The organism is Polaribacter sp. MED152, assembly GCF_000152945.2.
GTDB lineage: Bacteria > Bacteroidota > Bacteroidia > Flavobacteriales > Flavobacteriaceae > Polaribacter.
Map to the genome: position 1 here is coordinate 2,867,722 of NC_020830.1, position 57,671 is coordinate 2,925,392.

At 30.4% G+C, this 57,671-nt stretch carries 51 protein-coding genes (2 of these 51 only partly in view); 29 read left to right on the forward strand and 22 right to left on the reverse strand.

What is annotated here, in order from left to right:
• On the reverse strand, positions 1-1,321 hold the 5' portion of the coding sequence (gene htpG, locus MED152_RS12865) for a molecular chaperone HtpG (protein WP_015482332.1). Its footprint begins 587 nt before the window's first position; 1,321 of the gene's 1,908 nt are visible here — the first part of the coding sequence; it begins with the start codon at positions 1,319-1,321; its stop codon lies off the left edge, out of view.
• Between the two features lie 176 nt (positions 1,322-1,497).
• On the opposite strand from htpG, the gene MED152_RS12870 reads away from it, so the two are divergent.
• The 3 genes from MED152_RS12870 (at position 1,498) to MED152_RS12880 (ending at position 3,914) form a co-directional block, all read left to right on the forward strand.
• Positions 1,498-2,505, forward strand: coding sequence for a 3-oxoacyl-ACP synthase III family protein (locus tag MED152_RS12870; protein WP_015482333.1), 1,008 nt, complete (start codon positions 1,498-1,500; stop codon positions 2,503-2,505).
• A 180-nt stretch (positions 2,506-2,685) separates the two neighbouring features.
• The gene (locus MED152_RS12875; RefSeq protein WP_015482334.1) at positions 2,686-3,501 is read left to right on the forward strand and encodes a GLPGLI family protein; all 816 of its coding nucleotides are present in this window, start codon (positions 2,686-2,688) and stop codon (positions 3,499-3,501) included.
• A 47-nt stretch (positions 3,502-3,548) separates the two neighbouring features.
• Complete coding sequence (locus tag MED152_RS12880; protein WP_015482335.1) at positions 3,549-3,914, forward strand: CoA-binding protein; 366 nt, start codon at positions 3,549-3,551, stop codon at positions 3,912-3,914.
• Positions 3,915-4,050: 136 nt separating this feature from the next.
• On the opposite strand, the gene MED152_RS12885 is transcribed toward MED152_RS12880, so the two are convergent.
• From MED152_RS12885 to pyrR, 6 genes are read right to left on the reverse strand one after another with little or no spacing between them, the layout of a single operon-like run.
• A complete protein-coding gene (locus MED152_RS12885; RefSeq protein ID WP_015482336.1) occupies positions 4,051-4,821 on the reverse strand; it encodes a LuxR C-terminal-related transcriptional regulator in 771 nt (256 codons plus the stop codon).
• Positions 4,811-5,734: a ribonuclease Z gene (locus MED152_RS12890; protein ID WP_015482337.1), complete on the reverse strand. Its 924-nt coding sequence runs from the start codon at positions 5,732-5,734 to the stop codon at positions 4,811-4,813. The genes MED152_RS12885 and MED152_RS12890 overlap by 11 nt, the downstream gene beginning before the upstream one ends.
• Positions 5,731-6,051: a T9SS type A sorting domain-containing protein gene (locus MED152_RS12895; protein WP_015482338.1), complete on the reverse strand. Its 321-nt coding sequence runs from the start codon at positions 6,049-6,051 to the stop codon at positions 5,731-5,733. Before MED152_RS12895 ends, MED152_RS12890 begins: the two co-directional genes overlap by 4 nt.
• Positions 6,052-6,064: 13 nt before the next feature.
• Complete coding sequence (locus MED152_RS12900; protein WP_015482339.1) at positions 6,065-6,397, reverse strand: hypothetical protein; 333 nt, start codon at positions 6,395-6,397, stop codon at positions 6,065-6,067.
• A gap of 4 nt (positions 6,398-6,401) precedes the next feature.
• Complete coding sequence (locus tag MED152_RS12905; RefSeq protein ID WP_015482340.1) at positions 6,402-7,331, reverse strand: aspartate carbamoyltransferase catalytic subunit; 930 nt, start codon at positions 7,329-7,331, stop codon at positions 6,402-6,404.
• Position 7,332: 1 nt separating this feature from the next.
• Positions 7,333-7,872 carry a bifunctional pyr operon transcriptional regulator/uracil phosphoribosyltransferase PyrR gene (gene pyrR, locus MED152_RS12910; RefSeq protein ID WP_015482341.1) on the reverse strand — a complete coding sequence of 180 codons (540 nt, stop codon included), beginning with the start codon at positions 7,870-7,872 and terminating at the stop codon, positions 7,333-7,335.
• 191 nt (positions 7,873-8,063) lie between these two features.
• Between pyrR and MED152_RS12915 the strand changes: the two genes are divergently transcribed.
• Positions 8,064-9,434, forward strand: coding sequence for a lipopolysaccharide assembly protein LapB (locus tag MED152_RS12915; RefSeq protein ID WP_015482342.1), 1,371 nt, complete (start codon positions 8,064-8,066; stop codon positions 9,432-9,434).
• A gap of 56 nt (positions 9,435-9,490) precedes the next feature.
• Here MED152_RS12915 and MED152_RS12920 read toward each other — a convergent pair whose 3' ends face one another.
• Positions 9,491-10,339: a DUF2911 domain-containing protein gene (locus tag MED152_RS12920; protein ID WP_015482343.1), complete on the reverse strand. Its 849-nt coding sequence runs from the start codon at positions 10,337-10,339 to the stop codon at positions 9,491-9,493.
• Positions 10,340-10,448: 109 nt separating this feature from the next.
• Between MED152_RS12920 and MED152_RS12925 the strand changes: the two genes are divergently transcribed.
• Positions 10,449-11,213, forward strand: a complete 765-nt coding sequence (locus MED152_RS12925) for an NAD(P)H-binding protein (RefSeq protein ID WP_015482344.1) — start codon at positions 10,449-10,451, stop codon at positions 11,211-11,213.
• Here the strand turns inward: MED152_RS12925 and gldG are convergent.
• From gldG to MED152_RS12950, 5 genes are read right to left on the reverse strand one after another with little or no spacing between them, the layout of a single operon-like run.
• On the reverse strand, positions 11,210-12,850 hold the full coding sequence (gene gldG, locus MED152_RS12930; protein ID WP_015482345.1) for a gliding motility-associated ABC transporter substrate-binding protein GldG: 1,641 nt from the start codon (positions 12,848-12,850) through the stop codon (positions 11,210-11,212). The genes MED152_RS12925 and gldG overlap by 4 nt on opposite strands.
• The gene (gene gldF, locus MED152_RS13780) at positions 12,843-13,562 is read right to left on the reverse strand and encodes a gliding motility-associated ABC transporter permease subunit GldF (RefSeq protein WP_015482346.1); all 720 of its coding nucleotides are present in this window, start codon (positions 13,560-13,562) and stop codon (positions 12,843-12,845) included. The genes gldG and gldF overlap by 8 nt, the downstream gene beginning before the upstream one ends.
• Entirely contained in the window at positions 13,562-14,086 is a 525-nt protein-coding gene (locus tag MED152_RS12940) for a GNAT family N-acetyltransferase (protein WP_015482347.1), read from the reverse strand. The genes gldF and MED152_RS12940 overlap by 1 nt, the downstream gene beginning before the upstream one ends.
• Positions 14,087-14,101: 15 nt before the next feature.
• Positions 14,102-14,398: a putative quinol monooxygenase gene (locus MED152_RS12945; protein WP_015482348.1), complete on the reverse strand. Its 297-nt coding sequence runs from the start codon at positions 14,396-14,398 to the stop codon at positions 14,102-14,104.
• Positions 14,399-14,400: 2 nt separating this feature from the next.
• Entirely contained in the window at positions 14,401-15,261 is an 861-nt protein-coding gene (locus tag MED152_RS12950) for an S-adenosyl-l-methionine hydroxide adenosyltransferase family protein (RefSeq protein ID WP_015482349.1), read from the reverse strand.
• A gap of 127 nt (positions 15,262-15,388) precedes the next feature.
• On the opposite strand from MED152_RS12950, the gene MED152_RS12955 reads away from it, so the two are divergent.
• The 5 genes from MED152_RS12955 (at position 15,389) to MED152_RS12975 (ending at position 20,916) form a co-directional block, all read left to right on the forward strand.
• On the forward strand, positions 15,389-16,342 hold the full coding sequence (locus tag MED152_RS12955) for a PhoH family protein (RefSeq protein ID WP_015482350.1): 954 nt from the start codon (positions 15,389-15,391) through the stop codon (positions 16,340-16,342).
• Between the two features lie 141 nt (positions 16,343-16,483).
• The gene (locus MED152_RS12960) at positions 16,484-19,087 is read left to right on the forward strand and encodes a T9SS type B sorting domain-containing protein (RefSeq protein ID WP_015482351.1); all 2,604 of its coding nucleotides are present in this window, start codon (positions 16,484-16,486) and stop codon (positions 19,085-19,087) included.
• 44 nt (positions 19,088-19,131) lie between these two features.
• On the forward strand, positions 19,132-20,076 hold the full coding sequence (locus MED152_RS12965) for a phosphoribosylaminoimidazolesuccinocarboxamide synthase (protein ID WP_015482352.1): 945 nt from the start codon (positions 19,132-19,134) through the stop codon (positions 20,074-20,076).
• Positions 20,076-20,558 carry a hypothetical protein gene (locus MED152_RS12970; protein WP_015482353.1) on the forward strand — a complete coding sequence of 161 codons (483 nt, stop codon included), beginning with the start codon at positions 20,076-20,078 and terminating at the stop codon, positions 20,556-20,558. The genes MED152_RS12965 and MED152_RS12970 overlap by 1 nt, the downstream gene beginning before the upstream one ends.
• The gene (locus MED152_RS12975; RefSeq protein WP_015482354.1) at positions 20,551-20,916 is read left to right on the forward strand and encodes a hypothetical protein; all 366 of its coding nucleotides are present in this window, start codon (positions 20,551-20,553) and stop codon (positions 20,914-20,916) included. Before MED152_RS12970 ends, MED152_RS12975 begins: the two co-directional genes overlap by 8 nt.
• A 213-nt stretch (positions 20,917-21,129) precedes the next feature.
• Here MED152_RS12975 and MED152_RS12980 read toward each other — a convergent pair whose 3' ends face one another.
• The 3 genes from MED152_RS12980 to MED152_RS12990 all read right to left on the reverse strand — a co-directional run bounded on the left by MED152_RS12980 (position 21,130) and on the right by MED152_RS12990 (position 23,510).
• A complete protein-coding gene (locus tag MED152_RS12980) occupies positions 21,130-21,708 on the reverse strand; it encodes a fasciclin domain-containing protein (protein WP_015482355.1) in 579 nt (192 codons plus the stop codon).
• Positions 21,709-21,844: 136 nt separating this feature from the next.
• Complete coding sequence (locus tag MED152_RS12985; protein ID WP_015482356.1) at positions 21,845-22,642, reverse strand: TerC family protein; 798 nt, start codon at positions 22,640-22,642, stop codon at positions 21,845-21,847.
• Between the two features lie 88 nt (positions 22,643-22,730).
• Positions 22,731-23,510 carry a sulfite exporter TauE/SafE family protein gene (locus MED152_RS12990; protein ID WP_015482357.1) on the reverse strand — a complete coding sequence of 260 codons (780 nt, stop codon included), beginning with the start codon at positions 23,508-23,510 and terminating at the stop codon, positions 22,731-22,733.
• Positions 23,511-23,729: 219 nt separating this feature from the next.
• Here MED152_RS12990 and acs point away from each other — a divergent pair, with 219 nt between their 5' ends.
• From acs to MED152_RS13005, 3 genes are all read left to right on the forward strand, one after another.
• Positions 23,730-25,637, forward strand: coding sequence for an acetate--CoA ligase (gene acs / locus MED152_RS12995; protein WP_015482358.1), 1,908 nt, complete (start codon positions 23,730-23,732; stop codon positions 25,635-25,637).
• A gap of 381 nt (positions 25,638-26,018) precedes the next feature.
• On the forward strand, positions 26,019-27,785 hold the full coding sequence (locus tag MED152_RS13000) for an ABC transporter ATP-binding protein (RefSeq protein WP_015482359.1): 1,767 nt from the start codon (positions 26,019-26,021) through the stop codon (positions 27,783-27,785).
• A gap of 63 nt (positions 27,786-27,848) precedes the next feature.
• Positions 27,849-28,625 (forward strand): DUF6503 family protein, encoded by a 777-nt coding sequence (locus tag MED152_RS13005; RefSeq protein WP_015482360.1) that lies wholly within the window; start codon positions 27,849-27,851, stop codon positions 28,623-28,625.
• A 2-nt stretch (positions 28,626-28,627) separates the two neighbouring features.
• Here the strand turns inward: MED152_RS13005 and MED152_RS13010 are convergent, their stop codons facing one another.
• From MED152_RS13010 to MED152_RS13020, 3 genes are read right to left on the reverse strand one after another with little or no spacing between them, the layout of a single operon-like run.
• Complete coding sequence (locus tag MED152_RS13010) at positions 28,628-29,182, reverse strand: NUDIX domain-containing protein (protein ID WP_015482361.1); 555 nt, start codon at positions 29,180-29,182, stop codon at positions 28,628-28,630.
• Positions 29,183-30,340 (reverse strand): aminotransferase class V-fold PLP-dependent enzyme, encoded by a 1,158-nt coding sequence (locus MED152_RS13015; RefSeq protein ID WP_041383707.1) that lies wholly within the window; start codon positions 30,338-30,340, stop codon positions 29,183-29,185.
• Positions 30,341-30,392: 52 nt separating this feature from the next.
• A complete protein-coding gene (locus tag MED152_RS13020) occupies positions 30,393-31,481 on the reverse strand; it encodes a M42 family metallopeptidase (RefSeq protein ID WP_041384042.1) in 1,089 nt (362 codons plus the stop codon).
• Positions 31,482-31,610: 129 nt separating this feature from the next.
• Between MED152_RS13020 and MED152_RS13025 the strand changes: the two genes are divergently transcribed.
• The 3 genes from MED152_RS13025 (at position 31,611) to MED152_RS13035 (ending at position 36,675) form a co-directional block, all read left to right on the forward strand.
• Complete coding sequence (locus tag MED152_RS13025; RefSeq protein WP_015482364.1) at positions 31,611-32,024, forward strand: hypothetical protein; 414 nt, start codon at positions 31,611-31,613, stop codon at positions 32,022-32,024.
• Positions 32,025-32,038: 14 nt separating this feature from the next.
• Positions 32,039-32,929, forward strand: a complete 891-nt coding sequence (locus MED152_RS13030; protein ID WP_015482365.1) for an ABC transporter ATP-binding protein — start codon at positions 32,039-32,041, stop codon at positions 32,927-32,929.
• A 95-nt stretch (positions 32,930-33,024) separates the two neighbouring features.
• Positions 33,025-36,675: a M1 family aminopeptidase gene (locus MED152_RS13035; RefSeq protein WP_015482366.1), complete on the forward strand. Its 3,651-nt coding sequence runs from the start codon at positions 33,025-33,027 to the stop codon at positions 36,673-36,675.
• Between the two features lie 43 nt (positions 36,676-36,718).
• Here MED152_RS13035 and MED152_RS13040 read toward each other — a convergent pair whose 3' ends face one another.
• Positions 36,719-37,111 (reverse strand): DoxX family membrane protein, encoded by a 393-nt coding sequence (locus MED152_RS13040; protein WP_015482367.1) that lies wholly within the window; start codon positions 37,109-37,111, stop codon positions 36,719-36,721.
• 112 nt (positions 37,112-37,223) lie between these two features.
• Here MED152_RS13040 and MED152_RS13045 point away from each other — a divergent pair, with 112 nt between their 5' ends.
• The 13 genes from MED152_RS13045 to MED152_RS13105 all read left to right on the forward strand — a co-directional run bounded on the left by MED152_RS13045 (position 37,224) and on the right by MED152_RS13105 (position 55,340).
• Entirely contained in the window at positions 37,224-37,730 is a 507-nt protein-coding gene (locus MED152_RS13045; RefSeq protein ID WP_148284820.1) for a hypothetical protein, read from the forward strand.
• A 99-nt stretch (positions 37,731-37,829) separates the two neighbouring features.
• Positions 37,830-38,705 (forward strand): 4-hydroxy-tetrahydrodipicolinate synthase, encoded by an 876-nt coding sequence (gene dapA / locus MED152_RS13050; RefSeq protein WP_015482369.1) that lies wholly within the window; start codon positions 37,830-37,832, stop codon positions 38,703-38,705.
• 193 nt (positions 38,706-38,898) lie between these two features.
• Complete coding sequence (locus tag MED152_RS13055; protein WP_015482370.1) at positions 38,899-39,768, forward strand: outer membrane protein assembly factor BamD; 870 nt, start codon at positions 38,899-38,901, stop codon at positions 39,766-39,768.
• A 4-nt stretch (positions 39,769-39,772) separates the two neighbouring features.
• The gene (locus tag MED152_RS13060) at positions 39,773-40,093 is read left to right on the forward strand and encodes a DNA-directed RNA polymerase subunit omega (protein WP_015482371.1); all 321 of its coding nucleotides are present in this window, start codon (positions 39,773-39,775) and stop codon (positions 40,091-40,093) included.
• Positions 40,094-40,096: 3 nt separating this feature from the next.
• Positions 40,097-41,308, forward strand: coding sequence for a bifunctional phosphopantothenoylcysteine decarboxylase/phosphopantothenate--cysteine ligase CoaBC (coaBC, locus tag MED152_RS13065; protein ID WP_015482372.1), 1,212 nt, complete (start codon positions 40,097-40,099; stop codon positions 41,306-41,308).
• Positions 41,301-42,191: a DUF4835 family protein gene (locus MED152_RS13070; protein WP_015482373.1), complete on the forward strand. Its 891-nt coding sequence runs from the start codon at positions 41,301-41,303 to the stop codon at positions 42,189-42,191. Before coaBC ends, MED152_RS13070 begins: the two co-directional genes overlap by 8 nt.
• A 60-nt stretch (positions 42,192-42,251) precedes the next feature.
• Positions 42,252-43,904 carry a DNA repair protein RecN gene (gene recN, locus MED152_RS13075; protein ID WP_015482374.1) on the forward strand — a complete coding sequence of 551 codons (1,653 nt, stop codon included), beginning with the start codon at positions 42,252-42,254 and terminating at the stop codon, positions 43,902-43,904.
• Positions 43,905-43,957: 53 nt separating this feature from the next.
• Positions 43,958-44,773, forward strand: a complete 816-nt coding sequence (locus MED152_RS13080; protein WP_015482375.1) for an enoyl-ACP reductase — start codon at positions 43,958-43,960, stop codon at positions 44,771-44,773.
• 188 nt (positions 44,774-44,961) lie between these two features.
• The gene (locus MED152_RS13085; protein WP_015482376.1) at positions 44,962-45,924 is read left to right on the forward strand and encodes a glycosyltransferase family 2 protein; all 963 of its coding nucleotides are present in this window, start codon (positions 44,962-44,964) and stop codon (positions 45,922-45,924) included.
• 25 nt (positions 45,925-45,949) lie between these two features.
• Complete coding sequence (locus MED152_RS13090) at positions 45,950-49,993, forward strand: FG-GAP-like repeat-containing protein (protein ID WP_015482377.1); 4,044 nt, start codon at positions 45,950-45,952, stop codon at positions 49,991-49,993.
• A 94-nt stretch (positions 49,994-50,087) separates the two neighbouring features.
• Positions 50,088-53,009, forward strand: a complete 2,922-nt coding sequence (locus MED152_RS13095; RefSeq protein WP_015482378.1) for a GH92 family glycosyl hydrolase — start codon at positions 50,088-50,090, stop codon at positions 53,007-53,009.
• A 3-nt stretch (positions 53,010-53,012) separates the two neighbouring features.
• The gene (locus MED152_RS13100; protein WP_015482379.1) at positions 53,013-54,002 is read left to right on the forward strand and encodes a N(4)-(beta-N-acetylglucosaminyl)-L-asparaginase; all 990 of its coding nucleotides are present in this window, start codon (positions 53,013-53,015) and stop codon (positions 54,000-54,002) included.
• A gap of 9 nt (positions 54,003-54,011) precedes the next feature.
• Positions 54,012-55,340, forward strand: coding sequence for a sugar MFS transporter (locus MED152_RS13105; protein ID WP_015482380.1), 1,329 nt, complete (start codon positions 54,012-54,014; stop codon positions 55,338-55,340).
• A 281-nt stretch (positions 55,341-55,621) separates the two neighbouring features.
• Here the strand turns inward: MED152_RS13105 and yidC are convergent, their stop codons facing one another.
• Together yidC and MED152_RS13115 are read right to left on the reverse strand one after the other, a co-directional pair.
• Entirely contained in the window at positions 55,622-57,499 is a 1,878-nt protein-coding gene (gene yidC / locus MED152_RS13110) for a membrane protein insertase YidC (protein WP_015482381.1), read from the reverse strand.
• Positions 57,500-57,664: 165 nt separating this feature from the next.
• Positions 57,665-57,671 carry the 3' end of a CTP synthase gene (locus MED152_RS13115; RefSeq protein WP_015482382.1) on the reverse strand. The gene runs 1,607 nt beyond the window's last position, so only the last 7 of its 1,614 coding nucleotides appear in the window; its start codon lies off the right edge, out of view — the gene reads right to left on this strand; its stop codon occupies positions 57,665-57,667.

A 57,671-nucleotide genomic window follows, 5' to 3' on the forward strand; every position in this document is an offset into this window, starting at 1 on the left:
CATGGTTACCATCTTTATCAGTTTGAGCATCTTTTGTTTTTTCAATTAATTCATCAAACGTAAAGTAAGTATCTGCAACTGTTGGATATAAAGCAAACTTTTTAGCTTTATCAAAGAATTTATCTTCAGACAACATTCCATACTCAATAATTACTTTAATGTCATTCCATTTTTTCTCAAAATCTTCACGATCTTTTTTGAATAATGAAGCTAATTTATCTGCCACTTTTTTAGTGATATATCCAGAAATCTTTTTTACAGCTCCATCTGCTTGTAAATAAGAACGAGAAACGTTTAATGGAATGTCTGGTGAATCAATTACACCTTTTAACATCTGTAAAAAGTCAGGTACAATACCTTCTACATTATCCGTTACAAAAACTTGGTTTTGGTACAATTGAATTTTATCTTTTTGCATATCTAAGTTTTGAGACAACTTAGGGAAGAATAAAATACCTGTTAAATTAAAAGGATAATCTACATTTAAATGTATGTGGAATAAAGACTCCTCGAATTGCATTGGATACAATTCTCTGTAGAAATTATCGTAATCTTCTTTTTCTAAATCCGCTGGTTTTTTAGTCCAGGCTGGGTCTGTATTATTGATAATATCATCAACTTCAATTTGTCTGTGAGGTTCAGTAGTTTCTTTACCTTCAGCATCTTTAGTTGTTTTTGGTTCGTGAGTTGGATCGTTTACTTTCTTAGTTCCGAACTTAATTGGTACTTGGTTAAAACGATTGTACTTTGTTAATAAACCTCTAATTTTACCTTCTTCTAAAAATTCAGTCGAATCTTCTGCAATGTGTAAAACGATTTCTGTTCCTCTGTCAGACTTGTCATGCTCAACTAAAGTATATTCAGGAGATCCATCACATGTCCAATGTGCAGCTGGTTCATCTTTAAAAGATTTTGTAAAGATTTCAACCTTATCAGCCACCATAAATGCAGAGTAAAAACCTAAACCAAAATGCCCAATTACACCAGTTTCGTTTTTATCGTCTTTATATTTATCTAAAAATTCCTCAGCACCAGAAAAAGCAATTTGGTTAATGTATTTCTCAACTTCATCAGCAGTCATCCCTAAACCTTGGTCTTTAATGGTTAAGGTTTTGGCATCTTTATCAATGCTGATTTCAATTTTAGCATTACCCAATTCAGTTTGTGCTTCACCTATAGAAATAAGGTGTTTTAATTTTGTGGTAGCATCAGTTCCGTTTGAAATCAATTCTCTCAAAAAGATTTCATGATCAGAATACAAGAATTTTTTAATCAGTGGAAAAATATTTTCTACTGATACATTAATGTTTCCTTTACTCATAATTTTATAGTTATTTAATATTATTTTCTGAAGTACAAGTAGTCAAAAAAAATACCAAATTTGTAATTATGACAAGATGACAGAGTAATCTAATTTTGAGGAATAGTTTATAAATTGAAAATTCACTATTTTTGTTGGTTACAAATAGTAAATAATTAAAATTAGCGCTTTATAATATGTATAATTCAAAAATTACTGGTTTAGGATATTACGTTCCAGAAAATGTTGTTACCAATAATGACTTAAAGGAATTTATGGAAACTTCTGATGAATGGATTCAAGAAAGAACAGGTATTAAGGAACGTAGATGGATAGACCCAAAAACAGATGATAATACTTCATCTATGGGAGTTAAAGCAGCTAAAATTGCTATTGAGAGAGCAGGTTTAACAAAAGACGATATCGACTTTATAATTTTTGCTACATTAAGTCCAGACATGTATTTTCCTGGTGGTGGAGTTCGTGTGCAAGACATGTTAGATATGCCCACAATTGGGGCTTTAGACGTAAGAAACCAATGTTCTGGTTTTATTTACTCAATGTCAGTGGCAGATCAATTTATAAAAACAGGAATGTATAAAAACATTTTGGTGATTGGTTCAGAAAATCATTCAGGAGGTTTGGAGCGTTCTACTAGAGGTAGAGGAGTTACTGTAATTTTTGGAGATGGAGCAGGAGCTGCAGTTTTATCTAGATGTGAGGAGGAAGGAAAAGGTATTTTATCTTCTCATTTACATTCTGAAGGGAAATATGCAAGAGAATTAATGTTAGATGGCCCAGCAACAGGTAGATGGGTTCCTGAAATTATTGCAGAGAATGATCCAGATGATCAATCTTACTTTCCTTACATGAATGGACAATTTGTATTTAAACATGCTGTTGTACGTTTTTCTGAAGCCATTGTAGAAGGTTTACAAGCCAATAATTTGCAAAAAGAGGATATTGATATGTTAATTCCTCATCAAGCTAATTTAAGAATAGCGCAGTTTATTCAAAAGAAGTTTCAATTGGCAGACGATAAAGTGCATAATAACATTCAGAAATATGGAAATACAACTGCTGCCTCTGTAATTATTGCATTAACAGAAGCTTGGGAGCAAGGCAAAATTAAGGATAATGATTTAGTAGTTTTGGCTGCTTTCGGTAGTGGTTTTACTTGGGGTTCTGTAGTAATTCGTTGGTAAAATATCTAATTCATAACATAGAAGGCTTGTATAACTACAAGCCTTTTTTTGTTAGTGATTTTTAAAAATAGCGTATTTAAAATTATAGATAGCCTTAAAATATTGTTAATAAATTGATTAATCTTAAATAATGTTTAATATTTTATTAGATTTGTTAAACAAAATTTAAATTAACCAACTATGAAAGTTTTTAAATCAATAGCTACGAGTCTTATATTATCATTGTTTTTTGTAACTGGAAGTTATGCTCAAAAATTAAGTGGTAAAGCAACTTACATTTCTAAATCTAAAATGGAATTGGGTAATTGGGGAGCTAGAATGAGTGAAGCACAGAAAAAACAAATTGCAAGTCGACTTAAAAATAGATTAGAAAAAACATATAAACTAACGTTTAATAAAACAGAATCATCATTTAAAGAAGAAGAAAAAATTGATGCTATTTCTGGAGCAACAGATTCTTGGGGCGCATACTTTACTAGGGGAGATCATTATAAAAATATTTCTAGTAATGAATTGGTACAAAGTCAGGAATTTTATGGGAAGCGTTTTCTAATTAAAGATGATCTTTATAAGATTGATTGGACAATAGGAAGTGAGTCTAAGAAAATTGGAAATTACACTTGTTATAAAGCTAAAGCATTTGTGCCATATTCTGAGTTGAATTGGTATAATTTCTCTTGGGGAGATCTAAGAAAACCTGAAGGCAAAGAGGGCGAACAAGAAGAAAATTTAGTAGTTGTAGAAGCTTGGTATACACCACAAATTCCAATGGCACAAGGTCCAGCAGAATTTTGGGGATTGCCTGGATTTATTTTAGAGGTTAGCGCACAAAATACTACCTTATTATGTACAGAGATAGTTCTAGACAATGATGTACAACTAGAAATTGACGCTCCTGATAATGGAAAAGAAATTACCAAAGTAGACTATACAAAAACCATTAGAGAGAAAATGGTAGAGATGAGAAATAATAGAATGGGTAGAAGAAGAGGTTAAAATTTTGTTATTCTACAAAAAAGTTGTTTCTTAAGAAAAAGAAGATTATGAAAGGAAAGAAAACATTGGTTGTAGGAGCATCATTAAATCCTAATAGATATTCTAACATTGCTATTAAAAGGTTAATAGATAAAGGTGTAGAAACTGCAGCTATAGGTTTGCGAGAGGGCAAAGTTTTAAATGTGATTATTGATACTGAGCGTAAACATTTTAAAGATATCAATACAGTTACTTTATATTTAAATCCAAAAAGACAGGAGGATTATTATCAATACATTATAGATTTAAAACCAGAAAGGGTAATCTTTAATCCTGGTACAGAAAATATGGAGTTTGTAAAGTTGTTGAAAGACAATAATATAGATTCTGAAATAGCTTGTACATTGGTGTTACTTTCTACGAATCAATATTAATAGGCAAAACAAACAGGATTTAATTTGGGGGAATGATTTCTTACAGAAGAAATATAATATGTTGTAATCCCATTATTTTGCCTACGAGACAAAAGTAGAACCAATGTTTAAAACCGACAATACTCATTATGAGTATTTATATAAGTTTAGGATTGTTTTTAAAGTAATTTACCAATTCAAAAGTAGAATCAATATTTAGTTTTTTAAGGATGTTTCTTCTGTGCGTATTTACAGTGTGCACACTTATATTTAATTTATCTGCAATTACTTCACTGGTATTTTTAGTTATAATTAAACGAATTATATCTCTTTCTCTATTAGAAATAACACCCAGTAAATTTGCGCTAGACATATTTTCGTAATACAAGGTTTCATACTCTTTATGTTCATTTAAAATTTTAGCACTGGCACAAATATCCATTTGAATTTCCCCATTTAAAACGGTGTAATGAGCCATGCCAATTATTGGTTTATTGGTTTCATCAAATTGCAGTGGAGTAGTGTTTTGTATGATATTTACATACAATCCATTTCCATTTTTTATACGATAATTCCAAGTGTAATTCATTCTTTTACGCTGATCGTCATCCAATTCGTTCATTGTAAAAGCCATTAGATTTTGTAAACTTTTAAGCCAAAGTTTTATGTCTTCAGGGTGAAATAAAGACCAATAAAAATCCATACCATCAGCAATCATTTTATCGCGAGATAAACCTGTACAGGCTGTAAAATTTCTGCTTACATAGTCAAACCTTTTATTAGCAGTATTTGTAAGGCAATAAAATGTAGAATTGTAAGGAAAGAAATGATCAAGTTCTATTAATTTCTTAATATGATCTTCTAGTTCAACTTTAGGGTAAGTTTCAAATATTTCATTATAAACAGATTTAATTTGATTATTCTGCATCTATATTGAATTTTTTACCTGGTTCAGCTAATTCAGTATTTTTAAATACTTCTTGAGCTTCTTTTTGAAACAAAGAGATGTCTTTATATCGTCCAGAATAATGTCCAACTACCAATTGCTTTGCATTTGCCTCTTTAGCTATCTGAGCAGCTTGTTTCGAGGTTGCATGTTTTGTTTTTTTCGCTAAATCTTCTCTGTCTGCTAAAAAGGTAGCTTCATGATATAATAAATCTACTTCCTTTATAATTGGCACAATATCTGGCTTAAATATTGTGTCACTGCAAAAAGCATAACTTAAAGCTTTTTTTGGAGGCAGAGTTAATTCATCATTAGGTACAATTTCACCAGAAGTTAAAGTAATGTCTTTACCAGCTTTAATATTTAAATAATCTGCTCTACCAATCTCATCATAATTAGAAATATTACCCATGTGCAATTTTTTAGGTTTTTCTTTCTCTTTAAATAGATATCCATTGGTATACACTCTATGATTTAAAGGAATTGTAGTTACAGAAACTTTGTCATCTTCAAAAATTAGTTCACTTTTTTTAGAAGATAGTTCATGAAAAATAATGTCATATTTTGCATGTGATTGAGAAATTTTTAATTGCAATAACGTAACTTCTTTAATTCCTTTTGGGCCATATACATGCAGTTCTTTTTCTCTGCTTAATATGCCATAAGTAGACAATAAGCCTACCAAGCCATAAAAATGATCACCATGTAAATGTGATATAAAAATGTGGTTTATTTTAGAAAAGCCCACTTTATACTTTCGCATTTGACGTTGAGTGCCTTCTCCACAATCAATTAAAAAGTGACGATTATTAATTTCTAAATACTGAGATGTTGGGTATGCGTTTACACGCGGAGTTGCTGAATGACAACCTAAAATAGTTAGGTTTATACTCATTTAATGACAAAACGTTTAGATATGATTTCTTTTTTATCTCTAATACTATAAATATAAATACCAGTTGCCAAATCATCTTTATAAAAAGCAATACTATTTTTACCAATTTTAGTAGTGTATTCTTTCTTAAACACAATTTTCCCTAAAACATTTCTAACGTTTAATGTAATTTTTGACACATTATTAGCGTTAAAGGTTATGTTGGTAGAAATTGTAAACGGATTTGGTGCAGCAGATAATTTCTCAAGTGTTTTAGTTTGAGAAAAACTCATTGCTGAAGTGGTTAAAAATAAAGTTAAAAGTAGTTTTTTTATCATAATTATGGGGGGATTAAAAACCTAATTCTCGTTCCATGGCTTCCATATCTAAAATATCTTCGGCCTCTGTTAAAGTCGGCACAATATTAAAATCCTCTGGATAATCATCTGCGTTTACATCCTTGTAAACTATTACAAATGATGTGCCAAGCTCTTTTTTTTGTGCTGCTATACCCAAAAATAATAAAAAATCTTCTTTTTTCCTCTTAAAATCGTCAGAAAAAGTAACAATAATATTTTCTTCCTTTAATTTATCTAGCTCAGTATTAAGATTTTCTAAAAAAAATGAAGTAGATTTTTCAGAAGAATGGATTAAGGTATATTTATGATTCTTAGTTATTTTCATCTACCTATCTTTTAATTTGCTGTGCTAACAAGTAAATAACTGCCATTCTAACAGCAACACCATTTTCAACTTGATTTAAAATTATAGATTGATCAGAATCTGCAACATCACTAGTAATTTCAACACCTCTATTAATAGGTCCAGGATGCATGATTACAATCTTCTTACCAAGGTTGTCTAAAATCTCTTTATTAATACCAAATAGCTGTGTGTATTCTCTAGTAGATGGAAAATATTTAATATCCATTCTTTCATGTTGCACTCTAAGTACATTGGCTACATCACACCATTCTAAAGCTTTTTTAAGATTGGTTTCCACTTCTACACCTAAGCTTGATATGTGTTTAGGTATTAAAGTGGTTGGTCCACATACTTTTACCTGTGCACCTTGTAATTGTAAAGCAAAAATATTTGAAAGCGCTACTCTAGAATGTAAAATATCACCAACGATTACTATTTTTTTTCCTTTAACAGAACCTAATTTTTCTCTAATAGAATACGAATCTAATAAGGCTTGAGTTGGGTGTTCATGAGTACCATCTCCTGCGTTAATTATTTTAGCATCTACATGTTTTGATAAGAATACACCTGCACCTACATTTCCATGACGCATAACAACGATATCTACTTTCATAGATAGGATGTTGTTTACTGTGTCTATTAAAGTTTCTCCCTTTTTTACTGATGATTGCCCTGCAGAAAAGTTAATAACATCTGCAGAAAGTCTTTTCTCAGCAAGTTCAAAAGACAATTTTGTTCTGGTACTATTTTCGAAAAATAAATTGGCAATAGTAATGTCTCTTAAAGAAGGTACTTTTTTAATTGGTCTATTAATAACTTCTTTAAAATGGTCTGCAGTTTTAAAAATCAAATCAATGTCATTGGCATTTAAATATTTGATTCCTAATAAATGTTCTACGCTTAATTGATCCATATTACCTTTGTTCTATATAAACTGCATCTTTCTTATGTGTCTCTTTCCAAGTCACTAAAACTTTTTCTTCATTTATAGCATCTACTTGTCTACCTCTATAATTAGGTTGTATTGGTAAGTGTCTGCTAAATCTTCTATCAATTAAAACTAAAAGCTCTATATTTTTTGGCCTTCCATAAGACTGTAAAGCTGTTAAAGCAGAACGTACACTTCTACCAGAATACAAAACATCATCTATAATAACCACTTTTTTATCTTCAATTAAAAAGTTTATTTCTGTTGATGTTGCTGCTAAAGGTTCATCTCTTCTTCTAAAATCATCTCTATAAAAAGTAATATCTAATAAACCAGATTCTAGGTTTTTAATATTGTAATCTGTTTGCAATAAACTAGTTAATCTGTTTGCTAAATAAGAGCCTCTTGGTTGTAAACCAATTAAAACTGTATTAGAAAAATCATTATGGTTTTCAATTAGCTGACAAGCTAACCTGTGCAGTATAATTTCAATATCTTTTGAGTTAAGTAGCGTTTTTTTGCTCATAAGAAGGCTATCAAATTTTAGTTGATAGTTATTGAAAATCAAAATTAATGTAAATAAATGTATGTGCAAAATTTATAGTATGTAAATGCGATATTGAATTTGTTAATTAAATTGTTGAAAACAATCGTTACATTTTTAATTGCGACTAAAGACTTATAGTACATTTAAGTAATAATTCAAATCTCATAGCTATGTCTTTAGTAAAATTTGAATCGATGCTCAAAACCAACAATATTTATTTCTTTGATTTGGTTGAATTTGAGGAGATTATCATTCATTATTTAGATGCAGGTAAACATTCTTTGGCCAAAAAAGCGGTAAAGTTAGGTTTAGAACAACACCCAGAATCTGTAGATTTAAAGTTACTTCAAGTAGAATTATTCATTTTTGATAATGATTTAGACAATGCAAGTCTTCTTTTAAGAAAGATAGAGTTGTTAGAGCCAAATAACGATGAGGTTTTTATTCAAAAAGCTACAATACAATCAAAATCGGGTAAGCACAAAGAAGCTATTGATAATTTAAATAAAGCACTTTTACACACGGAAGATAAAGTAGATGTTTGGTCTTTAATGGGCATGGAATACCTGTATTTAGACGATTTTGAAAACGCAAGATTAAGTTTTGCAAAATGTATAGATGTTGATTATGAAGATTATTCTGCACTCTATAATATTGTGTATTGCTTTGATATGGAGAAAGAACATGAGCAAGCCATAAAATATCTAACAAATTATATCAATGTAAATCCGTATTGCGAAGTTGCTTGGCATCAATTAGGTAGGCAACATTTTGTGTTAGACCAATTTAAAGAAGCCTTAAGAGCATTCGATTACGCAGTTTTAATTGATGAATCATTTATTGGTGGATATTTGGAAAAAGCCAAAACTTTAGAGGAGTTAGGAGAGTATCAAGAGGCTATTGACAATTATTTAATTACACTAGAATTAGATGATCCTACAGCATTTGCCTATGTTCGAATTGGTGAGTGTTATGAACGATTAGAAAAATATGAAGCTGCAATTTCTTACTATAAGAAAGCAGTACATGAAGATCCACTTTTAGATAGAGGTTGGATTTTATTAACGAATCTTTTTTACAACGAAGGGAATTACGAAAAAGCATCTTATTATATTGCAAAAGCTTTAAAAATTGATGAGAACAATACTTTATATTGGAGAAGATATTCAGAAATAAAAATCAAAATGAACTTCTACGAAGAAGCTGTAATTGGTTTTGAAAAGTGTTTAGAGTTAAGAGATGATGCTATAGAAATTTATGTTTCTTTGGCAGATGTGCAGTCTTTTTTAGGCGATTTTAATGATGCTTTAACTACATTGTTTCAAGCGCAGAAAATCTACAAAAACTTTGCAGAAATAGAATATAGATTGGCTGGATTATTTTTTATACTTAATAAAAATAAATATGGGTTTAATCATTTAATACAAGGCTTGCAGATAGATTATGATTATCATGTCATCTTAAAAGAATTGTATCCAGCTGTGTTAGAAGATGATCAAATAAAATCGTTGTTAGTCAATTATAAAAAAGCATTAGAATAGGGCAAAAAAAAACCTCAAGAATAACTTGAGATTTTTTTTTTGAAAGTAATTTAAAATTACATTGCTCCCCATTCTTTTAAAGAAGCTTTGTTCATCTTAATATAACCAGCATTACCTGCTTCTTCTGCATACTTTAAAGACATTTTTGCAGCAGCAATTGCGCTTTTAGTTTTACCTGCTTTTGCATGAATTAAAGATTGCTGACGTAAATACCAAAAACGAGGTTTATCAGATGTCATTTCAACAGCTTTATCTATCCAAGCTTGAGCTTGATTGATATCTTTATCTGCCTGTAAGTAGTATACAGCAGCTGCATACATATCATTTGCAGATGGTCCAGCCATAATTTTTTCTATACTATTAGAAACCATTTTGTCTGTAGGAGTTTCAAATTTAAAAGGCACATAAACGTTTTCCCATAAAATTCCTAAAACTGCAGAGTTGTTTGTTAAATCATCAAAAGTGATGGTAAATGTTTCTACATTCATTGGCATTTCAATAGCATCTACTGTAACCTTTGCAGCAACTTTACTTTCATCCCATTTTGCAGGATTTCCCCAGTTTGTAGCATCTGTATACAACATCACATCCCAAGATTTTTCACCAGGAATTGTATATAAAGCATATGTTCCTTTCTTTAGCATTTTTCCGTCAACCATAAAGTCTGTAGAAAATGTTAGTTTGGTATTTGCGTTCGCGCCAGTTCTCCAAACTTTTCCATAATCTTCTAAACCTCCAAATATTTTTCTTCCTTTCATACTTGGTCTAGAATACTCTAAAGTAACATCTGTTAAACCTACTTTTTGTTCAACTTTTTGAAAAGGACTAGGAGCAGGAGTTTCAATTTGTGCATTTATAGCCATTGTCATTGCAGCTACAAATAGTGTTAATATAATTTTTCTCATAATAAATTTGAATTGTTTTATACTTTCAAAATTACGACTTCAAAAAACGCTTAATGTTAACAAAACCTTAAAAGAGCATTGTATCTTTGTTGTATATAGTTTAAAAGCGATGAAGAATATTAGTATTTTAGGTTGTGGTTGGTTAGGTAAGCCTTTGGCAGTTTCATTTATAGAGGATGGCTATTCTGTAAAAGGATCTACAACATCCGAAGAGAAAATAGAAGAATTAGAAGATTTAAATATTGAAACTTATTTGGTAGATATTTCAGAAAACGAGGAGTTTGATAGTTTTTTAGATGCTGATATTTTAATTGTGGCCATAACTTCGAAAGATATTGATGGTTTTGAAAATCTTATTTCACAAATAACAAATTCATCCATTCAAAAAGTTATTTTTATTAGTTCTACTTCTGTTTATGGACGTGTAAATAAGGTTATGACAGAAGAAGATGAGGTTCTAAAGAGCAACCCATTAGTAGAAATAGAAAATTTATTTTTGCAGAACGATTTTTTTGAAACTACTATAATTCGTTTTGCTGGTTTGTTTGGTGGTGATAGGCATCCTGCAAATTGGTTTAAAGGAGGTAGAAAAATTCCTCAGCCAAAAGGCTATGTGAACATGATTCATAGAGAGGATTGTATAGAAATTATTCATGAAATTATAGCGCAAAATGCATGGAATACAATTTTTAATGCATGTGCAGATCATCATCCTACAAGAAGAGAATTCTATACTTTAGCAAAATTGAGCAAAGGATTTGAGGTGCCAGAATTTGAAAATAATGAACAATTAGAATGGAAAATAATCTCTTCTAAAAAAGTGCAGGAATTTTTAAATTATGAATTTATTCATAATGATTTGCTAGCCATTTAAGTATATTTTCTTTTTCTTAAATAGTGAAAAGACAATCCAAAAACTCCAAGAATAATTAAAGGTAAAATTACATTTAAGAATTGCCAAAAAGTTCTTTCTTTATAGGCTTTTTGCTTGTCTAGTGTATTTATTTTCAGTGTTTTATTTCTTAAGCTAATTAAACCAGAATCATCTAACAAATAATCTACAGCATTTATTAAAAAATCTTTGTTTCCAAATTCTTGGTTTGTCCATTTATCTCTAGATAAATCTGTAGGTTTACCTTTTAAAATTTGATTTCTTGCAACATCTCCATCAGCAATTACAATCATTTTATTGTTGCTTGCCTTCTCTTTAAATAAACTTGAGTTGTAAGGTTTTATTCTGTTCTTGTATGCTGAGTTAAAATCGCCTTCTAATAAAACTGCAAAAAGCTGATTACCTGCTTTGTAATCTTCTTCAATAGGTTCTTCTGCAATAGATTGCAATTCAATAATTGTAGGTGTACCCACTTTTCTTGTAAGTGGAGAACTTACTAAAAGCGGTGTTTTTTTTATGTTATTTTTTAAGGTGTCTATTTGGTTTGCAAATTGCAAACGAACATTGCCCACATTTTTAGTAATTGGATGATAAGGATTACCTGAAACTAACGGATGATAAAACCAATCTAAATTTTGAAATTGTGTTTGATTGCCAACAGTACCAGTTGCAAGCGCAATTTGAGCTGCATACAAATCTTTAATTAGGGTTGCGTTTATTCTTACGCCATAAGAAAACAATAAGTCTGTTAAATTTAAATCTCTTGGGTAAGCCAACATTTTTCCAGTAGCTAATAAACTATCTTGGTCTGCTTGCACATTATCTAACATCCAAAGAGTTTTACCTCCATTTGTAATGTATTGATCTAGCGTAAATTTTTCTTGTTCTGTAAATTTCTCTGTCGGTTTTGTAATTATAGCTAAATCTACCGAAGTTAAATCTTTTAAAGTTTGCTGAGGATTTGAAGCTACTGAATCTAAAGGAAACTTAGTTAATCTGTATTTTTTTGAAACCTCACTTAAAAAACTATACTGATAAATGTCTTGCAATTCACCATTTCCTGTAAGAAGAACTACATTTTTTTGATTTTTTTCTAGAATTCCATTTATGGCAGATAAAAAACTATATTCTAAATTTTCAATAGCTTTTTGTAATTGCTCTTCTTGACTGGCAACAATTGCAGTTGGCAATAAGGAAACTATTTTAAATTTATCATCAACACTTATTTCTGCCCAAGGAAAAATGATAGCCTCAGATAGTTTACCATCTTCTTCTACAGTAAGTTGACTTGGCATCATTCCTTTTTTGATAAGAGCTTCTCTCTGATCATCAGGATTTTCAAAATTGATTTTAATGTTGTTGTTTTCTGCAGCTAACTCCTCTAAAAATTGCCTAGTTTCTATTTGCAGTCTTTTAAATTCCGATGGAAAATCACCTTCAAGATATACAGTGATAAAAAGAGGTTCATTTATTTCTGATAAGATAGATTTCGTAGTTTCAGAAAGCGTATAACGTTTGTCTGCAGTTAAATCGAATCTTTTATAAATGCCTTGATTGATAAAGTTTAAAAATAGTAAAGCAACAAAAAGACCTATAATGTAGAGTGATTTCTTATTCATTGTCTAAACGTGTTTTAGTAATGAATAAAAAGAAAAACGTAACACTTAAAAAATAAATAACATCTCTGGTGTCTATAACTCCTCTAGAAATACTTTTAAAATGTTCATTGATGCCTAATTGTTGAATTGTAAAACCATTGCTGCCAAAAGAATTTGCAATAGCATCAAAACCATAAAAAAGAATAAAGGTTATGAAAACACTTAGAATAAAGGCTACAATTTGATTTTTTGACAAGGTAGAGGTAAACAAACCAACTGCTGTATATGTTGAAGCTAAGAATAGTAAACCTAAATAAGAGCCTATGGTACTCCCAAAATCTATATTGCCAACAGGATTTCCTAATTCGTAAACTGTAAAAATATAAGTAAATGTTGGTACAATTGCGATAATTACTAAAAGGAGTGAAGCAAAAAATTTACCCAAAACAATTTTCCAATCAGAAATAGGATTTGTTTTTAATAATTCTATAGTTCCTGTATTGTATTCATCCGCAAAACTTTTCATAGTAATTGCAGGAATAAGAAATAAAAATACCCAAGGAGCTAGGTAAAAAAACGGAGTTACATCTGCAAAACCAGCATTTAGTATGTTAAAATCATCATTAAAAACAAATAAGAATAAACCATTTATAAGCAAGAAAACTCCAATTACTAAATACGCAATTGGGCTTGCAAAAAATGAGGTAAATTCTTTTTTTAATATTGGATACATTAATTGATTTCTAATTTATAAATTCGATTAAAATCATAGGTATTACATCTTCTATTTGCTTGAAATGTAAAGTTAAATTTCTTTAACAACGCAATTGATGCTAAATTATTTTTATGAGTATAGGCTTCTATTACTTTTAAATTCAACGATGTTTTTGAAAATGCGATGACACTTTCTAAAACCTCTGTCATTATTCCTTTTTGTTGATATTCAGGCTTTAGTTTGTAACCAATTTCTGCATAATGCTTAGCTACATCAATTTTATGTAAAACTACACTGCCTATTACTTTATTTTTAAATTCAATAAGCCAAAAAATACGTTTTTCTTCTTTAAAAAGGTTTTTACAATCAAGAATAAATGCTTCAGCTTCTGTTAATGTTTTAATTTTTTTTGTGCCTACAAATTTATTAATTTCTTGGCTAGAACGTAATGCAAAAACAAAATTTGTATCTTCTAAGGTTGCTTCTCTAAGCGTTATTCTATTTGTTTGTAAAATTGGAATTTCCTGAAAATTGTAAATCATTTACTTTCAGTTTTATTAAGGTAAACTAACGTTTTTGTTTACACTCCAAGCTTCTGGTTTATCGTTAAAATAACCTTTAGTTTGTGTCCAAGTTTCTTTAAAGAAATCAGAGTTTCTGTAATTCTCTAAATCACTTTCTTTATCCCAATAAGAGTAGGTAAAAAAGATTTCTGGGTTATTTTTATCTTGATATAATTCTAATAGTTTACAACCAGGTGAATTTCTTATTTTAGATTTTTTCTCATCGAACATCGCCTGAAAATCGGCAATGAATTTAGAGTGTAAACTCATTTTTACAATTCGTACAAACATAATTAGTTTAAGGGTGTAAATTCTGGTTTAGATTCATTGAAAAATTCAATAATTATTGGATCTCTGTAGTCCAAACCTAATAAAGTACAAGCACCACCAACTGTATTTAAATTGCTCTTGTAAATAGCTATTTCTAAAAAGCCTGCAGAGTTAAATATAGTCAATTTTGTGCCATCAAATTGGCTGGGATTATTGGTGTTTTTAGCAGCAACCTCATTATACCTGCTAAATATTTTATCGAAAGAATATCTAGATGCATTTATTTTAAAAGCTCTTCCTTTACCAACGTCGTTAAACATTTTTTTGCTGATGTTTGTAATTACGTTTCCATAATTATCAATATATAAAACACCACCAATAATTTGTGTCTGAATTTGGTTTACTTTCGGCTGAATTTCTATTAACTTTTTATATTCTTTAATTTCTCTTCCTATTACTGTTAAGTTTCCACCTCTAGCAATAAAACAAGCTACTTTTACAAATACGTCTAATACTGGAAAACTACTTTCAATACGATCGTGAATGTTAATTTCTACAATTTTAGTAGGTTGAATTTCTGAGGCTATCATAGAAATAATACCATTATCTGGACAAACAAAGTAATGATTGTCTAATTCAATTGCAATGTGTTTATTCTCTGCACTTAGCTCAGAATCTACACCAACAATGTGTATTGTGCCTTCAGGAAAACTCTTGTAAGAATTTTTTAAAATATAGGCAGTTTCTGTAATATTAAAAGGAGAAATTTCGTGAGTAATGTCTACAATTCTAGCCTCCGCTAATTCAGTATAAATAGCTCCTTTAACAGCACCTACAAAGTGGTCTTTAGTTCCAAAATCTGTTGTTAATGTTATAAAAGACATTAATTATAGGTGTTAATTAAATGTGTAAAAGTTGTTAATTACTTAACGCAAATCTAATGAATTTAGTACTTTTAATTACTACATTTAGTTTAATAATTCTTACTAACACACTAATAAATATAATCATTTGAACGAACGCATTATAGAGTTATCAGAAATAGATCCTAAAGAATTTTTTGGTACACAAAATAGCACTGTAGAACAATTAAAAAGGTATTTCCCAAAGATTAAGATTGTGGCTAGAGGTGCAAAGTTAAAAATATATGGAGAATCAGAAATTTTAGACGAATTTGAAATTCGATTTGAACGATTAGTCAAATATTTTAACAGGTATAATAAGTTAGATGAAAATAGTATTGAACGCATTTTAACATCTACAGGCAATGAAGAAAAAACAGCTGCAGCTAAAAATAGTAAAGATGTTTTGGTGCATGGTGTTAATGGTAAATTGATTAAAGCACAAACCCAAAATCAGCGTAAAATGGTTTCGTTGATGGAAAAGAATGATATGCTTTTTGCTGTGGGCCCAGCAGGTACAGGTAAAACATATACAGCAGTTGCTTTAGCAGTGAAAGCTTTAAAAGAAAAAGAAGTTCGTAGAATTATACTTACAAGACCAGCTGTAGAGTCTGGAGAAAATTTAGGTTTTTTACCTGGAGATTTAAAAGAAAAACTAGATCCGTACATGCAACCTTTGTATGATGGATTAAGAGACATGATTCCTCATGAAAAACTAGAATCTTACATAGAGAAAGGAATTATTCAGATAGCGCCTTTGGCTTTTATGAGAGGTAGAACTTTAGATAATGCATTTGTAATCTTAGATGAAGCTCAAAATACAACTCATAGTCAAATGAAAATGTTTTTAACTAGAATGGGTAAAAGTGCTAAATTCATTATTACTGGAGATCCAGGTCAAATAGACTTGCCTAGAAAACAAGTTTCTGGTTTAAAAGAATCTTTATTGGCGTTAAAAGATATAGAAGGCATTGCTCATGTTTATTTAGATGATAAAGATGTTGTAAGGCATAGGCTTGTAAAACGTATCATAAAGGCTTACAAGAGTATCGAAACTGAATAGCTTTAGCTAATTAATCTTATTTATTTTATTTCGTAAGGAAGTTTTAAAGTAAGAGACTATCAATTATGATAGTTGTATTTTTATGGTATAATTTTTGATTCAACTCAGATATAGTTTATTTTTACTATTAGGTTATTTCATATGAGGTTATTAGTACTCTTTTTACTTTTATTTTCTTCGTTTGCTTTTGCACAATGTCCACCTGCAGGTCAAGATCATTTTTTATCTTCTCAAGAAAAAATAGATGCTTTTGTTGATCAATATAGTGGTTGTGAAAGAATTGAAGGTAATGTAGATATTGTAGCTGGTTTAGTTGGTTTTGCAGATGTAGGAGAAAACCCAACACCTATAAATGATATTACCGGTCTTTATTTTTTAAAAGTAATTAATGGAGATTTTACAATTTCTCTAGACATTACAGAGTTAGATGGTTTTAATAATCTAACTGATGTAAATGGTCACTTCGAAATTACAAGCTCAAATACATTAACAAAGATAAGTGGTTTTAATAATCTTGTGAACGCTAAAAGTGTAACCATTGCACTAAACCCAATTTTAACAGATGTTGGTGGTTTTAGAAAGTTAAAACGTGTTTTCGAGAGTTTAGAAATTGGGAATAGCCCAGGTATACAAACTATTACTGGTTTTGAAAACCTACAAATTATTGGAGACGAATTAAATATTAGTAAAAATCCTGTACTTACAAGTATGCCCTCTTTTAATCAGGTAGAAAGTATTGGAGATGATTTAAACATTACGCTTAACCCAATTTTAGAAGAGGCTATTGGTTTTGAAAAACTTGAAACCATTGGTAACGATTTAAATATAGAGAATGTTAAAATTATTAGGGGGTTTAATAAGCTAAGAACTATTGAACGTTTTTTTGACATTAGAGGAGAAGGTGTAGAGGAAGTACCAAGCTTTCCCTTACTCGAAACTGTTGGTGCTGCATTCAGGATAGAAAATACTAGTGTTAGAAGTATGCAGGGTTATAATTCTTTAAAAAGAGTTGGAGAAAAATATTTTTTAGAAGATTGGTTTATTGTAAGTAATAATAAACTGTTAAGCAGTGTTGTTGGTTTTGGTCAGTTAGAAAAAGTAGAAGGTAATGTTGAGGTTCAAAAAAATCCTTTATTAAGCGATTGTTCTTGGCTTTGTAATATTATTAATAATGGAGAAATTACAGGCTCATTAATCATTCAAGAAAATATTGGAGATTGCATCTCAGCTATTGCAGTAATTCTAATTTGTGATGATGATTTTGATGACGATACCATTGCAAATGTAGTAGATTTAGATGATGATAATGACGGAATTTTAGATACTCTAGAAGGAAATGCAACTAGAGATACAGATAAAGACGGGTATCCAGATTCAATGGATTTAGATAGTGACAATGATGGTTGTTTTGATGTATTAGAATCTGGTTTTGAAGACCCTAATAATGATGGCGTTTTAGGAGATTTACCAGATGATGTAGATTTTAATGGCTTAATTATTAACGAAACTACAGGGTATACAGATCCTGCAGATAGAAATAATAATCGATTGTATGATTTTCAAGAATTAAATATTCCTAATCCTGGTAAAAATAATATTATACAATTGTGCAAAAACTCTAATGATATTGATCTTTTTGATGTGCTTTTGGGCTCACCAGATCGTGGAGGAACATGGTCACCAGCCTTAAAATCGGGTACAGGTGTTTTTAATGTTTTAGAAGATAAAGAAGGCATTTACACTTACACGCATTCAGATCCTATTTGTGGCGATTTAAGTGCAGAAGTTAAGGTTGAATTTTCATCAGAATTAAGTCCTGGTATAAATACAGAGGTTGTTATTTGCGATGATTTGGTAGAAATAGATTTATTTAGAGCTATAGAAGGTGATCCTTCTCCAAATGGTTTTTGGTCTCCAGAACTGGCAAGTGGTACCAATATTTATAATAAAAATTTAGATGTAGAATCAAGTTATAACTACGTGATTGTAGATAGAGAATGTGGAACTTTACAAGCCACAGTATCTCTAGTAAAATCAGAAGAACCTAACACTGGTTCAAATGGAGAATTACAAATTTGTGAATTTGCAGACTCAGTAAATTTATTCGATTATTTAAATGGTGAACCAGATGAAGATGGCTTTTGGAGTCCTGCACTACCAAATGGAGTTTTTAATCCCAGTCAAAATCCTTCAGGAATATATTCTTATACGATAGATAATGGTGTTTGTGGTAGAGCAACATCTACTGTAAACGTAGAAGTAGTTAGAAATTCACAATTAAATAATGTAAGAATTGAGGTGAACGATTTTTCGTCTACCAACAATTCTATAGAAGTATTTGTGTTTTCTAAAAGAGCTTATGAATATTCCTTAGATGGTTTAAATTATCAATTAGATCCTTTTTTCAATAATGTAGATGGTGGTTTACAAACTGTATATGTTAGAGGTATTGATGGTTGTGAGTTTTATAGTGAAGAGGTTTTTGTAAAAACTTATCCTCCCTTTTTTACACCCAATAATGATGGCCAAAACGATTTTTGGCGATTGAAAGATTTTCCAGACATTGGTTATACAATTTATATTTATTCAAGGTTTGGTAGGCTCATAAAAAGTGTAAGCAGTACAACAGGCTTTTGGGATGGTAAAGAAAATGGTAAAGAAATACAATCGTCAGATTATTGGTTTAAAGTAGTAACCGAAACTGGTGAAGTATTGCATGGTAATTTTTCTTTATTAAGAAAATGATATCCTAAAAATTAAACTTATTTTTGTAGAAATATCAACACTCTATGAACACAATTAACGAAACTAACTTCGAGTTTCCAGGTCAAAAATCAATATATAAAGGTAAAGTAAGAGAAGTTTATAACATAAATGATGACCTTTTGGTTATGATTGCTACTGACAGACTTTCTGCTTTTGATGTTATTTTACCACGTCAAATTCCATTTAAAGGTCAAATTTTAAATCAGATTGCCACTAAAATGATGAATGAGACCTCAGACATAGTGCCTAATTGGTTAATTGCAAATCCAGATGAGAATGTTGCAGTAGGTCATTTATGCGAGCCTTTCAAAGTAGAAATGGTAATTAGAGGATATTTATCTGGGCATGCAGCTCGTGAATATAAGTTGGGTAAGCGTTTGTTGTGTGGAGTAAAGATGCCAGAGAATTTAAAGGAGAATGATAAATTTCCAACGCCTATTATTACACCATCAACCAAAGCAGATAATGGTGAGCATGATGAGGATATTTCTAGAGAAGATATTTTAGCAAACGGAATTGTATCTGAAGAAGACTACTTAATCTTAGAGGAATATACTAGGAAGTTATTTCAAAGAGGATCTGAAATTGCTGCAAAAAGAGGGTTAATTTTGGTAGATACTAAATATGAATTTGGTAAAACAAAAGAGGGTAAGATTGTTTTAATTGATGAAATTCATACTCCAGATTCATCTCGATATTTTTACGCAGAAGGCTATCAAGAAAGACAAGATAACAATGAAGCGCAGAAACAACTTTCTAAAGAATTTGTGCGTCAATGGTTAATAGAAAACGGTTTTCAAGGCAAAGAGGGGCAAGCTATTCCAGAAATGTCTGATGAGAAAATTGTAGAAATTTCTAACAGATACATAGAGTTATATGAACAAATTACTGGAGAGCAATTTGTAAAAGCACAAACCGAAAATGTTTTAGATAGAATAGAGAAAAATGTTTTAGATTTTCTTTCTTAATGAAGGCAAGTACTATAAAACAACTTAAAGACGAATTATCTCATAAAACTGCACAAGAGCTAAAAGAATTATGCCTACAATTGGCAAGATTTAAGGTAGAGAATAAAGAATTACTTACCTATCTTTTATTTGAAGCACAGGATGAAGATCAATACATTATAAACTGTAAAAACTTTATTGATGTACAATTTGATGAAATAGACACTAAGAATGCCTATTATGTGCGCAAGAAGATTCGTAAAATTTTAACCTCAGCTAAAAAGCTTATTCGATTTTCTAAGAAAAAAGATACAGAAGCAGAAATTCTCCTTCATTTCTGTAAAAAGTTAAAGAATTACAATCCTTATTTTAAAAGAAGTAATCGATTACAAAATATTTTTCAAACGCAATTGCGAATGGCTAGTAATGCTATTTTAAAACTTCATGAAGATTTGCAGTTTGATTATCAACAAGAATTAGATAATTTATTAGGCAATGGCTAAAGAAAGACCTGAGTTACCTGGGTTAATAAAACCAAATATTACACCTATAGAAGAGTTTCAGAATTCAGTTATTAGGCCAATTATTAAGATGCAGCATGAATTAATCATAGCATTTTTTAAGCAGAACTTGGTAAAAAGAAAAGTTGATTTTTCTTCGATAAAAGTAGAAAAGAAAAAAAGTACTATAAAAAATGCTTTGCAGAAAGATATTAGTTTTAAGAAATTACTTCTTGGTAGCATTCTAGGTCATTTTTCTATGGATGAGTATACAGTTTATTTGGGCAATGCTTCTGAATACAATAGAAGGATAATTAATATTATTACCAAGAGACTACAAGATAGTATACCTGAACTATAAAATAAAAACCGCTACCAAAAGTAGCGGTTTCAATCAATCAACCAAAAAACTTCCTTTATCAATATTTCGTATGAGATACGAATTAATACGAGAAGTAATTTTTATATGTTTTACCAAAACAATACACTACAAATATAACTATATTTTGTTTAATAAAATGTTAAAATAAATAAACAATATATTAAATTTAGTAATGACTGTTATAAGTAAAACTTATTTAGGCATTACTACTGAGTCAATTGCATGGATAACTCCATTAGATGCATCAACATCTGTCATAACTACTGTAGATGTACCTCCTTTTTCGTCTGTTAAAATAACTTTACCATCGTTTAAAGATGCAGAAATCATTCCTCCTTGAACTGTTTTAATCATAAATTTACCATTGTTGTTGTTAATTGCATCAATAACATCTTTTGCAACGAATTTTCCTGCAATAACATGGTAAGTTAAAATAGAAGTTAACATTTCTTTGTTCTCTGGCTTTAACAATGTAGCCACTGTTCCTTCTGGTAATTTGTCAAAAGCTCCATTAACTGGTGCAAATACTGTAAATGGTCCATCACTGTTTAAAGTGCCAACTAAATCAGCAGCTTTTACTGCAGCTACTAAAGTTGTAAAGTTGTCATTTGATGCAGCAATAGTTACAATAGTTTCTTTTTGCTCAACAACTTCTTTTTTAGTTTCTACTTCAACTTCAGCTACTTTTGCTTCTTCCTTTTTGGTAGATACACAAGAGAAAGATAATAATGTTACTAATACAAGTGATGTAAGTTTAAACGCTAGTTTCATAATATGTTTTTTAGATTTATTACAAAGGTATAGTATTGAAGAATTAAATATGTTTAATAAAATGTTAAATAAATTAAACAAAAAAAAAGTTAATCACAAAAAAAAACATTTCTATTGAAATGCTTTTTACTCTTTTTTATTTTTTAGATTCTAGTAGAAGTTTCTTTTGATATCTACCTTGTACAATATCTACAATAACCAAAATTGCGATAACAAAATAGAATGTAGTTTTACTCATAGGTACAATTTCATTTCCAAATAATTTTATATGAGCCAAGTGACCACCCTCTGTTACTAACATAATACCGACTATAAATAGAATAAATAAACCTAATACTTCGTACATTCTGTTTTTAGCTAAGAAAGTAGATACTCTATCTGCTAAAAATAACATTAACAAACCACTTGCAACAATAGCAATAGCCATTATAATAAATGCGGTTGTAGGATTTTGAATTTCACTGGTTAAACCAATAGCTGCTAGAATAGAATCGAAAGAAAAAACTAAGTTCATTATTACAATACTTACAATAGCACCATTTGCAGTTTTTTTAGATTTTTGATCTACCATTTCTGAATTTTCCAAATCACTTGTACCAATCATGTGCCAAATTTCTTTAATAGCAGTATAAATAATAAAGCCACCACCAATAAGAACAATGATGCTGTGACCATTGAAGGCAAATTCGGCAACATTTTCAATACCTCCTGTTAAGAAAGAGAAGGGTTCTTGAAAATAATCAATAATAGAAACTAATAAAAATAGTAAGCCTATTCGTAAAGCTATAGCAACAAGAATACCTACTTTACGTACTCGTTTTTGTTCGGCTATTGGAGCTTTTTTAGATTCTAGAGAAATGTAAAGTAAATTGTCAAACCCTAGCACAGCCTGTAGCATCACTAGCATTAGTAAAGTAAAGATATTTTCTAACATATTTATTTTTTTAGTTGATGTTTCAAATATATTTCTTCAACAGGTATAAAACAATCGTTATCCAAATTAATTTGCGCTCAAATTAAATTTAAAATAGAAAATCGTAAAGAATTTTAATACCTACAAAGGCAATAAGAATTGCTGTTGCTTTTTTAAGTTGAATAGGTGTAAAGAAATTATTGCTAATTCTGTTTCCTATTTGGCCACCAATAAATACGGTTAGCAAAAGAATAGAAGTTAAGCCCCAGTTTATTTGAAAATCAGGATTTGTACTTTGACCTAAAAAACCTGCTATGGAATTTACAAGAATAAACATGCTTGCAGTGGCTGCAATTTTTTTTGGAGTATCCCAATTTGTTAAATGTAGAATGGGTGCTAGGAATATTCCTCCACCAATTCCAACCATTCCAGATATAAAACCTATAATACTTCCAATAGCACCATTTTGACCTAATTTATTTTCTTGATTTGCATTTGAGTTTGAAACTATTTTTTTTGAAAGCCACATTGTGACTGAGGCAAATACTAGTGTAGAGCCAAGAAGAATAAAAAATAAGTTTTCGCTAATTTTTAGATATCCGCCTAAATATGCAAAGGGGATACTAAGTAGTACTAATGGGGTTATTTTTTTATAGTTTAATTGCTTATTTCTATGAAAAATGATTACGTTGCCAAGTACTACAACAATATTACAAAGTAGGGCAGTTGCCCTAATTTGAGTGAAGGTAAGACTAGTTAAGGCCAAGATTGCTAAGTAACTAGAGCCACCACCAAAACCTACTGAAGAATATAATAAAGCCACCACAAAAAAGAGTAGAATTATAAACCAATGACTATTGATTAACTCCAAAATTAAATCTAAGTTCATGTTCAACAAATATATTATTCTCATTCTTATAAGATCATAAATGCAAATAAAAAAATGCTATTTAGAGATAATTTGTGGTTGTAGGTAGAATTTTTTTTTATAAAAATTAATAACTTATTACTTTACGGTTTTAACTTATCATTTAAATATTAATCGTTACAACTTAAAAAAGAAAATTAATTTCTATTTTTAGAAAAGTTTAAAACCTTTAACAGTATTATGAGTAATTATCACATCAAAAATTTTCCAGAATATTATCACGTTTATAGAAATTCGGTAAGAGAACCTGAAACATTTTGGGAAGAAATTGCAGAAGAACATTTTGTTTGGAAAAAGAAATGGGACAATGTATTAAGTTGGGATTTTTCAAAGCCCGAGATTAAATGGTTTGAAGGTGCTAAACTAAACATAACAGAAAACTGTATAGACAGGCATTTGGCAACAAGAGGAGATAAAACCGCTATTTTATTTGAGCCTAATAATCCAGATGAAGAAGCAGAGCACATTACTTACAAGCAGCTTTCAGAAAGAGTAAATCAGTTTGCGAATGTTTTAAAAGAAAATGGTATTCAAAAAGGAGATCGTGTTTGTATTTATGTACCGATGATTCCAGAATTGGCAATAGCTACACTAGCATGTGCTAGAATTGGAGCTATACATTCTGTAGTCTTTGCAGGTTTTTCTGCAACAGCATTATCAACAAGAATAAACGATGCAGACTGTAAAATGGTGATTACTTCTGACGGTTCATATAGAGGTTCTAAAACAATCGATTTAAAAGGAATTGTAGATGAGGCTTTAGAATCTTGCTCTTCTGTAGAAACTGTTTTGGTTGCTAAAAGAATCAACTCAGACATAAATATGAAAGAAGGTAGAGACAAATGGTTACAACCCTTATTAGACAAAGCATCTACGGTTTGCGAAGCAGAAGTGATGGATGCAGAAGATCCTCTATTTATTCTATACACTTCAGGTTCTACAGGAATGCCAAAAGGTATGGTTCATACTACAGCAGGTTATATGATTTACACAGCATATACGTTTAAAAATGCGTTTCAATATCGAGAAAATGATGTGTATTGGTGTACTGCAGATATTGGTTGGATTACTGGGCATTCTTATATTGTGTATGGGCCTTTAGCAAACGGAGCTACAACTTTAATGTTTGAGGGTGTACCAAGTTATCCAGATTTTGGGCGATTTTGGGACATTGTACAAAAACATAAAGTCAATCAATTTTATACAGCACCAACCGCTATTAGAGCATTGGCAAAACACGGAACAGAATTGGTAGATCAATACGATTTATCATCATTAAAAGTTCTGGGTTCTGTAGGAGAGCCAATAAACGAAGAAGCTTGGCATTGGTATAATGATACTATTGGTAAAAAGAACAGTCCAATTATAGATACTTGGTGGCAAACCGAAACTGGTGGAATGATGATTACTCCAATTCCGTTTGTAACACCAACAAAACCAACCTATGCAACATTGCCATTTATTGGTATTCAACCTTGTTTGATGGATGAAAATGGAAACGAATTAAAAGGCAATCAAGTAGAAGGTAGGTTATGTATAAAATATCCTTGGCCAAGTATGGCAAGAACCATTTGGGGAAATCATCAGCGCTATAAAGAAACCTATTTCTCTGCTTATGAAAATAAATATTTTACAGGAGATGGTGCTTTACGTGATGAAGTTGGTTACTACAGAATTACAGGAAGAGTAGATGATGTAATTATAGTTTCTGGTCATAATTTAGGAACTGCACCAATAGAAGATGCTATAAACGAGCATCCTGCAGTTGCAGAATCTGCAATTGTTGGTTTTCCACATGATATCAAGGGAAGTGCTTTATATGGCTATATAACCCTTAAAGATTTGGGTGAAAGTAGAGATCATAACAATTTAAGAAAAGAAATAAACCAATTAATTTCTGATAAAATAGGGCCAATTGCTAAGCTCGATAAAATTCAATTTTCAGAAGGTTTACCAAAAACACGTTCAGGAAAAATCATGAGACGAATTTTGCGTAAAATAGCCTCTAACGAAATGGATAATTTAGGAGATACAAGTACACTGTTAAATCCTGAAGTTGTGCAAAGTATTATAGACCATAGATTGTAACGAATGTTAAACTGAACTTGATTCAGTTTCTCAACCAATTTAAAATTTATCAATATTTAGAATGGCGTGTTTTTGCGAAAAGCAAAAACTGCGCTATTCACTGTATCTTTTTATTTATGCAGAACTTGTATCAGTATCTGGTTTTTTATAAGGTTAAAGCTATCTAAAAAAAGTTTAGAACCAATTTATACATAAAAAGGATGTCGTTTCTATCGCTCATGCAAGCTAGTTTGCCAACGAAATAAATCATTAAAAATAAGACCTGTTCAGTTTCTAAAACCTGACAGGTCTTTTGTTAACTTTGCATATCTGTCAGCAAACATTTTATGGCATGTAAATTGACAATAATTGGTCAATTCCTAACACAAACAAACTTACTTTATGCAGCATTTAAAAGAACCAATTACAAAAGATAAAAAGGGTAAAGTTTCTATTGGTAAAGCTTTTAAAACTATTATTTGGCCTAGAAGAAATTTAGTTTTTGTTGGTTTAATTTTAATTGTAATTCGAAGTTTGGCAGGCTTAATTTTGCCTTGGCAAAGTAAGGTTTTGTTAGATGAAGTTGTACCTAACAATAATTTCGATCAGCTTAAAATATTAATTATTGTAGTTTTATGTGCAATTTTAGTTCAAGCTGTAACTTCATTTTTACTTACCAGAATTTTAAGTGTACAAGCTCAATATTTAATATCAGAATTAAGAGCACAAGTGCAAAAGAAAGTTTTATCCTTACCAATAAGTTTTTTTGACAACACAAAATCTGGTGCTTTAGTTTCTAGAATTATGAGTGATGTTGAAGGCGTTCGAAATTTAATTGGTACAGGTTTAGTGCAATTGGTGGGTGGTACAATTACTGCAATTGTCTCTTTGGTTATTTTAATCAACTTAAATCCTTGGATGACCCTATTCGTGTTTTTACCAATTTCAATTTTTGGATTCGTAGCTTTAAAAGCATTCAAATTCATTCGACCTATTTTTAGAACAAGGGGTAAAATAAATGCTGAGGTAAAAGGTAGGTTAACAGAAACTTTAGCAGGAGTTAGAGTAATTAAAGCCTTTAATGCAGAAGAACAAGAAAATATAGTTTTTGAAAAAGGTGTAGATAAACTGTATCAAAACGTAAAAAAGAGTTTAACTGCAACTGCTTTAATGACCAGCTCATCTACCTTCTTAATTGGGGTAGCAACTACAGGAATTATGGGAATTGGAGGTTATTATATGATGCAAGGAGAAATGACAACAGGAGAATTTTTATTCTTTACCTTAATTCTTGGTTTTATGATTGCGCCTATAGTTCAAATGAGTAACATTGGTAGTCAATTAACAGAAGCTTTAGCAGGTTTAGATAGAACAGAAGAACTTATGAACAAGGCTGCAGAAGAAGATAATGAAGAAAGAAATATTGAGTTAAGAAACGTAAAGGGAGAAATTAATTTTACGGATGTTTCCTTTTCTTATGAAGAAGGTAAAGAAGTATTACATGATATTAATTTTAAAGTTCCTGCAGGTTCTGTAACAGCATTAGTAGGTAGTTCTGGTTCTGGTAAATCCACAATTGCTGGTTTGTCTGCCACATTTTTAAATCCGAAATCTGGTTTAATAACTATAGACGATCAAGATATGTCTAAAGTTAAATTGGCTAGTTATCGTAAAAATTTAGGGGTTGTTTTACAAGACGAATTTTTGTTTGAAGGCACTATTAAAGAAAACATTCTTTTTCCTAGACCTAATGCCTCTGAAGAAGAATTACAAAATGCTGTAAAAGCAGCTTATGTAAATGAATTTACAGATAGATTTGATAAAGGTTTAGATACCTTGATTGGTGAAAGAGGTGTTAAATTATCTGGTGGTCAAAGACAAAGATTGGCAATTGCTAGAGCTATTTTGGCAAATCCTAGAATATTAATATTAGATGAAGCTACCTCTAGTTTAGATACAGAAAGTGAGGCTCTAATTCAGAAAAGTTTATCAGAATTAATCAAAGACAGAACTACAATAGTTATCGCTCATAGATTAAGTACTATTAAAAAAGCAGATCAAATTTTAGTAATAGAATCAGGTAAAATTGCAGAAAGAGGTACTCATGAAGAATTGATTCAGGCACAAGGCAGGTATTTTGATTTGTATACCTATCAATCAAAAATTTAGGATTAATTTGTAATCTATGGCTAAATTATCGACTTAAAAATAAAATATTCAAAAAACCAAATCATGAAAAAAATAGCATTTGTATTCATTTTAGGTTTAGTAGTAGTTTCTTGTAAAAAGGAAATTAAAAAAGAAACTAAAACTAATGCGAAAACAGAAATTGTAGAAAAGGTAAATACAGATATTCCAGTAGAATTAAACAAGGTTTTTAAAACGCATGGAGGCTTAACTGCTTGGAACAGTATTCAGATATTATCTTTTAATAAAGGCGAAGAAGCACATACTGCAGATTTAAAGACTCGAAAAACGGTTATAAATTCACCTAAATATTCATTGGGCTTTGATGGCACTGAAGTTTGGCTAGATGAAGAAAATAAAGGGGATTATAAGGGTAATCCAGAGTTTTACTATAATTTATATTTTTACTTTTATGCAATGCCTTTTGTGTTGGCAGATGATGGTATTATTTACGAAAAAGCAGATGCTATTACTTTTGATGGTGTAAACTATCCAGGGTATAAAATTTCTTACAAAGCAAACGTTGGGACATCTCCAGATGATAATTATATCATTTATTACAATCCAAAAAATCATCAAATGGAATGGCTAGCATACACTGTTACATTCAATTCAAAAGCGCCAAGTGAAAAATACAATTTGATTAGATATAACAAGTGGGAAAATGTAAACGGATTGATATTACCAAAAGAAATTACTTGGTATAAAAAAGATGACAAAGGTATGCCTACAGAACCTGCAAGACCTGCAACCGAATTTACTTTGCCTTTAGCTAGTAAAGCTAAATTAGCAGATTCGTTTTTTGAGAAACCTAAAAAGTAACTTTATTTCGGTTTGTTATCAAGATTTTCTTTAATTTGATCATAAACAAAAACATAGTAATCATGAAACCTTGAAAGCAAAACGTTTTCGAGGTTTTTTGTATCTTTTAAAACTGATAAATTAAACAATTTAATAGCTGCAACTTCTTCTTTTTGAATTTTTAATTCATCAACAGGAACTTTTAATTCAGCTATAAATACATGATGATGTTCATTATCTATAATACCATTTGCATGCGAAACTTGATGAATTCTGGTACCTATTTTAATTAGATCTTTTTCATCTAAAGCTAAACCAATTTCTTCAAAAATTTCTCTTTTAGCAGAAGATAAAATTGTTTCACCTGCAGCTATATGTCCTGCCACAGAAATGTCCCACAAACCAGGAAATACCTTTTTAGTTAATGCTCTTTTTTGAAGCAGAATTTTTTCATCCTTGGTAAACAACCAAATATGCACAGTTGCATGATACCAACCATACTTATGAGCTTCGGACTTTAAAGCAGTTTTACCAGTCGGTTTTCCATCAGCCGTTAAAATATCTATAAGTTCATCCATTTATAAACAAGCTAAAATACAGTTGGTTAGTTTTGTAAAATCTTCTTTAGTATTGTAAACATGACAAGAAAGACGGATATAGTTTCCACGAAAAGAAATAAAAATATTTTCTGCCTTTAGTTTTGCTTTTAATTCGTCTAAATTTAATTGTTGTGGTAATTCAACACCAAATAAATGATGACTTCTGTAATCTTCATTTTCAATAGTACAGCCCATTGTTTTTAAAGAGATAACAGCATCTTTAGTGATTTCTTGACAGTAATCTTGAATAGCTTTTGGTGTCCAGTCTAACACTTGTTGCAAACCAGCTGTTTGCATTTTTACGTGAATAAAGCTAGCATGTTCACCTACAGAATATCTGTTGGCCAAAGGTTTGTATTTGCTTTCATAATTGGTTAATCCACTCATTTTATCGCTATTTAAACGATTAGACCAATTTTCTTCAAGTGGTTCTCCATCATCAAAATAAGAACCATAATAAGCCAAAGCACATCCATAAGGTCCAAACAACCATTTGTATCCTGCACAAATCAATGCATCTGGCTGAATTTCTTTTACAGAAAAAGGCAAAACACCTATAGACTGACTTCCATCAATAACTAATAACGCATCAACTAAAGATGTTTTTTTTCTAATAGCTTTTAAGTCAAATAAAGTTCCATTAGCCCAGTGAATATTACCTATAGAAACCAAGGCAGTTTTGTCTGAAATTGAATTTAGAATAGCATTATTCCAATTTTTACCACGATTTTCTGCATTTTCAGGCATTGAAACTATGGTTAGTTTAGCTTCAAATCTTTGCGCTAACTTTTCCCAAACATAATAGTTACTAGGAAACTGACTCTCTATTAATAATATTTCATCACCTTTATTCAGTTGAACGTTATTGGCTACTGTAGCCAAGCCATAAGATGCTGATGGTATGTTTGCAATTCTATTATAATCTTCAACTTCAATTAATTTTGCGAATAATTTTTTAAGTGTTATAACAGGATCAAAGTAGCTGTTTGTGGTAATTTTATAAGGATGACTTTTTTCTAAAACGCCAGCAATTCCTGCTTCTTCTATAGCTTTAAAAGAAGGTGATTGACTTGCAATATTTAAGTAGGTAATATTTTCAGGTAATCTAAAAAGGTGTTTTTGATTTGATAAGTTCATGGCTAAAAATAAAAAAAGCGAAGCTTGCACTTCGCTTTGTAATTATAATTTATTAATCGAAATAAGAGAAAGTATCTCCATCTTTAATTTGTAGTAATGCTTCATAAATCATTTTAATCACATTTTCAACATCACTTCTATGTACCATTTCAACTGTGGTATGCATATATCTTAAAGGTAAAGATATTAATGCAGAAGCAACACCACCATTACTATAAGCAAAAGCATCTGTATCTGTGCCTGTTGCTCTAGAAAGTGCAGATCTCTGAAAAGGAATATCTTTAGCCTCTGCTGCATCAATAATTAAATCTCTTAATTTTTGTTGTACTGCTGGTGCATAAGCTACAACAGGACCTTTACCAATTTCTAAATGACCAGCTTTTTTCATTTCGATCATTGGTGTTGTTGTATCGTGAGTAACATCTGTAACTATGGCAACATTAGGTTTAATGGTTTGTGTAATCATTTCTGCACCTCGCAAACCAATTTCTTCTTGCACAGAGTTGGTAATATATAAACCAAAAGGCAACTCAATGTTATTTTCTTTTAATAACCTACCTACTTCAGCAATCATAAAACCACCCATTCTATTATCTAAAGCTCTACAAACAAATTTATCACCATTTAATACGTGAAATTCATCTGGATACGTAATTACGCAACCTACATGAATGCCTAAGGCTAAAACTTCTTCTTTATTTGCACAACCTACATCTATTGTAATGTTATCTGGTTTTGGTGCTTGCTCATTAGATTTATCTCTGGTATGAATTGCTGGCCAACCAAACACACCTTTTACGATGCCATTCTTTGTGTGGATATTTACAATTTTACTTGGTGCAATTTGATGGTCTGATCCTCCATTTCTAATTACATAAATCAACCCATTATCTGTAATGTAATTTACGTACCAAGAAATTTCATCTGCATGCCCTTCTATAACCACTTTATATTTTGCATCTGGATTTATAACACCCACTGCAGAACCATAAGTATCTGTAATAAATTCATCTACATACGGTTTCAAGTAATTCATCCAAATTTTTTGACCTTCCCATTCATAACCAGTTGGAGATGCATTATTTAAATATTCTTCTAAAAACGCTAGTGATTCTTTATTTAATATTGATTTATCTGACATAATATATATTCTGTTTTTTGTAAAAATAAAACGTTTTTTTAAACTTTTCTTACATTTTAATCTTAAATATTGTAACATTATACCTAATAATAGCTCTAATAACAGAATCTAAAATCAAACTGAAAAAACATGAAATTTTTTAAAACTACTTTAGTACTTGCTCTATTATTTTTAGCAACAAATTGTTCAACCAAAGTTGAGGGTTCATCAGAATTTCATCCTGATTTTAAAATAGCCAAAAGCGGATTTAAAAAAGAGCTTAAAAAAGAGATTGATTTTGAGGATTTGTCAATTGGAACTTATTACACTAAAAAGAATAATATTACAGAAGAAAGAGGTTTGAATTTAACCTTTAAAAATGCAAATCAAGAAGTGTATAGTACTAATGAAGCAAATAAAAAAGCAGATTTTATAGCAACACAGGTAAATAAGTATTTATTGAATTTAGATAATTATGATTATGTAAATATTATCTTCGAAAATGAGAATGAAGAAGGTGATGTGAAAAAATCTACTAGAATTACAATAAAAAGAGAATTATAACCAACCAACATAGCATGAAACTTAGCATACAAAACTTAACAAAAACGTACAAAAACGGAGTAAAAGCAATTGATAATTTAAGTATCGAAATTGGTACAGGAATGTTTGGTCTTTTAGGGCCAAATGGTGCAGGTAAATCTTCCTTAATGAGAACAATTGCAACATTGCAAAGCCCAGATTCTGGAAGTATTATGTTTGGTGATATTAATGTGTTAGAAGATAACATGGCTTTGAGAAAAGTGTTAGGTTATTTACCACAATCTTTTGGTGTATATCCAAAAATGTCTGCAGAAGATTTGTTAGATTATTTTGCCACATTAAAAGGGGTTGCTAAAAAATCGGATAGAGAAAAATTAGTAAAAGAAGTATTAGAAATTACTAATTTATACGATGTAAGACACAAACATGTTGCAGGTTATTCAGGGGGGATGAAACAACGTTTTGGAATTGCACAGCTGCTATTGAATAATCCTAAATTAATAATTGTAGATGAGCCAACTGCAGGTTTAGATCCAGCAGAAAGACATCGTTTTTTAAATGTTTTAAGAGAGGTTGGTACCAATTGTACAGTTATATTTTCAACACATATTGTAGAGGATGTAAAAGAATTATGTAACGAAATGGCTATTTTAAATGGTGGTAAAATTTTAAAGCATACTACTCCTCAACAAGCAACAAATGAACTACAAGGTAAAATTTGGACAAAAGTTATTGAGAGAGATGATTTAGAAAGCAATGAAAAATTATATTCGATTTTATCTTCTAATTACAATCAAGATAATACCTTAAACATTAGAGTGCATTCAGAAGAGAAACCATCAGAAGACTTTGTGGCTGCAAATCCGCAATTAGATGATGTTTATTTTATTGCATTACAGCAAGATGAACCAGTTTTAAAAGTATAAGTAGATGATTATATTTTTCAATTTCTAGAAAATTAGAAATTCAAAAATCAAACTCGCTATAAATCTAAGAATCCAAACAATTTAAACATCAACAAATGTTTTCTACAATATATAAACAAGAATTAAAGTACTGGTTTGGCAGGCCAGCTTTCTATATTTACTTAGCTATATTTATATTTTTAGCTTTCTTTTTCTCAGCCACATCTGCTGGAATTTGGGATTTTCTAACAGTAACTACTGGTTCTTCTCGAATTGTAAATTCACCCATAGGTGTAAATGGTTTATTTAATGGTTTAACCACATTTATATTCTTTTTATTTCCATCTATAATTGGTGTTTCTGTCTACAGAGACTATAAAAGTGAAATGCATACCATATTGTATTCTTACCCTTTTACCAAAGCAAATTATTTATTTGCTAAGTTTTTAAGTGGTATAACAGTAGTTTCAATTATTGTTTTAGGCATTGGTTTAGGTATGATTATTGGTTTTAGGTTTCCAGGCACAAATCCAGATATTGTTGGGCCTTTTAACTTCTTAACATATGTAAAAACCTATTTACTTTTTATTTTACCAAATGTTGTTTTCTTTGGTGCTATTGTTTTTGCAATTGTAACTTTTACAAGAAATATTGCAGCTGGTTTTATAACAGTTATAATTTTAATGTTTGCGCAGGCTGTAGTTGTTAGCAATTTAGTAGAAGCAGATTATAAAATGCTAGCAGCTATTCTAGATCCTTTTGGTTCTGCATCCATTACTTACTACACAGAATATTGGACCATGTCTGAGCAAAATAGCATGCAAATTCCAGTAGAATCTATGATTATTTACAATCGTGTTTTGTGGTTGGTAATTTCAGCATTAGTTTTTGGTCTGGTCTATAAGTTCTTTTCTTTTAGTCAAAACGCATTTTCATTATCCTTTAAAAAAGTAAAAGGAGAACGTATTATAAAAAGAAATTACAGTGGAATTACAAAAATTAACTTGCCAAAAGTCACTCACGATTATTCTTTTACTCAAAACTTAAAAGCTACTTGGAAACTTTCTAATATAGATTTTAAGTACATTATTAAAAGTTGGCCTTTTATATCAATAGTATTAGTAGGCGTTCTTTTAATTGTAGTGGGTCTTTTTACAGTTGGTAATATTTTTGGAACCCAAACCTTACCTGTTACTTGGCAAATGTTAAATGGTGGAGGTGTCTTTGTTTTATCAATAAATATCTGTACGTTTTTGTATGCAGGTTTATTGGTGCAAAGAGCGCAAATTGCAAGAGTAAATCATTTGGTAGATGCAACCACAATTCCTAATTGGTCTTTATTATTTTCTAAGTTAATTGCCTTGTTGAAAATGCAATTGGTATTGGTAACTGTAGTTTTAGTATCAGGAATCATTTTTCAAATTTACAAAGGGTATTACAATTTCGAAATTGGGCATTATATTTATGAACTTTATGTTTTAGATTTTATAAATTATGTTGTTTGGGCCTTGTTAGCCTTATTTATTCAAACGCTAATTAGAAATCCATATTTAGGGCTTTTTGCTTTGTTAATCATAGCAATAGGAATGCCATTATTATCTTTTATTGGTGTAGATGAAGCAATATTTAAATATAATGAAGGGCCAGGTTTTAGTTATTCAGATATGAATGGTTATGGCTTTTCTTTAGGACCTTACTTATGGTATAAAACGTATTGGATTCTTGGAGGTATTACTTTAATTATTGTAGCCCTTACGTTTTGGGTTCGTGGAATTCCTTTTTCTTTTGCAGAAAGATTATCAATTGCTAAAAACCGATTTACAGGTAAAATTGCAACTACTTTTATCGTTTTTTTGGTAGCTTTCTTAGGTTTAGGTTTTACCATTTTTAAAGAAAATAATATTGATAATGAAAGGATATCGTCTAAAGAAATCGAAAAACGGAGAGTTGAATGGGAAAAGAAATATAAAAAATACGAAAACTACAAACAACCAAGAATAATAGCTGTAAAAACAGATGTAGATATATTTCCAAAAGAAAGAGTCTTTAATGCTTCTGCAGTATTAAAAATGGTAAACAAAACAGACAAGGCTATAGATAGTGTGTTTTTAAATCATAATTCATTAAAAAGTACTTTCGAGTTTACAAAACCAAATCAATTGGTTTTAGAAGACACCATTCATAATTTTGATATTTATAAGTTTGATACTCCAATACTTCCTGGAGACACGTTGGCACTAAAAGTTACTGTAGAAAGTGATAAGAATACCATGTTTAGAAAAAACTCTCCTATTAATGAAAACGGAACTTTTATTAATAATGGTATGTTTCCTTCTTTAGGATATTCTTCTGCAGGAGAATTAACAGACAATCAAACTCGTAAAAAGTACGATTTACCTAGAAATGATTTACGTCCTTATCCTTCAGATTCGACAGCTTTAGGTAATACATATATTTCTAAAGATTCAGATTGGATTGATTTTGAAGCAACAGTTTCTACCTCAGAAGATCAAATTGCAATTGCTCCTGGTTATTTGCAAAAAGAATGGACAGAAAATGGGCGAAGATATTTCCATTACAAGATGGATAGTAAAATACTAAATTTTTATGCCTTTAACTCTGCTAGATACGAAGTGAAAAAAGAGATGTATAAAGGCATTAGCCTTGAGATATATTATCATAAAGGGCATGAATTTAATTTAGATAGAATGATGAAAGGTATGAAAGCATCATTAGATTATAATTCAGAAAACTTTAGTCCTTATCAACACAAACAAGTAAGAATTATTGAGTTTCCAAAAACGTCAGGAACTTTTGCACAATCTTTTCCAAACACAATTCCATTTTCAGAAAGCATTGGTTTTATTGCAGATGTAGATGATGAAAGTGATGATGGTGTAGATTATCCTTATGCAGTAACAGTACATGAAGTTGCACATCAATGGTGGGCTCATCAAGTAATAGGTGCAGATGTTTTAGGTGCAACTATGTTGTCTGAAAGTATGTCTGAGTATGTTGCACTAAAAGTGCTTGAACAGGAATTAGGTAAATCTAAAATGAGAACCTTTTTAAAAGAAGCTTTAGATGGTTATTTACAACAAAGAACTTTTGAGAGTAAACGTGAAAAGCCTTTAATGTATAATGATGGTCAAGGTTATATACGTTATCAAAAAGGATCTCTGGTGTTTTATGCTCTGGGTGATTATATAGGTGATGAAAATTTAAATGGTGCTTTAAAAAGATACGTGGAAAAAGTAAAATTTCAAGAACCACCTTACACAACATCAGTAGAAATGGTAAATTATATAAGAGAAGTTACCCCAGATTCTTTACAATATATTATTAAAGATATGTTCGAAACCATTACACTATATAAAAATAGAATTGTAGAAGTAGAAACAACAGCGCTTGACAATGGTAAATTTCAGGTAGATATAGAGTTTGAAGTTGCCAAGTATAGAAATGATGAAAAAGGTAAAAAATACTTTGGAGAAAAAGAGGGTGATACTTTAGTTTATAAAAACCCAAATACAGATAAGGATGTACTTTCTACCAAATTAAATGATTACATAGATATAGGTGTTTTCGCTGAAGAAGAAATTGATGGTGTTAAAAAAGAAAAGGAAATTTACCTAAAAAAGCATAAGATTACAGCAATAAATAATAAAATTACCATAATTGTAGATGAAAAACCCTCAGAGGTTGGTGTAGATCCATACAATAAGTTAATAGATACAAAGTCAGATGATAATCGAAAGAAAATTTAAATAGTAACAAAAAAAATCTCTAAATTAATTTTAGAGATTTTTTTTATTCTGATTGATTACCAAAAAATGGAATTTGTTTTCTTTCCTTAAATAGAATAATAGCTGATATAATAAAAATGTAAACAGCTGCTCCAAACAATAAGCCATGGTCGTTATTATGGTTGATGCCAATTTTAGTAATGTGCCCTAAAATTGCACCTGTCATAACTCCCATAGTTAAAAGCGCTCCTAACCAAGTTGTTTTTGGTATATATAATAGTATGGATGCTATTAGTTCAATTATGCCTGTTCCAACTCTTAAGTAAGCTTCATCTTTACCAGCTAATTTGCTAAACAGTTCAACACTTTGGTCTGCAGCAGAAAATTTAAAAAGTAATGTCTGCAGCATTATAATTACAGCAATCATTTTTAAAATGATTAGTATGTATTTTTTCATTTATGGTTGATTTTCTATTTAGACGAAAAGGTCTAAAAACCCTTACAATATTGGTTTTATCAACAGAAAAAAGTAGTACTTTTACAATCAAATAACTACTAATTACAATCGTTTGAAAAAGAAGTTTATCAAAAGAAACTTTCAAAAACTACTCTTAGAAAAAGAACAGAATAGGGTAGTGTCTACAGATATTATTAAAACTGTAGGTATCATTTCTACAGATGAAATTTCTAATTGGATAGATATTAAAACTGCTGTAGAAGACCATTTCAAAGTTCATAATACAAAGATTTATAGTTATAGGCCTTACAGTAGAAAAGAAGAAGTGTCTTTCAAACATTTCTCAGAAAAAGATTTTAACTGGAAAGGTCAAGTATCACAACCAAATTTTAAGGTATTTATAGAGCAACCTTTCGATTTATTAATTGGTTTTTTCAATAAGAGAAACCTATATGTAGAAAATGCTGTTTTACGATCTAATGCCAAATTTAAAGTAGGTATTTCTAATGTAAATCAGGATTTGTATGACATGGAGATTGCAGTATTACCAAAAAATACCAATCAATTTTTAGAAGAATTAAAAAAATACTTACTAATTCTTAAAAAAGTAGAAAATTAAACTTCAATCTTAAAGTTGTGAATTCTTTATATTCTAAATGAATTGTACAATTTCATATTTGTAAATATTGTAATTTTACCGAGTTAAAAAATGAAACTGATGCAAAAATTTGTTGGTACAGGAGTAGCGTTAATTACGCCCTTTAAGGAAGATTTATCTGTAAATATAGAAGCACTTAAAAAATTAGTGAACTTCAACATTGAAAATGGTACAAATTACTTGGTTATAAATGGCACAACAGGTGAAAGTGCAACTATTACTAAAGAAGAAAAGCAACTTATTATAGATGTAATTATTAAAGAGAACAATAAGAGAGTTCCTTTAGTATTAGGTGTTGGTGGTAATAATACAACAGAGGTTGTAAAAGAACTTAAAACCAGAGATTTTACTGGTATAGATGGTGTTTTGTCTGTAGCTCCTTATTACAGTAAACCAACTCAAGAAGGTTTCTATCAGCATTATAAAGCATTAGCAGAAGCAACAGAATTGCCAATTATCTTATACAATGTTCCTGGCAGAACTGCTAAAAATATGGAACCATCAACAACAATTAGGTTGGCAAACGATTTTGAAAATATTGTAGGAGTTAAAGAAGCTGGTAATATTCAACAACAATACAACAGTCTCTTAAAAGATAAACCAGAAGATTTCTTAATTATTTCTGGAGACGATGATTTAGCATTAGGAGTGGCCTTAGCAGGTGGTTCAGGAGTTATCTCTGTAATTGGTCAGGCTTTTCCAGCTGAATTTTCAAAAATGATTCAATTAGGTTTAGAAGGTAAAAATAAAGAGGCTTATAAAATACACTTTAAGCTTATGGATATTATCGACTATATTTTTGAAGAAAATAATCCTGCAGGAATTAAAACTGTACTACAAGAATTAAATATTTGTGGTAATGACGTGCGTTTACCATTGGTAAAAGCAAGTAGTCAACTGTCAGAAAAGATAGCAAACTACGTAGCTAACTTTTAATTCTTAACAAACTTTTAGTATCTTCTTATTAAAATTTTAAGGCTTTTTGATGCATTATTGCAAGGTAAATTAGCGCAAGAAATTGTGATTGGCTGCAATCTGTAATTTTATGCAATAATTTAACAAAGGTTAAGTTTTATTTTGTTAAAAATAAATGCTTTTATTATCCATAATTAATTACTAATTTTGCAGGATGCAAAAAATTAAAAATTTAGCGTATTTATTGGCTTTAAGTCTTTTATTATACTCTTGTGGTGAATACCAAAAAGTGTTAAATAAAGGTAGTGTAGAAGAAAAATACAAGATGGCCGTAAAAATGTACGAAACAAAAAAGTTTAGCAAGGCATTGCGTTTGTTCGAAAAAGTTACACCAGCTTACAGAGGTAAACCACAAATGGAGCGTATTCAGTTTATGGTTGCACAATCTAATTTTAATGTAAAAAATTACACAACTGCTGGTTATTATTTTGATCGTTTTACAAAAAACTATCCAAGTAGCTCTAAAAACGAAGAGGCTGCTTTTTTATCTGCCTATAGTTACAAACTAGCTTCACCAGTTTCAAGTAAAGACCCTACAGATACAAGAAAAGCATTAGAGTCTTTTCAAATGTTTATCAATAATTATCCAGATTCTGACAAAATAGAAGAAGCAAATCAACACTATAAAGAGTTAAGATACAAGCTACAGAAAAAATATTTTGATATTGCAAAGGTGTATTACACTACCGCAGATTATGATATGAGAAACTATAAAGCAGCTATACAAGCTTTCGATAATTTATTAGCAGATTATTTAGGATCTGAATTTAAAGAAGAAGCTTTGTTTTATAGATTAAAAGCAGCACATGATTTTGTATTAAAGAGTACAGAAAGAAGAAAACCAGAAAGAATTAAAGATGCTATTGAAGCATATGATAAATTAGTAAGAAATTACCCAGAATCTCAGTACTTAGAAGAGGCTAATGAGATGTTGACTACCTTGCAAAAAGAAGATGTAAGAGTGGCTGCATTAATGGCTAAAGTAAAAGAAATAGAAAAAGGTAAGGTTTTAAATAATAATTAATATTATGGATTATAAAGACACAAAAGCAGCTATAAGTACTATTACTTATAACAAGAACGAGATTGAAGCACCTACTGAAAATATCTACGAAGCAATTTCTATAATTGCAAAAAGAGCAAATCAAATCAATTCTGATTTAAAGAAAGAGTTAGTAGATAAATTAGATGAGTTTGCTACTTATAATGATAGTTTAGAAGAGGTTTTTGAAAACAAAGAACAAATAGAAGTTTCTAAATTTTACGAGCGTTTGCCAAAGCCAACTGCAATTGCAGTAGAGGAGTGGTTAAATGATAAAGTATATTACAGAACTCCAGAAGCAGAATAAACCATGTCTGTTTTAAGTGGTAAAAAAATTCTTTTAGGCATTACTGCAGGAATTGCTGCTTACAAAACAGCCAGTTTAGTTCGCTTACTTATAAAATTAGACGCAGATGTTAAAGTAATTATGACACCTGCGTCTAAAGATTTTATAACACCTCTTACACTTACCACACTTTCTAAAAACCCTGTTAATTCTGCTTTTTATGATAAAGAAGATGAAAACGAGGTTTGGAATAATCACGTAGATTTAGGCCTTTGGGCCGATTATTTTTTAATTGCACCTGCAACTGCAAACACACTTTCCAAAATGGCAAATGGTGTTTGTGATAATTTGTTGTTAGCTACATATTTATCTGCTAAATGTCCTGTTTATTTTGCACCAGCTATGGATTTGGACATGTATAAACATCCTTCTACAAAAGAAAGTTTGTCCAAACTTCAATCGTACCAAAATGTAATGATTCCTGCTACTTCTGGAGAATTAGCAAGTGGTTTGGTTGGTGAAGGTAGAATGGCTGAGCCAGAAGATATTGTATCATTCATAGAAAATGATGTACTTTCTAAATTACCATTAAAAGGTAAAAAAGTATTGATTACTGCAGGGCCAACTTACGAGGCTATAGATCCTGTTCGATTTATAGGAAATCATTCTTCAGGTAAAATGGGTTTTGCAATTGCTAAAACTGCTGCTAATTTAGGAGCTGAGGTTTATTTAATTTCAGGGCCAAGTCATCAGAAAATAAAACATTCTTTGGTAAAGAGAATAGATGTGGTTTCTGCTGAAGATATGTATATTGAAGCACATAAGCATTTTGAGGAGGTTGATATTGCTATCTTATCTGCAGCAGTTGCAGATTATAAACCAAAAAATATAGCAGATCAGAAAATAAAAAAGAAAGATACTTCGTTAACTATTGAGCTAGCACCAACAAAAGATATTTTAGCCTCATTAGGTGCTATAAAAAAAGATCAATTTTTAGTTGGCTTTGCATTAGAAACAAATAATGAAGTTGAGAATGCTATTGGCAAAATAAAAAGAAAAAACTTAGATGCCATAGTTTTAAACTCGCTAAAAGATAAAGGTGCTGGGTTTGCAACGAATACAAATAAAATTACTATTATTGATAAAGATTTTAATCAGAAACCATTCGATTTAAAGTCTAAAGATGAGGTTGCTAAAGACATCATCAATGAAATTATACTAAAGTTACATGCGTAAATTAATTCTTCTATTAACCTTGTTTTTTGTGGCATTCAATAGCAATTCGCAAGAATTGAATTGTTTGGTGAAAATAAATTATGAGCAAATTGCAGGTTCAAATAGACAGGTTTTTGTAACCTTAGAAAATGCACTTTCAGAATTTATCAATAAAACAAAATGGACAGAAAGAGTTGTTCAGGCTGAAGAACGAGTAGATTGTGCAATGAATATTATCATCACCTCTAGAAATGATAATACGTTTAATGCAACAATTCAGGTGCAATCATCAAGACCAATTTATGGTTCTAGCTATTTAACACCAATTTTAAATATTAAGGATAACGATTTTACATTTCGTTATAATGAGTTTGATCCTCTAAATTATAACAGAAACGCTTTCGATAGTAATTTAATATCTACCATTGTTTTTTATGTTTACACAATTTTAGGAGTAGATGCAGATACTTTTTCTAAATTTGGTGGCGATTATGAGTTGAAAGAAGCTCAAAATGTGATGTTGCAAGCACAGCAAAGTGGTATTGCATCTTGGCAAAATGTAGTTGGTAAACAAAATAGATATTTATTGATTGATAATTTGTTAGCTCCTAAACTTAAAAAGTATAGAGAGGTGATGTATGATTACCATATAAAAGGGATGGATAATTTTGTGTCGAACAAAGAATTTGCCAAACAAACCATAGAAACTAGTGTGCTCTCTATGGAGCAGTTGTTCAATAAAACAGTGGGTAATTACTTAATTCGAATCTTTTTTGATGCAAAAGCCAATGAAATTGTAAATATATATTCAGATGGCCCAAGAACTAAAAATAGTTCTAATGTTAGTACTACATTAAAAAGAATTTCTCCAAATAATAACGCAAAGTGGAGAAATATTGAATAATATTTTCTTTTAATTTTCTGATATTATTTCACTAATTTTAACCTACAAAAATTAGTAAACTTGCTTACACAACTTTCTATAAATAACTACGCTTTAATCAATCAATTAGCTATTGATTTTTCTTCTGGTTTGTCTATTATAACAGGAGAAACTGGAGCAGGAAAATCTATCTTGTTAGGTGCTTTAGGTTTGGTTTTGGGTAACAGAGCAGATTTATCTTCTTTAAAAGATACTACTAAAAAGTGTGTAGTAGAAGCTAAGGTTGCTATAGAAAGTTACAATTTAATAAGCTTTTTTAATGAAGTTGATTTAGATTACGAAGCAGAAACCATTATAAGAAGAGAAATTTTGCCTTCTGGTAAATCAAGGGCTTTTGTAAACGATACACCAGTAAAGTTAAGTGTGTTAAATGAGTTGAGGGTAAAGTTGATTGATGTTCATTCTCAACATCAAACCATGCAATTATCAGATAATGGTTTTCAATTTACTATTCTTGATGCACTTGCTAAAAATAAGGCTGAATTAGAAAAATATGCTGTTCAATTCAAGAGGCTAAATCAATTAAAGAAAGAATTTCAGGAGTTAGAACAATCTCAAAAAGAGGCCAATCAAAAACATGATTATAATTTGCATTTGTTTAATGAGTTAGATGAAGCAAATTTAAAAGCCGATGAACAAGAAGATTTAGAGGAAAAATTAGAAAAGCTTAATAATATTGAAGATATTAAACTTAATATTTCTGAGGCTTTAGAAATTTCTGAGAATGATGAAATTGGTATTCAAAACTTACTAAACACTTTAGAAAACAGGTTGTCTAAAATCGCGGGTTTTTCTAAAGAATATCAAAACTTATCAGAAAGAGTAACTTCTGTAAAAATTGAGTTTGATGATATTGTTTCTGAATTAGAAAATGCAAATGAAAATGTAGATTTTAATCCGAATGAAATAGAGGAGCTAAATGATAGATTACAGTTAATTTACAACTTGCAGAAAAAGCATTATGTAAATTCAAATCAAGAATTATTAGCTGTTTTAGAAGAATTATCCACTAAAGTTTCTCAAGTCGAAAATGCTGAAGAAACTATTAATAATAAAAAGAAAGAAATTGAAGAAGTCTCTAAAAAGTTAGATGCTATTGCTTCAATCATTTCAAAAAATAGAACCAAGGCTATACCTAATTTAACCAAAGAGTTAGAAACTCTTTTAGCAGATTTAGGTATGGAAAATGCACGTTTTTCAATAAAAGTAAATTCTGGCAAAACTTATTTCGCAAATGGTAAAGATGAACTTTCATTTTTATTTTCGGCAAATAAAGGAGGGAATTTTGGCGAATTAAAAAAAGTAGCTTCTGGTGGTGAATTGTCTAGAATAATGCTTTCTGTAAAGAAGGTGTTGTCTGCAAATACACAGTTACCAACCATTATTTTCGATGAAATAGACACAGGAGTTTCAGGTGAAGTTTCTAACAAAATAGCAGCTATTATGCAGCAGATGAGTAATAATATGCAAGTTATCGCTATTACCCATTTACCACAAATTGCAGCAAAAGGTGTTAATCATTACAAAGTATTTAAGAAAGACGAGAATGGTATTACCACAACAAATTTAAAACAACTTTCTAATGAAGAAAGAGTTGTAGAAATTGCAGAAATGTTAAGTGGTAAAGACATTTCAGATTCAGCTTTAACACATGCCAAAGAGTTATTAAATTAAGTATCTTTGTCTTATCAACTAAAAAATAACCAGTAAATAGAATATTTAGTATTATGTATAATTTATTAAAAGGAAAAAGAGGAATTATTTTTGGAGCTTTAAATGAGCAATCAATTGCTTGGAAAGTTGCTGAAAGAGCACATGAAGAAGGTGCAACTTTCGTTTTAACAAATGCACCAATTGCTTTAAGAATGGGCGAGTTAAATGCTTTAGCAGAAAAAACAAATTCTCAGGTTATAGGAGCAGATGCAACATCTATGGATGATTTAAACAATCTAGTAGAAAAGTCTATGGAGATTCTTGGAGGTAAAATAGACTTTGTTTTACATTCAATTGGTATGTCTGTAAACGTGCGTAAAGGAAAACATTATACAGATCCTAAATACGATTTCACTACAAAAGGTTGGGATATTTCAGCAGTATCTTTTCATAAAGTAATGAATGTTTTATACAACAAAAATGCCATGAGTGAGTGGGGTTCTATTGTAGCTTTAACATATATGGCAGCTCAAAGAGTATTTCCAGATTATAATGATATGGCAGATAATAAAGCATATTTAGAGAGTATTGCACGTAGTTTTGGGTACTTCTTTGGTAGAGATCACAAAGTTCGTGTAAACACAATTTCTCAATCACCAACACCTACTACTGCAGGAAGTGGAGTAAAAGGTTTTGATGGTTTTATAGAGTATGCAGAAAAAATGAGTCCATTGGGTAATGCAACTGCTTTAGAATGTGCTGACTATACTATTACTATGTTCTCAGATTTAACTAAAAAAGTAACTTTACAAAACTTGTTTCATGATGGAGGTTTCTCTAACATGGGTGTAAGCGATCCTGTAATGGATAAATTTGTAGGCGAAGAATAAGGGTTTTGTAAGAAGCAATTTCCTGCTTTTACTACTCGCTTTTTTCGTACCTCAAAAGAGCTCAAACAAAACGTTCAATCAGGGCTAAACCTGTTTGCCAACAATTGTAAAATATTAAAATGCAAATCTTATTTAGGTTTGCATTTTTTGTATTTTTACAAGAACTACAAAAGTAAAACCAGTTATCATTGCAGCATTCTAATATTAACTTTTCTATTATTATTCCAGTTTACAATCGTCCAAACGAAATAGAAGAATTGTTGGCGAGTTTGGCAAAGCAAAATTTTAATCAAGATTTTCAAGTGCTAATTATAGAAGATGGTTCAGATAAAAAAAGCGATGTAATTGTAGAAAGTTATCAGACAAAACTTAACATAGAATATTTTTACAAAGAAAACACAGGAGCAGGAGCTAGCAGAAACTTTGGTATGCAAAAAGCATCAGGAAATTATTTTATCATCCTAGATTCAGATGTTATTTTACCTGAGCAATATTTAACTGAGGTTCATAAAGCCTTACTCAAAAATTATACAGATGCTTTTGGTGGGCCAGATGCTGCTCATAAAAGTTTTACCTATTTACAAAGGGCAATCAATTACTCTATGACCTCTTTATTAACTACAGGTGGCATTCGTGGTAAAAAACAGGCTGTTGGTAAATTTCAGCCTAGAAGTTTTAATTTTGGAATATCAAAATTCGCTTTCACCAAAACCGCTGGTTTTTCTAAAATGAAGAATGGAGAAGATATCGATTTAACCTTTAGGCTTTGGGAAAATGGTTTTAAAACTCAACTTATAGAAAGTGCTTACTTATTTCATAAAAGAAGAAGTTCTTTACAACAATTCTTTAAACAAACCTTTGGTTTTGGAACAGCAAGACCAATTTTAAATGCTAAGTTTCCTTCTACTTCAAAAATAACCTACTGGTTTCCTAGCCTATTTATTTTAGGCTTTGCTTTTAGTATTGTTTTAGTCTTATTTGGTAATCTGTATTTATTTAGTTTTTACTATTTATACTTCATAGCACTCTTGCTAGACGCCACTTGTAAAAACGGATTTATAGTTGGTTTTTTAGCTATATTTACTTCACTAACTCAGTTTATGGGTTATGGTTTAGGATTTTTAAAGTCTAAATTTTTTATCAGTAACTAACATTTAATCAAATTAATAAGTGGCAATGCAATTTCATAAAAATATCATTTTTATTTTAGTGCTTGTACATTTTCTGGTTTATCAAAATGCGCAAACTCAAAAGCCTTTTAAACATGTAGAAAGTAAAATTGGTTTTCAAAATTTAAAAGAAAATAATGGAGTTTCTGTGGCCGATTTTGATGGTGATTATGATTTAGATGTTTTTGTTGTTTCTGTTTGGAAAGATGAAGCAGGTAATCAAACCACCCAAAGTAAACTATTTCGAAATAATGGTAATGGTTCTTTTACAGATGTTACTTTTGGGTCTGGCTTAGAGAATTTGTTGCCAACCGAAGATTTAGACGCCACTTATGATAATTTTCTTGGTTTAAAAGGTTATAAATTTGGAGCTTTTTGGGGAGATTATGATAATGATGGTGATCCTGATATTTTCTTCACGTATTTATCTAAAGTGCAGTTATTTGAAAATATAGGCGATGGAAAATTCCAAGAGGTTACAGATATAGCAGGTATCACTAAAATAAACGATTGTGAAAATACAGGCGCAGTTTGGTTTGACTATGATAATGATAGCTTTTTAGATTTATATGTAGTAGACTGGAAAGGCTGCAATACCAATACCTTATATCATAACAATGGTAATGGAACCTTTACAAATGTAACTGCATCAACCAATATTATCACACAAATAGATTTACCTGGTTATACACCCTTTCCTTTCGATTTTAATAACGATGGTTTTATGGATCTTTATATCACGAACGATCTTCGAAAACAGAATCAGTTATTTATCAATAATAATGGACAATCTTTTACAGAAGCTGCTACAAATTATGGCTTAGAAGCTAATTTTAATGATATGGGCATTGCCATTGGCGATTATGATAAAGATGGTTATTTTGATTTTTACGTTACAACTATTGCAAATAATTCGCTTTTAAAAGGTAATGAAAACAACACTTATACGAATGTTGCAGAAAATTTATTAATAAACAATACTAACTTTTCTTGGGGAACAAAATTTGGCGACTTTGATTTAGATGGTGATGAGGATTTAATCGTTGTAAATGGATTTAAGAATTCCAGCGAAGTAGAATATAACAACGTGTTTTTTGAAAATAATACAGTAGATAATGAGGTGGTTTTTTCTACTACTCAAATAACAGGAATTGAAGATTTAACTGTAAGTGTAGAGGTATTAGATTTTGATTACGATTTTGATGGTGATTTAGATTTAATCGTAACCAACTCAGATCGAAATACTTATTTCTACGAAAACACAACTAGAGATGCTTCTAACTTTAATTTAACAAAATGGTTTCAGTTAAGTTTAGAGGGTACAATATCAAATAGAGATGCAATAGGTACAAAAATCACCTTAATTACAGATGAAGATACTTATATTCGATATTATTCAGGAGTAGGTTTTCTGGGTCAAAGTTTAAAACCTGTTCATTTTGGTTTAGATGATGCAACAAAAATTAATCAGCTGATTATAAACTGGCCTTCAGGTCACGTAGATTCTTATTCTAATTTAGAACTAAATACTTTTGGTAAGGCTATAGAGAATGATTCTTATGCAAAACTTAACATACAACCAGCGATTAAAGTTTCTGGTTGTACAGATGTAAATTCGTGTAATTATAATCCTCAGGCAACCATTAATGATGGCTCTTGCAAGTATTTGGAAGTAGCAGATGAAATTAGTGGAAATACTACACCAGCTTATTTTAGCAAAGAAACCTATAGTTTTAGCACCTCTAATGGTGCAGATATTTCTTGGCAAGTTGATGGAGGAGAAATACTAAGTGGTCAAGGAACTTCAGAAATAGTAGTTCAATGGCAATTTCAAACTGGAGGAAAAGTAAGTTTAGGATTAGCTTCAGAATCTTGTAAAAGTCAAGAGGTAACTAAAGCAATCATTTTAAGTTTACAAAACCTTGCAGAAAATAAATCAATAGCGCGTATTTGGAATGAAGCTTTGTTAGAGGCAATTAGAGGAGATTTTGCAAGGCCAACAATACATGCTCGTAATTTGTTTCATGTAAGTGTTGCTATGTTTGATGCTTGGGCAATTTATAGTGACAAAGCAACTCCATATTTAATGGGCAATAATGTAAATGATTTTACTAGTAATTTAAATGATTTTACACCAAATGAATCCATTGAAGCTTCAAGAAAAAAAGCAATAAGTTATGCAGCTTATCGCGTATTAAGTTATCGCTTTAAAAATTCTCCAAGCCATAATACAACTCAACAAAAGTTAAATGATTTGATGAGTCAACTTAATTTTGATATTAATTATACCGATATTAATTATGAAGATGGCAATGCAGCTGCATTAGGTAATTACATTGCAGAAACTATAATTAGTTATGGCAATCAAGATGGTTCTAATGAGTTGGCAAATTTTGAAAATCAATTTTATGAACCTGTGAATAATCCCTTGGTTCCTGAAACTCCTGGAAATTCAGAATTATCAGATCCTAACAGATGGCAAACATTAAGTTTAGACACTTATATAGATCAAAGTGGGAATTTAATTGAGGGTGATGTCATAGATTTCTTGAGTCCTGAATGGGGTGTAGTTGCGCCATTTTCTTTAGAGAATGAAGATAAAAAAGTGATATTTAAAAACAATAATAATTATACGTTGTATCATGATATTTCTGCTCCACCATTATTAGATGAGAATGATTTGGTTTCCTCCAATCACTATAAAAACGGATTTACGCAAGTCGCAATTTGGGGAAGTCATCTAGACCCAAATGATAATGTAATGTGGGATATTTCTCCAAAATCGATAGGTAATTTATCTTCAAATAATTTCCCAGATTCTTATTCGAATTACGATAATTTTTACAAACGATTTTTAGGTGGTGATAGTAGTGAAGGTCACAATACAAATCCAATTACGAACGAAATCTATGAAACTCAAGTTGTACCTAGAGGAGATTACACAAGAGTTTTAGCTGAATTTTGGGCAGATGGTCCTGACTCAGAAACACCTCCTGGACATTGGTTTACCATTTTAAATGAAGTAAATGATCATGACTTATTAGTTAAAAAAATAGCAGGTGAAGGAGAAGAATTGTCCCATTTAGAATGGGATGTAAAATCGTATTTTGTTTTAGGAGGTGCCATGCATGATGCAGCAATTGCAGCTTGGAGTTTAAAAGGGTATTATGATTATATAAGACCAATTTCTGCTATCAGATATTTGGCAGATTTAGGTCAAAGTTCTGATGAGAACTTGCCAAATTATAATCCACAAGGAATTTTATTAGAACCAGGATTTATTGAGTTGGTTAAAGAAGATGATGCATTGGCTTTGCGTAATCCAGAAAATATTAATAAAATTAAATTATATACTTGGAGAGGTCATGATGAAATTACGAACACTAACACAGACAAAGCTGGTGTTGGTTGGATTTTAGCTGAAAATTGGTGGCCTTATCAAAGACCAAGCTTTGTTACTCCGCCTTTTGCAGGTTTTGTTTCTGGACATTCTACATTTTCAAGAGCTGCTGCAGAAGTACTAACTCTTTTTACTGGAGATGCTTTTTTTCCAGGAGGAATGGCCGAATTTATAGCAAAAAAGAATGAATTCTTAGTGTTTGAGCAAGGCCCTTCTGTTGATGTAAAATTGCAATGGGCCACTTATAGAGATGCTTCAGATCAATGTAGTTTATCTCGCATTTGGGGAGGAATTCATCCTCCTGCAGATGATATTCCTGGTAGATTAATAGGTGAAAAAGTAGGTGTACAAGCATTTAATTTTGCTTTGCCTTATTTTGACAAAAATGTTCTGGCATTAGATGATAATGTTATGGATTTGGTAAGTAAGGTTTTTCCAAATCCAGCAAATAAACAACAAGAATTAATAGTTACAAATACTTCAAATGAAGACGAGTTTTATTTAGTTGATGTAAGTGGTAGAGTTATTAATATTCAGCAAAATTTTATTGTGATGAATAATCAAACTAAAATCAATTTGTCTAAAATTGCTAGTGGTATTTATATGCTTACGAATACCAAAGGCAAATCGTTCAAAATTATCGTTCAATAAATCTCAAAAAAATCACTATTTAAGTTTTTTTAGAGTTTAAATTTTAAGATTCATTTTTGTTATCTTGTGAGAATCTTAAAAATCATTTCTTAGAATGAAACTACAATCGGTATTTTATTTTATTCTGATAGCGTTATTATCTTGCCAGAATAAAAATTCTAACGCTACAATCTCCCAAGATAAATCACTCATTTCTTATGTAAATCCGTTTATTGGTACAGGTGGTCATGGACATACATATCCAGGAGCTACATTACCTTTTGGAATGATGCAATTATCTCCAGATACAAGATTAGATGGTTGGGATGGTTGTTCTGGTTACCATTATTCAGATGATGAAATTTATGGTTTTTCACATACACACTTAAGTGGAACAGGTGTTTCTGATTATGGAGACGTTTTGTTAATGCCAACAAATGAAATGATTTTTAATAATGGCGCAGATGGTAATAAAGGTTATAAATCAAAATTTTCTCACGAAAATGAAATTGCTGAACCTGGCTTTTATAAAGTGCTATTAGAAGATACTAATATTAATGTGGAGCTAACTATTTCTAGACGAAGTGGAGTGCATAAATACCAATTTCCAGATTCAAGCAATAACTATATAATACTCGATTTAGAACACAGAGATGAATTATTAGCACATAATATCACTCAAGTTACACCGAAAGTAATTCAGGGTTTTAGGCACTCTAAAGCATGGGCTAGCAATCAAAAGTTATTCTATTATATAGAGTTGTCTCATGAGTTTGAATTGGTATATGAAGACAATCAAAAACAGTCAAAAGCTGCATTAAAAATAAACAACCCTAAAAATGAAACTGTTTTTGTAAAAATCGGAATTTCTGCAGTTGATAGTAAAGGTGCTAAGCAGAATTTAGAGGCTGAAATAGGAAATAAAAATTTTGAACAAGTTAAAAAAGAAGCTCAAGATATTTGGGAGCAGCAATTGCAGAAAATTGAAGTGATAGATAATAATGAAGATTATAAAACCAATTTTTATACTTCTATGTATCATGTGGCTCTAGCTCCAAATTTATATCAAGACGTAGATGGGAGGTATAGAGGAATGGATTTAAATATTCACAAAACAAATGACTTTGAGTATTATACCGTATTTTCTTTGTGGGATACTTACAGAGCAACACATCCTTTATATACTATCATAGAACAAGAAAAAACCAATCATTTTATAAATACGTTTTTAGCAAAATATGATGAAGGTGGCATTATGCCAATTTGGGATTTATCCGCAAATTATACAGGTTGTATGATAGGTTATCATGCAGTACCTGTTATAGCAGATGCTTATTTAAAAGGCATTAGAAATTATGATGTAGAAAAAGCGTTTACTGCAATGAAACATTCTGCAAATCAAGATAAATTGGGGTTGCAATACTATAAAGAATTTGGTTTTATCCCTGTAGAAAATGAGTCGGAGTCCGTTTCTAAAACCTTAGAATATGCTTATGATAATTGGTCTATTGCAAAAATGGCTGAAAGTATGGGTAAGGATAAAGATTACCAAACATTTTTAGAAAGAGCTCAATACTACAAAAATGTTTACGATCCAGAATCGCAATTTATGCGTGGTCGATTTAGAAACTCATGGTTCTCTCCTTTTGATCCTTATGAAGTAAATTTTAATTATACAGAAGCAAATGCTTGGCAATATAGTTTTTATGTTCCTCAAGATATTACTGGTTTTATAAAATTGATTGGAGGTAAAAACCAGCTAGAAAGTAATTTAGATAAATTATTTTCTGCCAACCAAAATACTTCTGGTAGCCATCAAGCAGATATTACAGGTTTAATTGGGCAATATGCACATGGTAATGAACCTAGTCATCACATGGCTTACTTATATAATTTTGTAAATAAACCTTCTAAAACTCAAGAGAAAGTCAATCAAATTTTAACGGAATTGTACACAAATTCACCTGATGGAATTTCTGGTAATGAGGATTGTGGACAAATGAGTGCTTGGTATATTTTTTCATCTATGGGCTTTTATCCTGTAACTCCAGGTGCTAATGAATATATTATTGGTACACCAATATTTGAAAAATCCACAATACATTTAGAAAATGGAAAATCGTTTACGGTTGAAGCAAAAAATAAATCCGAAGAAAATATTTACATTCAATCTGCCACTTTAAATGGAGAAGATTATTTGTATTCATATTTAAATCATCAAGATATTATGAACGGAGGTAAATTAGTGTTTACAATGACAAATACGCCTTCTGATTGGGCTACAAATGATAAGCATATTCCTTCTACAGCTATCAATGATCATTTAATAGTAACTGCACCTTTTATTGAAAAAGGAGCTATTGCTTTTAAGGAAAGTACTAGTATTACTTTGGCAAATGTAGATAAAGAAGCTTCTATTTTTTATAGAGTGGGTTACAAAGGAGGATATAAAAAATACAAGAATTCCATTTTGATTGATAAAGGAATTTCATTGTATGTCTATGCTGAAAAAAATGGAGTAAAAAGTGCCACAGTTAGAACCGGTTTTTACAAAATAGATCCGAATATTAAAATAGATTTAAAATCGGAATATGCAAATCAATACAATGCAGGTGGAGACAACGCTTTAATTGATGGTGTGTTGGGTGCAGAAGATTTTAGAACTGGAACTTGGCAAGGTTATTTCGATACGGATTTAGTTGCTGTGGTTGATCTTGGCAAAGTAAAAAATAATGATGGTAGAATTAAAGTACAGTTTTTAGAAGATCAAAAAAGTTGGATTTTCCTACCAACTAAAATTACTTGTTTCGTCTCAGAAGATGGTATAAATTATGCTTCTTTGGGTGAATTTGATATTGATGTTGAAGAACAAAAAGATAGAAGTATAAAAGGATATACATTTTATTATCCAAAGAATTCAAAAGTTAGATACGTAAAGTTAGTTGCAAATAAGTTAGGAGCACTTCCAAAATGGCATTTAGGAGCAAAACATAATGGAAAAAGTTGGTTGTTTGTGGATGAAATTCAATTTAAATAAAAAATGAAAAGAAGAAATTTTATAAAAAAAGCATCTGCTACAGGCTTAGGTTTGGCTACTGTTTCATCATCAATCTTAAATTTTGATAGAAAAGAGTTTAGAAAAAATAAATCTGCAGTAATAAAACCCTTGGTAATTGCAACTTGGAGAACTGATTTGGCTGTAGAAACTGCAGCTGAAGTTTTAGAAAAAGGGGGTTCTGCTTTAGATGCTGTTGAGCAAGGTTGTAGAATAGAAGAGGCTAATGAAAAAAATCAAACAGTTGGTTTGGGAGGTTTACCTGATAGAGATGGAAATGTAACTCTAGATGCCTGTATTATGGATGCTAAAGGAGGTTATGGGTCTGTTTTGGGTATAAAAAATATAAAGCATGTAATTTCTGTAGCTAGAAAAGTTATGGAGGAAACACCTCATGTTATGCTGGTTGGAGAAGGAGCAGAACAATTCGCAGTAAGTAAAGGTTTTAAAAGAGAAAATTTGCTAACCGAAAAATCTAAAAAAGATTGGAAGAAATGGAAAGAAAAATCGGAATACAAACCAATTATTAATATTGAAAATCACGATACAATAGGGATGTTAGCTTTAGATAAAGAAGGTAATATTTCTGGAGCCTGCACCACAAGTGGTTTGGCTTATAAAATGGCTGGTAGAGTAGGAGACTCACCAATAATTGGTGGTGGTTTGTTTGTAGATAATGAAGTTGGTGGAGCTGCTGCTACTGGTTTAGGTGAAGAGGTTTTAAAAACTGTTGGAAGCTTTCTTATTGTAGAATTAATGAGGCAAGGTAAAACGCCTCAAGAAGCTTGTGAAGAGGCTATAGGCAGAATTGTAAATAAACCTGGTAAAAACTATAAAGATTTTCAAGTTGGTTATATTGCAGTAAATAAAATGGGAGAAACAGGTGCTTATTCAATTCATGAATGGTTTAGTTACAATGTTTATAAAGACAAATTAAACCAAAATATAAAGTCAGATTTTTTCAATAAAGTTTAAAACTATTCTATGTCAGCCTCAACTAAATCTTATAAAAGTGCTTTTATTTTTTTAACTACCTTGTTTTTTCTTTGGGGTTTTATCACAGTTTTAGTAGATAGTTTAGTGCCAAGATTAAAGGATGTTTTTGAAATTTCATATGCAAAAACAGTTTTAATTCAGTTTGCTTTTTTTACAGCCTTCTTCGTTTTTTCATTACCTGCAGGTTTTATTTTATCAAAAATTGGTTACAAAAAAGGAATTGTTTTTGGTTTACTTACAATGGCCTTGGGTTGTTTATTATTCTATCCTGCTTCAGAATATAGAAATTTCACCATTTTTTTAATTGGTTATTTTACATTGGCTGGTGGTATAACAGTGTTGCAAGTAGCAGCAAATCCTTATGTAGCTTTACTGGGTAATGAAGAAGGGGCAAGTAGTAGATTAAATTTATCGCAAGCATTTAATTCTTTAGGAACCACAATTGCACCCATTATTGGGGCATTGTTTTTATTAAGTGATTCTGTAAAATCATCTACAGAGATAGCCATTTTAAGCGATTTGGAGAAGAGTAACTATTATATAGCTGAAGCTGAAACTGTGCAAACACCATTTTTTATAATAGCACTATTTATAATCGTTTTGGCTATAATCTTTGCATTTATAAAACTACCTAAAGTTATGCAAGAGTCACCAAAAGGTGGTTATTTCACTTTGCTAAAGAATAAAATGATGTTAATGGGGGCATTAGGCATATTTGTTTATGTGGGTGCTGAAGTTGCTATTGGTAGTTTTTTAGTAAATTATTTTGATACTATGAATTTGGCAACAGTTGTTTCTCAGAATGAAACAATGATGGGCATTGCAAATACAATTGCGAGTGTTTTTAATAAATCGTTTTCTGAAGCAGATCCGAAGTCATTATTAGGAATTTTTGTGATTTTTTATTGGGGAGGAGCAATGATTGGTAGATTCATAGGGGCTTATCTAACTAAAATTTTAGCTCCTGGTAAAGTGTTAGCCATTTTTGCAGGCTTTGCAATTACCCTGATTTTTATCTCAATTAATACAGTAGGCTTACTTTCTATGTGGTCTATTTTGACTGTTGGTTTATTTAATTCGATAATGTTTCCAACTATTTTTACGTTAAGTATAGAAGGTTTAGGAGATTTAAAAGCCCAAGCATCTGGTTTGTTATGTATGGCAATTGTGGGTGGTGCAATTATTCCTTTTGCCTTTGGTAGCTTAATAGATAATTATGGTTTTAAAACAGCGTTTATTTTGGCTATTATCTGTTATGCCTATATTTTATTCTATGGTAGATTTAAGGGTAAAAACTTAGTCACTAAAAATTTATAAAAGTGATACATGCAGTTGCAATTAAAGCTACAATGAACATAATAATTCTAGATTTCTTTAAGTTTCTTTTTTTTGATAAAACATAAATACTAACTAAAACTGAAAGAAATAGATAAATCATTTGTTGATTAAAACTACTAAAAGGGATTATAAAATAGTAGATTCCTAAAAGGACGAATGGCAATAAGTTGAAGATTTTCTTATTCATATTTCAAATATAATAAGAAAAACCCAAAACGTAATCGTTTTGGGTTTTTCTATTTAATTACAAGTACTACTTGCTATTTTTTCTGTTGTCTTGCTTGCTGCTCTTGTGCTTGTTTCATTGCAGCATCAATTCTTTGTCTGAATTTGCTTTTTGCTTTTTCAGGACGTTTTTTATTCTCTTCTATTTGAGCATGAATCTTTTCTTCATCAATTACATAGTTCTTAATTACTAACATAATAGAGATAGTTAATAAGTTAGAAATAAAGTAATACAAACTTAATCCACTTGCATATCTATTAAAGAAAATTAACATCATAATAGGTGAGAAGTAAATCATGTATTTCATCATTTTACTCATATCTGGCATTCCTTCTTGAGTAGGTGCTTGCATATTAGCTTGCTGACTTTGGTTCATTCTCATGTAAAAGAAAATAGCAATAGAAGCTAAAATTGGAAATAAACTTACATGGTCTCCATAAAACGGAATTTCGAAAGGAAGATTAAATATTACATCATAAGATGATAAATCTGGCGCCCATAAAAAGCTTTCTTGACGTAAAGCAATGTTTGTTGGAAAAAACTTAAATAATGCAAAGAATATCGGCATTTGTAATAATGCAGGTATACAACCAGACATCATATTTACTCCTGCTTTTCTTTGAATCGCCATTGTTTCTTGCTGACGTTTCATAGCATTTTCTTTACCAGGATATTTTTTATTTAGCTCTTGTAATTCAGGTCTTATCACCTTCATTTTTGCACTAGATAAATAAGATTTATAAACTAATGGAGACATTAAAATACGAACAACAATAGTCATCAGAATAATAATTAAACCGTAATTAGTTAAGAAACCTTCTAAAAGATTAAATACAGGATAAAATACGTTTCTGTTTAAGAATCCAAAAATACCCCAACCTAAATCTGCAGTTTCGTCTAAATCTGTGCCTTCAAAAGTTTTTAATAAATTATAATCACTTGGGCCATAGAACCATTTCATGTTATAATTTAATTCCCCACCTGTTAAAGCTAAAGGAGTTTTTAATTCATATCTTTTTGTAAAAACGGTATCTAATTTTTCGTCTTCAACTAAATCTGAAGAGGTTACAGTTGCATTGTTAAAAGGTGTGTCTGTTAACAAGTTAGACATGAAAAAGTGCTGTTTATAAGCAACCCAATCTATATCATTGGCAATTTCTGTATTACCTGCATTTAAATACTCAACTTCATCTTCACTTTTATAATAGTAGTAAGAATACATGGTATTCTCTGTCTTTAAACTTCTTTCGTGTCTAAAACCATCTAAAGTCCAATCTAAGTTGATAGGATTAGATGAATTAAATACGCCATCTAAACCTTGTGATCTTATAGAAAAATCAACAAAATAATCATCTGGTTTTACTTCGTATCTGTATTCTAAATATTGACTATCAGAAACCTTTAATTTCATAGATAGCACTGTGTTTTCTCCACTATTTGTTAAAGAAGGTTCAAAGAATAAATCTTTAGTATTTAAAATTCTATTGTCTGTAGTTCCAAAATTGATATTGAAAGAGGCATTATTATCCTTAATCATATATAATGGAAGTGAATCATAAGTTTGGTAATTTTTTACCAAAGCTTTTACAATTTGTCCACCTTTGTTATCAATAGTTAATTTTACCAAACTATTTTCAATTACAGTAGTGCCTTCTTTACCATTTAATGCACTTTGTGCAAAAGCACCTAATTTATTTTGTAAAGCAATTTGTTTTAAAGAATCATTTTCAAAAACTGGTGCTGCAATGTTTTTGGTGTTTTCCTTGTCATTATTTGAAGTAGTTTCTACAATTTCTTGTGGTTGTTGCTCTTCCAATTCTTCTGGCTTGTTGGTATTAAAGTACCACAACAAAATTCCTGCAAGAAGAATCATTCCTATAAAAGAATTGTAATCGAATTTTTTTTGTTCCATGTGTAAATTAAAATGTCAGTTTGTCACTTTAGCAAGATATATTCTTGTATTAAACGCGACAAATGTAGTTAAAAAGCAGATTTTTGATTGATTTTCTACTCTTAAATAATATACTTTTTAATAGTTCAATTAGTGTTCCACTTTAAAAAGAAGTTTATCAAAACCCTATTTT

What these genes read in the sequence shown, in the direction of transcription:
- MED152_RS12870 (WP_015482333.1), top strand. Translation starts at nt 1,498, where the DNA reads ATGTATAATTCAAAAATTACTGGTTTAGGATATTACGTTCCAGAAAAT.
- MED152_RS12875 (WP_015482334.1), top strand. Translation starts at nt 2,686, where the DNA reads ATGAAAGTTTTTAAATCAATAGCTACGAGTCTTATATTATCATTGTTT.
- MED152_RS12880 (WP_015482335.1), top strand. Translation starts at nt 3,549, where the DNA reads ATGAAAGGAAAGAAAACATTGGTTGTAGGAGCATCATTAAATCCTAAT.
- MED152_RS12885 (WP_015482336.1), bottom strand. Translation starts at nt 4,821, where the DNA reads ATGCAGAATAATCAAATTAAATCTGTTTATAATGAAATATTTGAAACT.
- MED152_RS12890 (WP_015482337.1), bottom strand. Translation starts at nt 5,734, where the DNA reads ATGAGTATAAACCTAACTATTTTAGGTTGTCATTCAGCAACTCCGCGT.
- MED152_RS12895 (WP_015482338.1), bottom strand. Translation starts at nt 6,051, where the DNA reads ATGATAAAAAAACTACTTTTAACTTTATTTTTAACCACTTCAGCAATG.
- MED152_RS12900 (WP_015482339.1), bottom strand. Translation starts at nt 6,397, where the DNA reads ATGAAAATAACTAAGAATCATAAATATACCTTAATCCATTCTTCTGAA.
- MED152_RS12905 (WP_015482340.1), bottom strand. Translation starts at nt 7,331, where the DNA reads ATGGATCAATTAAGCGTAGAACATTTATTAGGAATCAAATATTTAAAT.
- pyrR (WP_015482341.1), bottom strand. Translation starts at nt 7,872, where the DNA reads ATGAGCAAAAAAACGCTACTTAACTCAAAAGATATTGAAATTATACTG.
- MED152_RS12915 (WP_015482342.1), top strand. Translation starts at nt 8,064, where the DNA reads ATGTCTTTAGTAAAATTTGAATCGATGCTCAAAACCAACAATATTTAT.
- MED152_RS12920 (WP_015482343.1), bottom strand. Translation starts at nt 10,339, where the DNA reads ATGAGAAAAATTATATTAACACTATTTGTAGCTGCAATGACAATGGCT.
- MED152_RS12925 (WP_015482344.1), top strand. Translation starts at nt 10,449, where the DNA reads ATGAAGAATATTAGTATTTTAGGTTGTGGTTGGTTAGGTAAGCCTTTG.
- gldG (WP_015482345.1), bottom strand. Translation starts at nt 12,850, where the DNA reads ATGAATAAGAAATCACTCTACATTATAGGTCTTTTTGTTGCTTTACTA.
- gldF (WP_015482346.1), bottom strand. Translation starts at nt 13,562, where the DNA reads ATGTATCCAATATTAAAAAAAGAATTTACCTCATTTTTTGCAAGCCCA.
- MED152_RS12940 (WP_015482347.1), bottom strand. Translation starts at nt 14,086, where the DNA reads ATGATTTACAATTTTCAGGAAATTCCAATTTTACAAACAAATAGAATA.
- MED152_RS12945 (WP_015482348.1), bottom strand. Translation starts at nt 14,398, where the DNA reads ATGTTTGTACGAATTGTAAAAATGAGTTTACACTCTAAATTCATTGCC.
- MED152_RS12950 (WP_015482349.1), bottom strand. Translation starts at nt 15,261, where the DNA reads ATGTCTTTTATAACATTAACAACAGATTTTGGAACTAAAGACCACTTT.
- MED152_RS12960 (WP_015482351.1), top strand. Translation starts at nt 16,484, where the DNA reads ATGAGGTTATTAGTACTCTTTTTACTTTTATTTTCTTCGTTTGCTTTT.
- MED152_RS12965 (WP_015482352.1), top strand. Translation starts at nt 19,132, where the DNA reads ATGAACACAATTAACGAAACTAACTTCGAGTTTCCAGGTCAAAAATCA.
- MED152_RS12970 (WP_015482353.1), top strand. Translation starts at nt 20,076, where the DNA reads ATGAAGGCAAGTACTATAAAACAACTTAAAGACGAATTATCTCATAAA.
- MED152_RS12975 (WP_015482354.1), top strand. Translation starts at nt 20,551, where the DNA reads ATGGCTAAAGAAAGACCTGAGTTACCTGGGTTAATAAAACCAAATATT.
- MED152_RS12980 (WP_015482355.1), bottom strand. Translation starts at nt 21,708, where the DNA reads ATGAAACTAGCGTTTAAACTTACATCACTTGTATTAGTAACATTATTA.
- MED152_RS12985 (WP_015482356.1), bottom strand. Translation starts at nt 22,642, where the DNA reads ATGTTAGAAAATATCTTTACTTTACTAATGCTAGTGATGCTACAGGCT.
- MED152_RS12990 (WP_015482357.1), bottom strand. Translation starts at nt 23,510, where the DNA reads ATGAACTTAGATTTAATTTTGGAGTTAATCAATAGTCATTGGTTTATA.
- acs (WP_015482358.1), top strand. Translation starts at nt 23,730, where the DNA reads ATGAGTAATTATCACATCAAAAATTTTCCAGAATATTATCACGTTTAT.
- MED152_RS13000 (WP_015482359.1), top strand. Translation starts at nt 26,019, where the DNA reads ATGCAGCATTTAAAAGAACCAATTACAAAAGATAAAAAGGGTAAAGTT.
- MED152_RS13005 (WP_015482360.1), top strand. Translation starts at nt 27,849, where the DNA reads ATGAAAAAAATAGCATTTGTATTCATTTTAGGTTTAGTAGTAGTTTCT.
- MED152_RS13010 (WP_015482361.1), bottom strand. Translation starts at nt 29,182, where the DNA reads ATGGATGAACTTATAGATATTTTAACGGCTGATGGAAAACCGACTGGT.
- MED152_RS13015 (WP_041383707.1), bottom strand. Translation starts at nt 30,340, where the DNA reads ATGAACTTATCAAATCAAAAACACCTTTTTAGATTACCTGAAAATATT.
- MED152_RS13020 (WP_041384042.1), bottom strand. Translation starts at nt 31,481, where the DNA reads ATGTCAGATAAATCAATATTAAATAAAGAATCACTAGCGTTTTTAGAA.
- MED152_RS13025 (WP_015482364.1), top strand. Translation starts at nt 31,611, where the DNA reads ATGAAATTTTTTAAAACTACTTTAGTACTTGCTCTATTATTTTTAGCA.
- MED152_RS13030 (WP_015482365.1), top strand. Translation starts at nt 32,039, where the DNA reads ATGAAACTTAGCATACAAAACTTAACAAAAACGTACAAAAACGGAGTA.
- MED152_RS13035 (WP_015482366.1), top strand. Translation starts at nt 33,025, where the DNA reads ATGTTTTCTACAATATATAAACAAGAATTAAAGTACTGGTTTGGCAGG.
- MED152_RS13040 (WP_015482367.1), bottom strand. Translation starts at nt 37,111, where the DNA reads ATGAAAAAATACATACTAATCATTTTAAAAATGATTGCTGTAATTATA.
- dapA (WP_015482369.1), top strand. Translation starts at nt 37,830, where the DNA reads ATGCAAAAATTTGTTGGTACAGGAGTAGCGTTAATTACGCCCTTTAAG.
- MED152_RS13055 (WP_015482370.1), top strand. Translation starts at nt 38,899, where the DNA reads ATGCAAAAAATTAAAAATTTAGCGTATTTATTGGCTTTAAGTCTTTTA.
- MED152_RS13060 (WP_015482371.1), top strand. Translation starts at nt 39,773, where the DNA reads ATGGATTATAAAGACACAAAAGCAGCTATAAGTACTATTACTTATAAC.
- coaBC (WP_015482372.1), top strand. Translation starts at nt 40,097, where the DNA reads ATGTCTGTTTTAAGTGGTAAAAAAATTCTTTTAGGCATTACTGCAGGA.
- MED152_RS13070 (WP_015482373.1), top strand. Translation starts at nt 41,301, where the DNA reads ATGCGTAAATTAATTCTTCTATTAACCTTGTTTTTTGTGGCATTCAAT.
- MED152_RS13080 (WP_015482375.1), top strand. Translation starts at nt 43,958, where the DNA reads ATGTATAATTTATTAAAAGGAAAAAGAGGAATTATTTTTGGAGCTTTA.
- MED152_RS13090 (WP_015482377.1), top strand. Translation starts at nt 45,950, where the DNA reads ATGCAATTTCATAAAAATATCATTTTTATTTTAGTGCTTGTACATTTT.
- MED152_RS13095 (WP_015482378.1), top strand. Translation starts at nt 50,088, where the DNA reads ATGAAACTACAATCGGTATTTTATTTTATTCTGATAGCGTTATTATCT.
- MED152_RS13100 (WP_015482379.1), top strand. Translation starts at nt 53,013, where the DNA reads ATGAAAAGAAGAAATTTTATAAAAAAAGCATCTGCTACAGGCTTAGGT.
- MED152_RS13105 (WP_015482380.1), top strand. Translation starts at nt 54,012, where the DNA reads ATGTCAGCCTCAACTAAATCTTATAAAAGTGCTTTTATTTTTTTAACT.
- yidC (WP_015482381.1), bottom strand. Translation starts at nt 57,499, where the DNA reads ATGGAACAAAAAAAATTCGATTACAATTCTTTTATAGGAATGATTCTT.